The sequence below is a fragment of the Variovorax sp. M-6 genome (assembly GCF_052114385.1).
Classification (GTDB): domain Bacteria; phylum Pseudomonadota; class Gammaproteobacteria; order Burkholderiales; family Burkholderiaceae_C; genus Variovorax.
Genome location: NZ_JBFREQ010000012.1, coordinates 55,597 through 113,267, shown reverse-complemented (window position 1 = coordinate 113,267; position 57,671 = coordinate 55,597). Strand labels below are relative to the sequence as shown.

Below are 57,671 nucleotides of genomic sequence, written 5' to 3'. Positions count from 1 at the left end.
GCTACCTGAGCTACGGCGCCTACCCCCAGCCCGACGGTGCGTTCACGTTCCCGCGCGGCGTCTGGCATGCCGACGACGGCAAGCTCGGTGCGCTCGATGAGCGCAGCATCCGGGAAGACGCCACGCACGCATGGCTCGCGGACGATGGAGGCCCGCGCCATCCCGGAGACGGGCTGACGGTGCCCGATGGCGACAAGCCGGGCGCCTACACCTGGAACAAGGCGCCCCGGCTCGGCGGCCAGGTGGTGGAAACTGGCGCGATCGCGCGCCAGCTTGCCGCCGGGCATCCGCTCGTGGGCGAGATGGTGGGCCGCCATGGCGGCACCGTGTTCACCCGGGTCCTGGCACGCCTGCTCGAACTCGCGCGGGTGGTGCCCCTGATGGAGCAGTGGCTGCTGGCGCTGCAGCCCGGCGAGCCCTACTGCGCCAGCGATGCCGTGCCCGACGAGGGCACCGGCATCGGCCTGAGCGAAGCGGCACGCGGCAGCCTGGGGCACTGGATCGTGGCCCGGCGCGGCCGCATCGAGAACTACCAGATCGTCGCACCCACGACTTGGAACTTCTCGCCACGGGATGCCGCCGGCACACCCGGCGCGCTCGAAAGCGCGCTCGAAGGTGCCCCGGTGCGCGAAGGCGAGACGACGCCCGTGTCGGTGCAGCACATCGTCCGCTCCTTCGACCCGTGCATGGTCTGCACCGTCCACTGATGCCGCCGCGCCGTATCGAACGCCCGAAGGCAGCGCCGCAAGGCGTGGACGATGCCACCTGGCTCGACGTGATCCAGAAGATGGACGAGGTCTACTCGCAACTGGTGCATGACGAGATCGAGCTCGAAAAAAAGAACGACGAACTCGAGCAATCGCAGCAGTTCATCTTCAGCATCCTGTCCGCCATGTCGGATGTGCTGCTGGTCTGTACCGAAAATGGCGAGATCGAGGAGACGAACGCGGCGCTCTGCGAACTGGTCGGCCGCAGCGACATCGAACTGCGCGGTACCTCCCTGCTGGCCTTGCTGGCGGACGCCGACAGCATTGCACGGGCCCAGGCGGTGCTGGTGAACTCCAGCCCCACGCGCCGCGGCGAGACCATCGAGCTGAATCTGTCGGCTGCCGATGGAAGCAGCGTGCCGGTTGACGCAAACTGCACGCCGCGTGTCACGCCTTCGGGCCGTCGCGTCGGCACGGTGTTCGTCGCCCGACCGACGGCCGAGCTACGCCGCGCCTACCAGGAGCTGCGTTCAGCACACGACGCGCTGAAGCAGACCCAGCAACAACTTCTGCAYTCGGAAAAGATGGCGTCGCTGGGCAGGCTTGTCGCGGGCGTTGCGCACGAACTCAACAAYCCGATCAGCTTYGTGCTSGGCAACGTGCACGCACTGCGACGCTACAGCGCAAGGCTGCGAACCTACATGACAGCCGTGCACGCCGGGCAGGATCAGCACACCCTCCTGAAGCTGCGTACCCAGTTGCGCATCGAGCATCTGCTCGACGACCTGCCGTCCCTGATTGAGGGCACGCTGGAGGGTGCGCAGCGCACTGCGGCCATCGTGAACGGCTTGAAGCGGTTTTCAGCGATGGATCCGGAAGAGCGGAAACGGGTGGACCTCAACGAAGTGGCGGAACGCGCCATTCTCTGGGTGTCCAAAGGCTCATCGCGACCGCTGCAAGTCGACTGGCAGCCGATCTCTCCGTGTGTGGTCGAAGGAAGCCTCGGACAACTGCAGCAGGTCGTGATGAACCTGATCCAGAACGCCGTGGATGCGGCCAGCACGGCCCAGCCGCCGCGCCCGCCGCATCTGCGGATCCAGGCCCGGACCGGGTCAAGGGGCAACGTGCTGACCGTGCGCGACAACGGACCTGGCATCGCGCCGGAGCTGCTTTCCCGCATCTTCGATCCGTTCTTCACCACCAAGCCGGTAGGCAAGGGCACCGGTCTCGGCCTGTCCATCAGCTACGGGATCATCGAACAGCACGGCGGAACGTTGAGCGTTCGCAATCATCCGGAAGGCGGCGCGGAGTTCACTATCGAGCTGCCTGCCGCGAAATAGCGCCTCGTAGTCCCTTTGCGAAGGAGAGCTCGAATGGGCGACCTTGCGGGTTCTGTCGCGGTAACGCCGCAGAGCTCAGCAAGGTCAGTCAGTCTCTGGCCGCTCAGCTCTCCGTCGAGTCTCGGATGGCAAGTTCGGCCGCTTCATTGAGTATGCGCACCACCTCCCCTGTAAGCCCCGCACTGGCGGCCAGTATGAACTGCACCACCTCCCGTTCGGTCAGCTCCGAGGCCTTGCGCAAGGGAAGCAATTTGCCGAAGGCGGCAAGAAAACGCCGGAACTCGTCGTTCTCACGCCAGCGTGGAACTTCGAACGCAGTGAAACGACTACTCATTTGTGCATCGGTTTGCAAGGCAATCGGCGCATCGTCCGTGCCGACCAACACAATGCTCAGGCGCAGATCGTTCGCGAGATACTTCAGCAGGTTGAGCGATGCGCGTTGTTCACGGTAGCTGCCTTCCAGCAGATGATGCACCTCGTCCACGACCAACATCCTCGGGGCGATCCGACGAAGCAGGTCACGCGCCAAACGCTCCAGCGTCGACAAGCCAGCACTTGTATTGTGAGGGGCGCCGAGTTCAAACAAGAGAGCGCTGTAGAACCGGTGCTGCTCGGGCGTCGCCGGCATCTGCATCGCCACGATCTTGCGGAGCTCAACCCCACGGACATCGTCGAATGTCGTAGGATGTTCGCGCTGGAACTTGCGAACGATGAAGCAAAGCCGGGGAGGTCGAACTGGGCGATGCACGTGATCACCTTCACCGTGATCCCGGCAATGGCTGCATCGCTTCTGATGATCGTCTGAGCCAGAACGCCCGACGACTCATCCGGGAGGGGCCACCGCGCCCCTTGGACTCAGCCCAGCAGCTCTTCCAGCGTCTTCCCGCGGGCGAGCAGTTCCTTGATCCAGCGCGGCCGTGGACCGCGACCAGTCCACGAGTTGCCAGCGCCATCCTGATACAGCACCGTCGACGGTTTGCGCTTTGAGGTCTTGGCGGCCTTCGCTGGCTTGCCCTTCGCAGGAGCAGCGGGTTTCGGGATCAGCTTGGCGGCCGCACCTGGCGCGGCGAGGAACGATTCGAGCGAAGCGCCGCCGGCGATCGCGTCGCGCAGCCAGCGCGGACGAGGACCACGCCCGGACCAGACCTGCCCATTGCCGTTGCTGTACTTGGCGCCCGCTGCAGCCTTGCCGAGAGATTTGGACTTGCTCGAAGCCGCTCCACGGACGGGAGCGCTGGCCAGACCGAGCTGGTCCGCGGTCAAGCCGTAGTGTTCGATCGCCACCTTGATGCGAGCGACCACGCCGCCCAGTTCCTTCTGACGAAGAACATCGGCCTCCTTCTGGAGCTTTTCGATCTTCTTCTGTAGCTGGGAATAGGTCTGAGTCATGAGTGAAATCCGGGCATTGAATTTGGGGGCGTAGCTTAATCCCAATTGCGTAGATCCCCAATTAGGTCATCCGAACTACTCGAAGTGACCTCAACGCCATGGTGGAATTGATCGACTCACGTCGTGGCCCGCTGCTTGCGCGAGCAGCCGCGCTGCGGATGCCGCCGCCATTTCGAGACGTTTCACGTCGCGCTCGTTCAGATGCTGGTGCGCCTGGGAACTGAAGCCGCAAAGAACGCCGTACAGAGTGCCGTCGGTGAAGCGTACCGGCACGCCAATGTGCGCTCCCATGGAATCGAAGATCGGGGGCAAACCATACTGCTCGCGAACTCTCGCCACGCTTTCAAGCACCTTCGGCATGCGCCCATCGACGATCCGCTTGCACACGGTTTCGTCAAGAAGATTCCATTCTCCAACCTTGATTGCCGCCTCCGGTTCTTTCGCAGCAACGTGTCTGAATACCCTCCTGCCCTTCACAAACTCTCCCAGGAACACGACTTCGAGATCAAGCTGCTCGCGCACGACCCTCAGTAGCCCTCCGATCGAACGTTCAACAAGAGAAATTGCACCCAATCGATCGGCGTCGGCCGTAACGGCAACGATGCTGTCAGGGAAGCCCGCCACCCTATCTAACTCTGCGTCCAAATATGTGTTCCTCCAGCAGGCCATAGTAGAGCGACGCCTCACGAGCTTCAGGTGAAAAGCACTCCAGAAGTCACGGAACCGCCATCGAAAGTTGTGATTTCGCCATCGTGGACGTGAAGGCAACTGGGATCTGCGGCCGCGACCGCGAGAAACGTCGCGCAAGCCCCACGCCTTTGAAGGCCTAACCGGGGCGTTTGGGAATTCCCATGAGAAGTTATGGGCTTCTGAGTAACAACGTGCCAGGCGCATCCCGGCAGCAGCCATGAGTATCTACGTCATCGACGACCATCCTTTAATCCGTGACGCCGTGTCCATGGTTCTTCCCCGCCTGCGGCCGGCGGCCAATATCGTCGAAGTGGACAGACTCTCTCGGCTCGACGCGAGCCGTCAGCAAGCATGGTCCTCCGACGCTGGTGTGCCTCGACCTGAACCTTCCCGACACCAATGGATGCTCAGGCGTGATCGAAGTGAAGCGCAACTACAGCGTGGCCCGCCTGGCCATCTACTCAGCCACTCCCGCCGAGGACATGGAGGCGGAGTGCCTTGCACAGGGGGCGGACGTGTACGTCGACAAAGCCACCTGTGCTTCCCAGCTTGCAGCGTCACTGCGCGCACTCCTGCCGCGCCAGGCGGTCGATTCAGGGGAAGCCGTTCAGTAGTTCGACCCGTTTCTGCAGCAAGCAGTGCGCTCCCTTCATTGGCCAGCACATCTGTTGACGCTTTGACAGCCGTCGTTGAACAGGTGGTTCATCACCGACTCGGTCGAGGCCGATGAGACGCGCCGACCGGTCAGCTATCTCAAGCGGTGGTCCTCGTCGAACCGACCGCTCCCTTTCCATGATTCCTCGACGAAAGCCTCTTCCCGCTTGGCCTTCACCGAAGGCAGTAGCACGCGAGCGCGCCGCGGGCGTTTTCGGGAGCGCCTCGGCGCCCGAGACCCCACCGGTGGACTTGAAAGCGCTGCACGCCAAGATCGGGGAGTTGGCGCTGGAGAACGATTCTTTGGAGGGTGCGCTCACCAAGGCAGGATTGCTGGGCGAAAAGCGATGATCGACCGTGATGCCGAACTGACGATCAAGCGTCAGGCCCTGTTGCGGGGCATCAGCCGGGGGTCGGTGTCCCATGCGGGGCAGCAGGATTCGTTGCGAGGACCTACCAACGTACCTTGATGCCGATCGACGCCTGCACCGACGACTTCACCGTCGCGTCGCCGCCGATGCTCCACAGATGCCCGACTTCCCCGTAGAGGCTCGTCGCTGGAGTCAGCGCCAAGGTCGCGCCCGCTGCCACTTCTCCGGCGCTGTAGCCGCCCCCGCTCGCAATGACGGTCGCCCCGGCCGGGCCGATGAAGGTGGCCGCATCATCACCGAAGCTGGCGTAGTAGAGATTCAGGCGCCCATAGGGCTGCAGCCTTCCGGCGCCCGTGGCGAGATCGCCCTTCAAGCGCACGCCCAACCGTCCAATCCAGCCGCCATCCGCGTCTTGGCGCACCCGCGCGCCACCGAGGAACAGGTCGTCGAAGCTGCTGTGCTGGTACGCCAGCTGTGCCTGCGGCTCGATGCTCCAGCGCTCGTTGAGTGAATAGGCCTTGCCTGCCTCCACCGAGGCCGTGAAGCTGCTGGCCTTGCCCGAGACCTTCGGGTTGATGTCCGGCTTGACGTCGTAGCGCTGGCTTGCCCCCTGCAGCACGCTATCCACGTACCAGCCGCTGTCATCCATCCAGGTCGCGTAGGCACCCAGGAACCTCGAACGCAGATCGTTGCTGCCCACCCGAGCAGTGAGCCCCCGCGCATTGCCCATGACGTCGGCGCTGCCGTCCAGATAGCCCACATAGACACCGGCGCGCCACTGCGGGTTGGTCCACAGGTCTGTGCCGGCCTGCAGACCGCTCACGTGACCGTCGCTGCGCGTCTGGGCGATGCCTGGCTGTTCGAGGCCCATGTCTGCATACACCACGCGTCCCCAGGCCCGGCGGGTGCTCGCGTCCGCGGGGGCGTCCGCTGCGACGCTGGTGCCAAGTGTCACCGGGGTCTCGTCGCCCATGCGACGATGCAGGTTGCTCAGCATCGCCAGGTCGGATTGCCGCAACTGGGCCGGCAAACTCGCCAGCAGCGGCACCTCGGCGCGATAGGTGGGCACTTGAACGGGCGGAACCGGCAGCGGCTGCTCGGGCTGCACCGACTGCGCCGGAGGCGTGGGTTGGATCGGCGGTATCGGCAGGATGGACGGCCCGGTCGAGCGCAGGTACCAGTTCTCCCCCGCTCCAAGCAGGTCGGCCGCATAGAGGCGGTACTCGAAGGCACCCGCGTCCACATGGCCACCGGCGAGGCTGAAGGCGCTCTTGGTCGTCTGCGCGGTGGTGGTCGCTCCATTGCGCCCGCCCACCACCTCGATGCCATTGCCCGTGGTGAGCGCGCCGAGGCCTGCGATGTTGGTGATCTGGATCGTCGTGCTTCCGCTCGCACTCGCCCCGGCTCCGTCGAGCACGAGCCTGTCGCTCACGCTGGCGCTACCGGCGAGGGCGGTGCCCAGCCTCAGGAGGCCGGCATTGCCCACATAGGCTCCACTGGTCGTGAGCGTGCTGCCCGCTGCGGCGCTGACCAGGCTGACCGTTCCAATGTTGGTCAGTGCCGCCACGCGCTGGTTGAGGCCACTGGTGTCCAGGGTAGCCCCTGTCGCTACCGTGTGGGCCGAGGCGGCGCTGAGTGTGTTGACCGCGCCAGCGCGCAAGGTGCCTGCGGCCACCGTGGTGGCACCCGTGTAGGTGTTGGCACCCGAGAGCACCAGCGTGCCGGTGCCGTTCTTGGTGAGCGCCCCACCGCCGGAGATGACACCCGAGAGCGTTTCAGTGAAGGCGCCGGTATCAACGATCGGATCATGGGTGCCGGTGAGCACCACGGCGTTGGCCAGGTTCAAGCCATTGGTCGCAAATCCCAGCGTGGTTCCTTCGTCCATGGCCAGGGGCCCGCTGCCCAGGGCGGTGTTGTGACCCACCGTGACCTGGCCGCCCTTGAGCGCCGTACCGCCGCCGTAGGAGTTGGCGCCCGTCAGCGTCAGCGTGGCGTTATTGAGCTTGGTGACGGTACCGGTCCCGCTGATCACGCCGCCGAAGGCGACGTCGTCCGAGCGGTTGAACGCCAGCGTGCCGTTGTTGGTCACGTTGCCGACGATCGCTCCCGTCGTCCCCGCGTTGCCCAGTTGGAGGGTACCCGCAGCGATGGTCGTGCCGCCGCCGTAGGTGCTGTCGCCGGTCAGCGTCAGCGTGTTGGCGCCGAGCTTGGTGACAGTGCCGATCCCGCTGATCACGCCGCCGAAGGTGACGTCGTTCGAGCGGCTGAACGCCAGCGTGCCGTTGTTGGTGACGCTGCCCACGATCGATCCCGTCGTCCCTGCATTGCCCAGCTGCAGCGTACCGCCACTGATGGTCGTGCCGCCACCGTAGGTATTGATGCCGCTCAGTACGGTAGTACCCGAGCCGATCTGAGAGACTGTGCCGCTGCCCGAGATCACCCCAGAAAAAACCGAAACATCTGACCGGTTGAAGGCGAGCGCAGCGTTGTTGGCCACGTCTCCAACGATGCTGCCGCTGGTGCCGCCGTCGCCCAATTTCAGAATGCCCCCCGAAATCGTGGTCCCGCCCGAGTAGCTGCCGTTCCCGCTCAGCACCGCCGTACCCGGGCCTGCTTGAACGAGCTGACCAGTGCCGCTGATCGCACCAGCCAGCGTCAGCGTGTTGGCGCGGTTGAGCACCAACGCGGCGTTGTCGACAATATCTCCGAGCAGGCTGCCCGTGGTACCGCCATTGCCGACCTGCAGGGTGCCGGCGATGATCGTCGTGCCGCCGGTATGGCTGTTGTCGCCTGTCAGCGTGAGGACCCCGACGCCCGTCTTGATCAAGCCGCCAGGCCCGGTTCCATCGCCCGCATTCGTCAGGGTCACGCCCGCCGGTGTCTCAAAGGTGCCAGCCCCATTGAATGCAACGGCGCGATTCATTGAAATCGAAGCCGTTGTCCGCAGCGTGCCGGAGTTGAACTCGAGGCCGCCGGCGGCGGCACCCAGATTGACATCCTGCGATATCGAGACCGTACCGCCGTAGACGAACGTGCCGCCGGCGTGGGCGTTGGTTCCAGCAAGGGTCAGAACGCCAGTTCCCCGCTTGACCAACGCGCCCGCGCCGTCGACCACGCCGCTGAGCGTGGTGTTGAACGCCTGCGTGTCGACGATGCCATTGGCGCTGGTTACGGTGACGCCGCGTGCCGTATCGAAGTTCGCGCCCCATTGCAGAGTACCGGCGTCAAGTGTGACATGACCACTTGCGTGGCCGAGGTTGTTGTCTGCGGCCGCGTTGACGGTACCGCCATGCACTGTGGTGCCGCCCGCAAAGCTGTTTGCACCGCGCAACACCAGTGCACCTGCGCCCGTATGGATGACGCCGCGGTCAGTTCCATCGCCAGCTGGATCGGCGTTCGCCGGGGTTGCGGGCAGGTTAAAGCCATCGCTGGCGATCACGTCGTTGATCGTCTGTGTCTGCCCGGCACCAGTAAGCACGTTCAATGCGGAGGTGCCGTGAAGATAGAAGCCGCTTCCCAGACCCAGGCCTATGCCGGCGGCACCCGGGCCAGCGCCTCCGCTGGCCGATCCACTCCTCACAAGGCCGTTACCTGCCAGTGTCACCGAGCCACCGTTTTCAACGAAGATGGCACCGCCAAAGCCGGCGCCGCCTCCGCCATCGAAGGAAAATCCAGTTTGGCCACCACCGAAGCCGGGAATGGCTGGGGCGCCGGTGCCCGCAGAGCCAGGCACACCAAAACCACCTCCGGCTCCACCGCCGAATCCGCCCGCACCGCCTGGCGTGTAAGCCCCCGAGCTGGCGACATTGCCGCCTCCGCCGCCGCCACCGCCAAAGCCGCCTGCTCCGCCGCGCGGGTTCGACCGATCCAGCGGAAATGAACCGGCACCTCCGCCGCCTCCGCCGCCGCCAAAGCCACCGGAGCCTCCCTTGGGCGGCGCACCACCCGATCCTCTCGCTCCACCGCCTCCTGAATACGGGCCGCCGTTGCCGGCGGCCGTGGTGGACGTCCCGGCGGCACCGCCAGCAGGGCCGGTGCCCGAATTGCCAAAATTCTGAGGTTGACCCATGCCGCCACCGCCCCCCCCATTGATCCCCCCATTGGTCGGGCCGCTGCCATTGCCCCCGTTCAGGCCACCGCCTCCTGATCCACCAAAGCTGCTGTTGTTGCCTCCTCCAGCCCCCCCGCGCGCGGTGTTGCTCTGGAAGTTGACGTCCTGCACGGTGAGCGCGACACCCTGTCCCACGTAGATGGCGCCGCCCGCTCCCATGCCGCCGCCGGCTCCATAACCGCCGCCCCCGCCAACGCCACCTTGCGCCCGGCCGTTGGCCAGTGTCACGTTCTGGATCGCAACACTGATCGGCGCCGCCGCGTTGTCCGGTCGGATGAAAAGGATCTCGCGTTGGTTGCTGCCGTTGATCTTCAGACCAGGAACGCTGCTGCCGTCGATCGTTGCTCCGACGCTCAGACGCGGCGTGCTGATCGTGGTTCCCGTCAAGGTCAACGTATTCGTGGCACTGGCGAACGCTGCTGTATCGAAGCTGATCGTTCGATTGCCCCCGAGATTGGCTTGGGCGATGGCCCAACTGAAACTTCCCAGCACCGCCGGGTTGCCGGCGTCGGTGGTTTGAGTCACGCAGATGCTCCCAGCGGCGCATGCGGCATATGCCGGCCTTGAGCTTTGAGCGGCCATGACCGCGCCGATGATGCCAAGCATCAAGGTCGACTTGCGCCTTCCGCGCGCCACCTCGGGCCCCGCTCCCTCGCGCTCGACGGATCGAACTTCACACGCTCTGCGACGTCGCATTCAAAGTCTCCTGCATTTAGAGCACTCTCGCAAATGCGTCGCGCTGGCTGGAATTCGATCTTGACCAATGCCGCATGAAAGTAGCCGAGCAGCCAGCGCGGAGTGCGGAGTGCGCCAGAAGCAAATGCGACAATGGGGAGATAGGGACGAGCTCGATTTCCCACTTCGACCCACCGTCAATCTGGGACCGAGCATATGGGCAAAAAGGCGTGCGAGTGCCTTCCCTAAAGGGCAGTAGACACTGTCCTGGAAAGCGATCATCCGACGTTGGAAGCGACGTTTTTCCGTCTCGCGAGACCTGCCTTCGATGTTTCTGACGGGCCCGTTTACAGGCAGCGCCATCACCCGGATCACCAGCAAAGAATCCCTTGACGATCTCCCGCTCGCTTTCGCTCACCGTCCCGGGGATGCCCTTCTGCCCGTTGGCCGCCGCGATGCTGTCGCCCAACACATTGCCAAACACATCGGTCTAGCCTTGGTCTTCAGGCTGGTTGTCGCAATGCGCACTTGTGCCCACCAAGCATCAACCTCGCAGCCGATTCGTTCTGAACCGCGAGTCGCATGGATTTGAGCTTGGCGTTCAGCACTCTGCTCATCTGAGCATCGCGATATCGGTTCCTGGAAAAAGTTGATCTGAGTCTGCTATTAGCCGACAGAGTCCAGCAAACGAATCGGCGTTCAACGACCGCACGTCTATCGGGCTCGATAGCAGCGTCAGGGTTAATTGAACTAATGTCGTTCGCATGTCTGTTGCTGCCTGCTCGCGCCCAACGTGTCGTTGTAAAAATTGCCGCCCGAAACTGCGGCGATGGTGAGTGCCTATGGGCGAGCATACGTGTCGAATCCCTCTAACACGGCTGCCCTCGTGCTCTCATTGCCCCTGAAGTACGAAGGAATGGTCGACAGCATGTCGTTGAACAATTCGACCTGCAGTACATGCCCCAAGGGCATGAACCTCGCAGGCATCTCACAGCTGCAGCCCAACGCAATCGCGAGACAATTGAACGAGAGGCCACGCAAGACGCTGGGCTTTCATACAAACGCTCCCGTTATCACCCCCTGTGGCCGAATGCCTCGGCAGATCAGCCTGGACGGAAAGCGCTTGCAGCAGGTGCTGCTGAATCTGCTGTCCATCCGAGCCCAGCCGCCCTTGCGATGGCAATGCACATCCTCAGGTCCGGCGGCAAGCGCGACGGCACGAACAGCAACGTCAGCATGGGCGCCGGAACCAGCTGAGACATAGCAGCGTTGCCGCCGGAATGGGATTCGACATTGCCCACGAACAAGCCGCATACATGCGCGCAGACCTGGCCGTTGTGCGCCAGTCTATGGAAAGACCACCACCTGCCGAATCGCCTTGCCCTCGTGCAGCAGGTCGAATCCCTCATTGATCTCGTCCAGGCGCAATCGACCGGTCAGCAGCCTGTCGACGGGCAGGCGGCCCTGCTTATAGAGCTCGATGTAGCGGGGAATGTCCCGCGAAGGGACGCAGGTTCCGATATAGCTGCCCTTGAGCGTGCGCTCTTCTGCCACCAGGCTGACAGCCGGCAACCCGAAGCTGGCGGTCGACGACGGCAGGCCGGCCGTCACCGTCATGCCGCCGCGGCGCGTCACGGCATAGGCCAAGTCGAGGGCGCGGATCGCGCCCGCGAACTCGAAGGCGTACTCGACACCTCCGTCCGTGATGGCGCGGATCTTCTCCCTGGCCTCCGGATCACCGGCATTGACCGTGTGGGTCGCGCCGAGCGCCCTGGCCTGCTCGAGCTTGTCCTCTGACAGGTCGACCGCCACGATGTGCCTCGCCCCCGCGGCCTGCGCGCCGATCAGCGCGGCGAGGCCCACGCCGCCCAGCCCGATCACTGCGACCGAGGCGCCGACCCGCACTTGCGCCGTGTTCACCACCGCGCCGACACCGGTCAGCACGGCGCAGCCGAACAGGGCCGCTTCGTCGAGCGGAACTGCCGGATCGATCTTGACGACGGAGCGGCGCGACACCGTGGCGTACTCGGCGAAGACCGAACACCCCAGGTGGTGATTCAGCGGCACGCCCTTCTCGCTCAGGCGCCGCTCGCCGGACAGCAGCGTGCCGGCACCATTGGCGGCGGCGCCCGGCTCGCACAGCGCGGGACGGCCTTCCGCACAGGGCGCGCAATGCCCGCAGCTCGGCACGAAGACGACCACCACGTGATCGCCCGGCTGCAGGTCGCGCACACCCGGGCCCACCGCTTCGACCACGCCGGACGCCTCGTGGCCCAACGCCATCGGCATCGGGCGCGGCCTGTCGCCGTTGATGACCGACAAGTCCGAATGGCACAGCCCGGCCGCGGCGATCTTCACCAGCACTTCGTCGGGCCCCGGCGGATCGAGTTCGACCGTGCGGATGGCCAGCGGCCGGCTCTTCGCGTACGGCGGCGCGGCCGCCATCCTGTCGAGCACTGCTGCCTTGATCTTCATGGCTGCTTTCCTTTCCGCGCGATCACAGCGCGATGCCGATCGACTTGACCTCTGTGTACTGCGCGATCGCCTCGTAGCCCATCTCACGGCCCCAGCCCGACTGCTTGAAGCCGCCGAAAGGCAGGCCGACGTCGACCACGTGGTGCGTGTTGATGCCGATCGTCCCGGCCTTCAGGCGCTTGGCGACACGGTGCGCCACGCTGACGTCGCGTGTGTAGAGGCTCGCCGCGAGGCCGTAGATCGAGTCGTTCGCCTGGCGCACCACGCTCTCGATGCCATCGTCGTCGAAGACCATCGCGCACAGCACCGGCCCGAAGATCTCTTCCCGCACGACACTCATGCCGGCGTTGGTGTTGGCCAGCACCGTCGGCTGCAGGAAGTAGCCCGCAGCGCCCACCCTGCCGCCGCCGGTCAGCAGCTCGGCGCCGGCCTCGCGGCCCTGGTCGATGTAGCTCGCCACGCGGTCGCGCTGCTCGGCCGAGATCAGCGGACCGATGCGCGTGGCCGGGTCGAGCCCGTGGCCGATGGTCAGTGCCGAAGCTTCGCGCACGATGCCTTCCATGACCTTGTCATAGACCTTGCGATGCACGTAGAGGCGAGAACCTGCCGTGCAGGTCTGGCCGTTGTTGTAGAAGATTGCGCTCGACGCTCCGGCGACCGCCTGGTCGATGTCCGCGTCGCCGAACACGATCACCGGCGACTTGCCACCGAGCTCCAGCGACACTTTCTTGAGGTTGCCGGCGGCTGCATGCAAGACCAGCCGCCCCACCTCCGTCGAGCCGGTGAAGGCGACTTTGTCGATGTCGGGGTGGGCGGCGATCGCGGCGCCCGCGGTTTCGCCGAAGCCGGTGACGACGTTGAAGACACCCGGCGGAAAGCCCGCCTCCTCCACCAGCTCGGCCAGCCGCAGGGCCGACAGCGGCGTCTGCTCGGCGGGTTTCAGGATGACCGTGCAGCCGGCTGCCAGCGCGGGTGCCACCTTCCACACCGCCATCATCAGCGGGAAGTTCCACGGCACGATCTGGCCGACGACGCCGACCGGCTCGCGCAGCGTGTAGGCATGGAACTCGGCCGGGTTCGACAGCGGGATGGTCTGGCCGAGGATCTTGTTCGACCAGCCGGCCATGTAGCGCAGCAGTTCGATGGAGAAAGCCACGTCCACCCCGCGCGCGTCCGTCACGGGCTTGCCGTTGTCCAGCGCCTCGAGCTGTGCGAGTTCGTCGGCATGGGCCTCCATCAAGTCCGCGAGACGCCACACGAGCTTGCCGCGCTCCGACGGGTTGAGCTTCGACCACGGGCCGTTGTCGAAAGCCTCGCGCGCCGCCGCGACGGCCAAGTCGACATCCTTCGCTTCACCGGCCGGCACCGTGCAGATCAAGGTGCCGAGCGCCGGGTCGAACACGTCGAGCGTATTGCCGTCGACCGGGTCGCGCCATTGCCCGCCGATGAAGAGCTTCTTCGGACGGGCGACGAATCTGCGCACATCGTCGCGCAGCAGGTTCCAGGGGTTGGTGATTGCGTTCATCGGGATCTCCTTGGGTAAGAACTGAATAAGTGAAGAGGCGCCGGCTTCAGGCCACGCCGACGCACACGTACTTGCGCTCCATGTAGTCGTCCATGCCGTACTTCGAACCTTCGCGGCCGGTGCCCGACTGCTTGACCCCGCCGAACGGCGCCTCGGCGGTCGAGATCAGGCCGGTGTTGATGCCGACCATGCCGGCCTCGAGCCGCTCGGCCACGCGCCAGGAGCGCTTCAGGTCGGCCGTGTAGAAATAAGAAGCCAGGCCGAACTCGCTGTCGTTGGCCAGGCGGACAACTTCGTCCTCGGTGTCGAAGGCGATCAGCGGCGCGAGCGGACCGAAGGTCTCTTCCTCGCTCACGCGCATCGCACGCGTGACGCCGGTCAGCACGGCCGGCGACAGAAAGTTGCCGCCCAGCCGCTGGCCGCCGGTGCGCAAGGTCGCGCCCTTGGCAGTCGCATCGGCGATGTGCGCCTCGACCTTGGACAGCGCGCGCTCGTCGATCAGCGGGCCGACCTGCACACCCGCCTCGAGTCCGTTGCCGATGCGCAGCTCGGCCACCCGGCGCGACAGCTTGTCGGCGAAGGCGTCGTACACGGCGCGTTGCACGAAGATGCGGTTGGCACAGACGCAGGTCTGGCCGTTGTTGCGGAACTTGGCGATCATTGCGCCGTCGACCGCGGCGTCGATGTCGGCATCGTCGAAGACGATGAAGGGTGCATTGCCGCCAAGCTCCAGCGAGAGTTTCTTGATGGTGTCGGCGCAGGCGCGCATCAGGCTGCGGCCGATCTCGGTCGATCCGGTGAAGCTGATCTTGCGCACCGTGGCGTTGGCGCACAGCTCGCCGGCAATCTCCGCCGCACCGCCGGTCACCACGTTGATGACGCCTGGCGGAATGCCGGCGCGCTCGGCGAGCACCGCCATGGCCAGCGCCGACAACGGTGTCTGCGATGCCGGCTTGACCACCATGGTGCAGCCGGCCGCCAGCGCCGGCCCGAGCTTGCGGGCCAGCATCGCATTGGGGAAGTTCCAGGGCGTGATGGCGGCGCACACACCCACCGGCTGCCGGAGCACCACGATGCGATGGCCGGGCTGCGTGGCCGGGATCACGTCGCCATAACTGCGCCGCGCCTCTTCGGCGAACCATTCGATGAAGCTGGCGCCGTAGGCAATCTCGCCCTTGGCTTCGGCCAGCGGCTTGCCCTGCTCGCTCGTCATGATCAGCGCGAGGTCGTCCTGCGCGGCCATCAGCAACTCGTACCAGCGGCGCAGCAGATCGGAGCGGCGCTTGACCGACAGCGCCGCCCACGCCGGGAAGGCGCGCGAGGCCGCCGCCACCGCGCGCGCCGTCTCGGCCGCGCCCATGCGCGGCACCTGGCCGACTTCGCCGCCGGTCGCGGGGTTGCGCACGGCCAGCGTCGCGCCGGAATCTGCAGCCTCCCATTCGCCGCCGATCAGGGCGCGATCGCGAAGCAGGGGCTGGTCTTTCAATGCAATCATGTTCAGTGTGTCCCGGGTCAGGTCAAGGCCGCGTGGGCGGCCGCGATGTGCGCGCGCATGAAGGCCAGTGCCTTGCGCGCGGTGTCGTCCGAATCGCTCCAGGGCTCGCGCCACAAAGCGATCAGGCCGGCGAGGTCAGGTCCCAGCACCGAGGGCGAGAAGGACTCGAACAGGATCGGCCCGTCGTAGCCGACGCGTGCCAGCGCGCCGAAGAAGGCCGCAAAGTCGAGATTGCCCTCCCCCAGCCTTCCGCGATGGCTGTCCGCGACATGCACATAGCCGAGCAGGTCCGCCACCTCAATGACGGCCGGCACCAGCCGCTCCTCCTCGATGCACATGTGGAACAGATCGGCGTGCACGAACATCGCGTCGGAGCCCACCTTGCGGATCAGGTCCGCGGCCTGTCCGACCGTGTTGATGAAGTTGCTCTCGTAGCGGTTGAGCGCTTCCAGGCCGAGGCGGATGCCCGCCGTCCCGGCCTGCCGCGCCAGCCGCCGATAGGCATCGACCGCACGCTCGCGAGCCAGCTCCGACGGCTGGACCGCGTAGCGATGCACCGCCGAAAACGACGGTCCGCCGAGCAGCGGCGAGCCCATGTCGCGCGCCACCGAGATCGCCTTGGACACCAGTGCTTCGCCACGCCGGGCGATCACCGGATCGGGGTTCGACAGGTCGGCGCTGAGCTTGCCGCACATCGTGGCCATCACGCCCAGCCCGTGCTGCTCGGCCAGGCGCGCGGTCATGCGGGTGTCGACCGTGTCGGGGTCGAAGATCAGCACTTCGACGAAGTCGTAGCCGATGTCGGCGGCCCGCTCGAACACGCGGCGGGCACTGGCTTCGTCCCACCGCGGTGTGTAGACGAACATGTGGATGCCGAGCTTGTTCATCGTGCGCTCCCCTGCAGCGCGACGACCGGCACCTTGGCGAAGCGGCCCGCGACCGCGGCGCTGATGCGGCCACGCCAGATGTCGACGCCCACGGCCAGCAGGATGATGCCGCCGATGGTGATGCTCTGCAGCGAGGTCGACACGGCGTTGAGGTTCAACCCGTTCTGCACCACGACGATGATCAGCACGCCGATCAGCGTGTTGAGCACATGGCCGCGCCCACCCGCCAGGCTGGCGCCTCCGACCACCGCGGCCGCAATGGCCTGCAGCTCGATCAGCGAGCCATAGTTGGGCGAACCCGAGTTGAGCCGCGCCGCGAGCAGCACCGCGCCGATGCCGGCGCAGGCGCCGGCGATCACGAAGGCCAGCATCCGCACGCGCGGCACGTCGACGCCCGACAGCCGGGCCGCAGATTCGTTGCCACCCACCGCATAGATCTCGCGGCCGAAGCGTGAGTGATTCAGCACCAACGTCGCGAGCCCGTAGAGCCCGACCATGTAGTAGAACGGCAGCGGCACGCCCAGCAGTTCGCCGTAGAACACCTGTCCGAGATCGGGCGACAGCGAGAACACCGGCGATCCGCCGCCCACCGTGAGCGCAATGCCCTTGAAGGCGCTGAGCCCGGCGAGCGTGACGATGAAGGCCGGAATGCGCACATAGGCCACCAGCACGCCGTTGATCAGGCCCAGCACGCCGCCGAGCGCGATGGCCGCCGGAATGGCCAGCCACAGGCTGGCGCCGTTGAACTTGATCAAGACGGCCAGCACCATCGTGAGCAAGGCGATCATCGAGCCCGGGCTCAGGTCGATGCCGCCCGTGAGAATGACCACGGTGGAGCCGATCGCGACGATCGACAGCACCGCCACCTGCAGCGCGATGTTGCGGAAGTTCTCCGCTGCCAGAAAGCTCGGCGTGGTCGCCGTGACCACGCCCATGATGAGCAGCAGCGCGGCCATGGGGCCCGCGAACTGGGCGAGGACGGAACGTTTCATGTCATCACTCCTTCAAGAATGGGAGACGCGGCGTGCGCCGAATGCCTCGCCTGGGTGGCGCTGACCAGGTCCGCGTGGTGGACCTCGGCGGCATCGCGCACCTCGGTCACGCGGCCGTGCTGCACGATGGCGATGCGGTCGCTCATCGCAATCAGTTCGTTGTGGTCGGAGCTGATCAGCACGATCGACTTGCCGGCTGCCGTCAGCCGGTTGATGAGCCGGTACACCGCGAGCTTGGCGCCCACGTCGATGCCCTGTGTCGGCTCGTCCAGGATCAGGATGCGAGCCTTGGCGAACAGCCAGCGCGCGATCAGCACCTTCTGCTGGTTGCCGCCCGAGATCTGGCCGACCAGCTTGTGCTGGGCGAGCGGCGTGATCTCGAGCTCGCGGATGTAGTCCGCTGTGACGCGGGCCTCTTCGGCATGGTCGAGTTGCGGGCCGCGCATCACGCCGCCGAGGTTCGCCATGGTGACGTTCGGCCCGGCAAAGAAGTTGAAGAACAGCCCGTCGAACTTGCGGTTCTCTGGCACCAGAGCGATGCCGGCGCGAATCGCGTCGGCCGGGCCGCGCAGGCGCAGCACACGGCCGTCGAGCCGGATCACGCCCGCCTGCAGCCGGTCGACCCCGAACAGCGCGCGGGCGATCTCGGTGCGGCCTGCGCCGATCACGCCGCCAAGGCCGAGCACCTCCCCGCGACAGAGCTCGAAGGACACGCCGCGCATGCGGTTGGCGGTGTGCAGTCCGTCGGCGCACAGCACCACGTCGCGGGTCGCATGGCGCTCCTTCGGATAGTGCTCGCCGACATCGGCACCTGTCATGCGCGCGACGATCTCGTGCACGTCGAGCCGCGTCTCGCCCGAGCGACTGGCCACCCGGCCGTCCTTCAGGATCGTGACCGCGTCGACCAGTTCGCAGACCTCGTCGAGCCGGTGCGAGATGTAGAGGATCGCCACGCCGCGGGTCTTCATGCGCCGCAGCAGCCGGTGCAGCACGGCGATCTCGTCCTGGCCGAGCGCGGTGGTCGGTTCGTCGAGGATCAGCAGCTCGGCATCCTGCGACAGGGCCTTGGCGATCTCCACCAGTTGCTGCTCGGCCACCGAGAGCTCGGCCACCCGCGCGCCCGGATCGATCGGTATGTCGAGCTGCCCGAGGATCTCGCGCGCGCCCTTTGCGACGGCCGGCCAGTCGACGCGCAGCCCCCGCCACTTCGACGGGTGGCGGCCAAGGAAGATGTTCTCGGCCACGCTGAGCTGCGGCACCAGAGAGAATTCCTGGAACACCGTCGCCACGCCGTGGGCACGCGCCTGCGTCGGGCCGGCCAGCCGCACCGCCTGGCCCCGGTACAGAATGGCGCCTTCGTCGGGCTGGATCACGCCCGACAGCAGCTTGATCAGCGTCGATTTCCCGCAGCCGTTCTCGCCCAGCAGCCCATGAATCTCTCCCGCATGCAGCTCGAGCGAGATCTGGTCGTTCGCCTTGACGCCGGGGAAGGACTTGCAGAGTCCCTGCAGCGCCCACAGCGGGTCGGTTCGGATCGCCATGGCCGGTTTTCCGTTCATCGCAGGCGCTCGGCTCAGTAGGCCTTGGAGGGCTTCGGGTACAGGTCGGCCGGTTGCTTGAGCACCGCCTGCACGTTGCCCTTGTGCACGATCTCCGTCGGCACGCCGACATAACCGCCGCCCGACTTCTTGTTGAGCAGGTCAACCGCGAACAGCGCGGCCATGCGGCCCATCTTGACCGGCGAGGTGTTGGTGGTGGCGGTGACGCCGCCACCATTGGCGATGTCCTCCAGCGCACCGGTATCGCCGTCGTAGCCATAGATCGAGATGTTGGTTCGCCCGAGGCTCTTGGCCGCCAGCGCCGCGCCAAGCGCCATGTAGTCGCTGGAGGCGTAGATCGCATTGATGCCGGGGTTGGCCTGCAGCATGTCCATGGCCGCGGTGTTGCCCTTCTCGACGCTCCAGCCGCCATTGATGCGCGTGGCCAGCTTCCAGTTGCTGTCCTTCAGGCCGTCGAGGAAGCCGCCGGCGCGCTCGGTGGCGATGTAGCTCGGCTCGCCGTCGAGCACGCCGACCGACTTCGGTGCGTCCTTGGCTTGCGTGCGCGCCCACTCGGCCAGCGCCTTGTTGGCATTGCGCTGGTTGACGCCGACCACGCCGTGCACCGGCGTCGGGAAGTTCGGGATGTCGGAATTGACGACCACCACCACCTTGCCGGCATCGACCGCCTTCTTGATCAGCGGCGCGAGCGAGTGCTCGTCAAAGCTGATGATCAGGATCGCGTCGACGTCCTTGCGCGAGGTCACGTCCTGCAGCATGCCCATCTGCCCGGCCTGGTCGGAGCCGGCGTACGGCGAAAGCATGAATGACTTGATGCCCGGCACCGACTTGATTCCCTCGTACAGTGCCACGTGGTAGTTGTACTCGGTGCCCATCGGCAGGTAGGCGATGGTCGGCGTGCCGCTCTTGTAGCTCAGCTTGTCGAGCGTGGCCTGGGCGCCCGGGCCGAGCGCCTTCGGCGCCGGATAGCTCGGCGCCTGCGCTGTGGCGTGCGCCATCAGCAGGGCGGTGGCCAGCGTCATGAGGGCCTTGCGGCCGGTCTGGTGCAGATTCATGCTTGTCTCCTTCGGGTTGTGATCGGGAACGCCGCGACGCGACTGCGGGCAGGCGCACTGCAGCGCAAGGGCGGTGAGCTAAGAGAAAAGTGGCGGCTAGAACACCGTTCGCACGATGCCGCCGTCCACGCGCATCGCCGAACCATTGATGGCGCTCGCGCGCGCGCTGCACACGAAAGCCACCGCGTCGGCGATCTCCTGGGGGTCGATCAGCCGCGCGATCAGCGAGGTCGACCGGTTCTCGCGCATGAAGCGGGCTTCAGCCTCTTCATAAGGCAGCGCGGGAAACAGCTCCTGCACGAAGGCGCGGACGCCTTCGGTGCGGGTCGAGCCCGGCAGCACCGCGTTGACGGTGACGCCGGTGCCCTTGGTCAGCTCTGCCAGCGTGCGCGAGATGGCCAGCTCCATGGTCTTGGTCGCGCTGTAGTGCGGCAGCTCGGGCGCCGGCGACACGCCGGATTCGCTCGAGATGAAGACGATGCGGCCCTTCTTGCGCTCCAGCATCCCGCGAATGTAGTGGCGCGAGAGCCGCACGCCGCTCAAGATGTTGATCTCGAAGAGGCGCAGCCAGGCCTCGTCGGTGACGTCGCAGAACGACATGGCCTCGTAGATGCCGAGGTTGTTCACGAGGATGTCGACCGAGGCCACCTGCGCGATCGTGGCCTCACAGCCCGCGGCCGTGCCGTTGTCGGCCACCAGGGCTTCGAGCCTGGCGCCGGGCACGCCGGAGGCGATGGCATCCATTGCAGTTTGCACGACAGCCCGGGTGCGGCCGTTGACGATCACATGCGCGCCCTCGCGGGCCAGCACGCGGGCGATCTCGCGCCCGATGCCGCCGCTGGATGCCGTGACCAGGGCGCGTTGGCCCTCGAGTTGCAGATCCATCTTCTTGTCTCCTTGTTGTTGACGACGGGCCGCTTGCTCAGCCGAGGTTCGGCGAGCGCTTCCAGTCGCGCAGCGCATAGACCGTGCCCGGGCGCTTCTGCTCGGGGTTGGGGTTCTCGATGCGACGGCGCAGGCTGTGGATCGGCGTCGCCTTGGCGTCGGTGCGCACCTCGATCACCGACGGGCCGGGATGGCCGAAGGCCTCGTCCAGCGCGGCTTCGATCTGGTCCGGGCGGTCGACCACGATGCCCTTGAGCCCGAGGCCCGCGGCGGCGGCTGCATAGTTGGGCTTGGCATGCTCTGACTGCAGGTCGACCGACAGGCGCGTGTTGTTGTAGAAGATCTGCTCCCACATCCTCAGCCATCCGAGCTCGCCGTTGTTGAAGACGATGTTGATGACCGGCATGTTGTAGCAAGCCTGCGTGGCCAGCTCGCCGATCGAGAACGAGAAGCCGCCATCGCCCGCGACGGTGATCACGCGCTGGCCGGGCTTGACCATGCTCGCGCCGAGCGATGCCGGCACCGCATAGCCGAGGCTGCCCTGTCCGCGCGCATAGAGGAAGCGGCGCGCGGCCCTGCGCGCCGGCAAGTACTGGCCGATCCAGCCCGACGCGAAACTGGCGTCGCTGATCACCACGTCGTCGACATCGAGTCGCGCAGCCAGCGACTTGAGCACGCGGCCCGGATGAATCGGAACGGCTTCGGATGCATGGTCGCCCGCGATGACGGCCGCCTGTTCGGCCTTGACCTCGTTGACGCGGCTGTCCCATGCATCGACCCGGTTCGCCTTCAGCAGCGGGTTCAGCTCGTCGAGCACTTCGCGGATGTCTCCGAACAGCGCCACCGTGGGGCGGAAGGTGCGGCCGTGCTCCTGCGGGTCGTCGTCGATGGTGATGGTGGCCTGCTGCGGTGTCGGCAGCGTCCAATTGCTGGCGGTGTTCTGGCTCGCCTTGCAGCCACACCAGATGATCAGGTCAGCCTCGGGCGCGAGGGCCAATGCAGCCTTCGAGCCCATCGGGTTGAGCACGCCCACCGAGCGTTCCGACACTTCCGAGATCACGCCCTTGCCCGACAGCGAGGTCGCGACATAGGCCGCGCTGCGGTCGGCCAGCGTCTGCAACTGGGCATAGGCGCCCGACATGTGGACGCCGCCGCCGGCGATGATCAGCGGACGGCGCGCCTTGGCGATCAGGGCTGCGGCGTCCGACAGGTGCTGCTTCAGGGCGCGGGCCCGGTGGGCGGGGGCGCGGATGTAGCGGTCGTCGGCGGCCGCGGGCACGGTGGCGGGGTCCCATTCGGCATCCATCACGTCGTGCGGCACGATGATGGCGACCGGGCCCGGGCGCGGCGAGGTCGCGACGCGGAACGCCGTGCGGATGATCTCCTGGAACGAACTCGCCGTCGGCACCATGAAGGTTTCCTTGGTGATCGACTTCAGGAAGCTCAGCTGGTCGAAGCCCTGCGAGGCCACGCCCTTGGCCTTCAGCGGCAGCCAGTCGCGCGGCAGCTCGCCGACGATCGCGATCAGCGGGATCGAGGCGTTCAGCGCCTCGACCAGGCCGTCGGTCAGCTTGGTGGCGCCGGGGCCGACCGTGACGTCGCAGACGCCGGGCTTGCCGGTCAGGCGCGCATAGGCATCGGCCGCATAGACGCCGTTGCGCTCGTCGCGCACCAGCACGTGCTTGATCCGGTCCTGGCGCTGGGCGATGCCCTCGTAGAGGCCCGAGGTCTGGCCGCCGGGCATGCCGAAGACCACTTCGACGCCGTACTCGATCAACATTTCAGTCAGCATGTCTCCGCAATGGGCCATGTTCTTTCTCCTAGGGGGGTGTTCAAAAAAAAGTGAAGGGGAGCGCGGGTTCAGACCAGGTACTTCCAGTCCTTCCTGGCTTTCTCGTAGGGCTTGGGCCAGGCGATCTCGGCGCCCAGCACCCGCGCCGCATGCAGCGGGTAGTACGGGTCGCGCAGGAACTGGCGGCCGACGGCAACCACGTCGGCGCGGCCGTTCTTGAGCACTTCCTCGGCCAGCAGCGGGTGGTCGAGCATGCCGACCGCGGCGCTCGGCACGCCGGCCTCGCGGCGGATCGCTTCGGCGAACGGCACCTGGTAGCCGGGGAAGGCATCGAAGCGGATCCCGCTGGTCGGCGCCATCGCGCCCGAGCTCGCGATGACCAGGTCGACGTAGTCGCGCAGGCCGGCCACGCGGGCCACCACCTCGGCCTGCTGCGCACCGCCCTCGTCGCGCTCGATGGTCGAGACCTTCATGAAGATCGGCTTGTGGCGCGGCCAGGCTTCGCGCAGCGCCTGCAGCACCTCGCGCAGGAAGCGCAGCTTGTCGCTGCCGTAAGCATCGTCGCGCCGGTTGCTCAGCGGCGAGGTGAACTGGTTGATCAGGTAGCCGTGCGCCGCATGCAGCTCGATGTAGTCGAAGCCGGCTTCATGGGCGCGCCGGGCCGCCTGGGCATAGCAGTCGACAAGCTCGCGGACCTCGGCGTGCGTCAGCTCGCGGGGCGCCGGCCACTTGTCGGCGAAGGCGACCGGCGACGGCGCCACCAACCCCTGGTCGAAGAATTCGCCCTTGCGGCCCGCGTGGCCGAGCTGCACGCCGACCCTAGCGCCGTGCTGCTGGCAGCTGCGTGCGATGCCGCGCAGGCCGGGCACGTGTTCGTCCTTCCAGATGCCCAGGCAGCCGGGCGTGATACGCCCGAGCGGATGCACCGCCGTCATCTCCAGGGAGATGAGCCCGGCCTGGCCGACCGCACGGCTCGCATAGTGGGTCAGGTGCCAGTCGTTCGCAAAGCCGTCGTCGGCGATGTACTGGCACATGGCGGACATCATGAGCCGGTTGCGGGCCTGCACGTCGCGGAATTCGATGGGAGTGAAAAGCATGTCGATGCTCCTCAGCGCACGTAGCCGCCGACCACGCCGCCGTCGACCGTCAGGGCAGCGCCATTGATCACAGCGCTGTCGTCGCAGCACAGGAACAGCACCGCCTTGGCCACCTCTTCGGGCGTGATGCTGACCTTGAGCGCGTTGCGCTGGCGATAGAAATCCTCGAGCTGGTCGGGCGCCACGCCATGGCGCTTGGCCGCGTTGATGCGCTGCTCGGGCGTGAAGATGCCAGTGCCTCGGATCACGCCGTCGGGCAGCACCATGTTCACGCGGATGCCGAAGGGCCCGCCCTCTTCCGCGAGGCAGCGGCCGAGGTGCAGCTGGGCCGCCTTGGCCGCGCTGTAGGCAGCGGCCTTGGGCGTGGCGGCCACCGCCGACTTGCTGGTCACGAAGACCAGCTGGCCGCCGATGCCGCGCCGCTTCCATTCGCGAAAGGCCTGCTGGCTGACCAGGAAGGAGCCGCCGGCGTGGGTCTCGAGCATCAGCCGCCACTGCTCGACGCTGGTGTCCTCGATGGCCGCACCGAAGTGCGAGCCGGCATTGCTCACCACGATGTCGAAGCCGCCGAAGCGCTGGCGCACCTGCTCGAAGGCGGCGCTCACGCTATCCGGGATGCTGACATCGGCCTGCACCGCGAGCGAGCGGTCGGCGCCGCCGATGGCTTGGAGCAGCGCGATTGTTTCGTCGAGCCGCTCTGCGCCGCGCGCCAGGATCGCGACCGAGGCACCCTCCTGCGCCAGGCGCAGTGCGGTGGCACGGCCGATGCCATAGGACCCCCCGGTGACCACGGCCACGCGGCCGGCGAGCTTTCCCTCAGACATGTGCGTCTCCTGTTGTCGGGTTCATCGGTGGGCGAATCTTATGCATCGAATTACTTTCCGTCAAATGTTTTATGGAAGGAATTTACTTCTATCAACAAGGCGAGCGAAGGCGTCGGTCGGCTGTGCGCGAAGAAATCAGTGCCCGGCGGTGCCGCCCGCGCGGGCCAGCTTGTCGAACACGCTCTGGTTGCTCGCGAGCATGTCGAGGTAGGCCTCGGCCATGTCGTCGTAGAGCGGCTTCAACGCGGCATTGGGTTCGATCGGATCGCCCTTGGTGCGGTTCATCTGCTGCGATGCGGCGGCCAGGTCGCTGTAGAGGCCCACGGCCTTGCCGGCCACGAGCGCGGCACCCAGCGTGCCGAATTCCTCGCGGTCGAGCGTGCGGTACGGCAGCCCGAGGATGTCGGCCTTCACCTGCTTGAACACCTGGCTGCGCGCCCCGCCGCCGATGCCGATCACGTGGCTCGCATGGAAGCCCGGCACCAGCGCCTCGACGCTCTTGAGGTAGGCCCGGTATTCATAGCCGATGCCTTCGAGGATGGCGCGGTAGAGATGCTTGCGCTTGTGCGCCCAGTTCAGGCCGATGAACGCGCCTCGCATGGTCGTGTTGTTGGGGCACACGCGCCCGCCCAGGTGCGGCAGGAACAAAAGGCGGTCGGCGCCCGGCGGCGCCTTCTCGGCCATGCGGCCCAGTCGCTGGTAGACGCTCTCGTCGTCGAGCTCGCAGATCGCCTTCTCGAGTTGGGAGAACTCGTCGCGGAACCAGCGCAGGTTGAGCCCGCCGCCGTTGACGTAGGCCATCGCGAAGTACAGCCCGGGGATCACGTGCGGGCACGAAAACAGCATGCCGTCGCCCTCGTCCGCCACGTAGCGGTCGACCACGATCGACAGGCAGGCGGCTGTGCCCGCCACGTCGAACACCATGCCGGGCTGCACGATGCCGGCGCCCAGCACGTTGGCCGTGGCGTCGCCGCAGCCGGCAGCGATCGGCGTGCCTTCGCGCAGGCCGGTCAGCGCGGCCGCGCGGCTGTCGACGCGCCCGACGATGTCGGTCGGGTCGACGATGCGCGGCAGCTTGCTGTCGTCCAGGCCGAACTCGCTCAGCAGGTCCTTGTTCCAGCGGCTGCGCGCGGTGTCGGCGAAGTTGCTGAATGGCAGGTAGGTGCGGTCGATGTAGGCATCGCCGCCGCGCAGCCCCGCCATGCGGCCAGCCACGTAGGCCGAGGGCACGACGAACTTGCTGATGCGGCGATAGATGTCGGGATGCTCGTTCTTCCAGTAGAGCATCTTGGCGCCGTGCGAGAACGACGGCGGCCCACCCGCCGAGCGGATGATCTCGCCGCGGCATCGCTTGAGCTGCTCGATGTAGGGCGCACAGCGCGTGTCGAGCCAGGAGTCGTAGACCGTGGGCGCGTCACCCTCGACGTCGACCGTGCCGACGCCGGCCATCTGGCCGTCGCAGGCGATGCCCGCGATGTCGCGCGGATTCACACCCGAGCGCGTGATGCATGCCTTGATGGTGTTCACCGCCGCGCCGTAGATGTCGTCGGGCAGTTGCTCCACGGCGCCGGGCGCCGGGTAGAGCAGCTTCGACTCCTCGAACGCATCGGCCACCAAATGGCCGCTCTCGTCGTAAAGCGCGGTCTTGGTGCCCATGGTGCCGATATCGACCCCGATCAGATAAGCCATGTCTTCGTCTCCGTTTTCTTGTGTCGCCTCAAGCCGCCAGGCCCTGCCTGCGCCGGCGCAGCGCGGTCAGCCCGTCGAGCACCACCACCAGCGTCAGGATGGCGCCCAGCGCCACGCCCTGCCATTGCGGCGCGACCTCGACCAGGTTGAAGCCATTCTTCAACAACGCCATGAAAAGCGCACCCAGCGCCGCGCACAGCACCGAGCCGCGCCCGCCCGCCAGCACCGCTCCGCCGATCAGGCAGGCGATGATCACCTCCATCTCGGCGCCGATGCCCAGGTAGCGATTGGCCATGCCGACGCGCGCCGTGGCCAGCAGGCCGGCCAGCGCCGCCAGGCCGCCGGTCAGTACGAACACACTGAAGGTCGCGCCGCGCACCGGCAGGCCGAGCAGCCGCGCCGAGGCCGGATTGCCGCCGATCAGATAGAGCTGCCGCAGCCGTGGCCAGCGCGCCAGCCCCCAGTCGGCGGTCAGCACCAGCGCCAGCCCGACCCAGACCACCGCATAGAGCCCCAGCAACTTGGCATTGCCGAGGGCCACGAAATCGGCCGGCATCGAGGTGAATCCCGCCACACCGAGGCCGCGCACCAGCCACTCGATCACGCCGCGCACGATGGCCAGCATCGCCAGCGTCGCGATCAGCGGATTGATGCCCAGCACCGCCACCAGGAAGCCGTTGAGCGCCCCCACCAGCAGGCCGCAGCCCAGCGCGAGCAGGCAGGCGGTGAACACGCCGAGCCCGGCGTTCATGGCGATCGCCGCGACGATGCCGGCGAGCCCCATCACAGCGCCGATCGACAGGTCGAAGTTGCCCACGACGAAGAGCAGCGTCATGCCGACCACGAGGATCAGCAGCGGACCGACGATGGTCTGCAACGAATCAAGGTTGTTGATGTCGCCGAAGGCGTCGCTGCCAAGCAGCAGCGCGGCCAGCGCCAGCACCACGAGGCCGGCCGGAATGCGCAGTGAACGAAGAATGAAATTGACCATGGTCGTCTCCTTCTGCTTCAGCGGCGGCTGAGTTCGAGGCGCCGGTCGAGCGCCACAGCCACGATCAGCAGCACGCCAATCACCAGCGACTGCAGCGCGGGCTCGACGTCGAAGGCCACCATGCCGTTGATCACGACCGCCAGAAAGGCCAGCCCGAGGAATGCACCGCCCAAGGTGCCTTTGCCGCCGGCCAGGCTGGCGCCGCCCAACACGGCGGCCGTGACCAGCGTGAACTCGAGCCCGTCGCCGAGCTGGGCGTCGGCATGCGTGACCCGCGAGGCCGCGACCAGCCCGGCGGCTCCCGCGGCCAGCGCGCTACAGGCGAAAGCCGCGATCTTGATGCGGTCGACGCGAATGCCGTAGAGCACCGCGCTCGCCGCGCTCTCTCCTGCCAGGTACAGGCGGCGGAACATCGCGGTGCGGCGCTCGAGCAGCGTGAAGGCCACCAGCATCGCCAGAGCGACGATCACCATCAGGTGCACGCCGCCCACCTGCATGCGCGCCAGATGGCGGAACTCCGACGAAAAGGTCTGCCCCACGAGCACGGTGTTGAGCACGCCGCTCAGACCCCGTATCAGCACCATGGTGCCGATGGTCAGCATCAGCGAGTTGAGCCTGAGCCGCACCGCCAGCCATCCGTTGACCAGGCCAAACAGCAGCGCGCACGCAAGAGACAGCCCCGCCGCGACGAGAAAGGGCAGTTCCATGTGCATCAGGAAGCCCGCGAACGCGCCCGTGAAGCCATAGACCGCGCCGGCCGACAGATCGATCTCGCCGGTGGCCATCACATACACGAAGCCGCTGATGGCCAGCGTCTGCAGCGACAGGTCGAGAAGAATCGCATAGAGGTTTCCGGGCTGAGCGAAGCGCGGATGTGCAACGCCGAGCAGCAGCGTTGCGGCCACCACCATCAAGGCGATCGGCAGCACCTGCCGGTCGACCGGCGACAGGGCCAGGCGGCGCGGCGGCACCAGCGGCTGCGGCGTTTCGAAGACCAGCGGCTTCATGCGGCGACTCCCGGTTCGTGCGCCACCGGCGCGCGGCCGGCGGCAAGGGTCATGATGTGCTCGGCATCCATCTGCGCGAGCGCGCATTCGCCGACGATGCGGCGCGACCGCATGACGACGATGCGGTCGCACAGCGCCAGCAGCTCGGGCAACTCGGACGACATCACGAGCAGGCTCTTGCCGTCCCTGGCGAGGCTGCGCAGATGGCGATGGATGTCGGCCTTGGCCGCCACGTCCACGCCGCGCGTGGGCTCGTTGATCAGCACCACCTGTGGGTCGTCGGCCAGGGCGGCGGCCAACATCACCTTCTGCTGGTTCCCGCCGCTCAGCGCGGATGGCGGCGCCTCGACGCTCGATGCCTTGATCGAGAAACGCTGCATGTAGCCGCGCGCGAAGTCGGCCGCCTGCCGGCAGCGCAGCCAGCCCACGAAGCCGCTGAAATTCGACAGCACCGGCGCCGAGACATTGACCGCGATGCTGCTGCGCATGAACAGCCCCGCCTCCTTGCGGTTGGTGTTGACGAAGCCGACGCCATGGCGCCGAAGCGCGTGCGGCAGCAGCCGCGGCACGTTCTTTCCACGGACCTGCAGGCTGCCGGTTGCCACGTGCAGCCCGAACAGGGCCGGCGCCACCTCGCTGCTGCCCGAGCCCTCGAGCCCGAACAGGCCGACCACCTCGCCGGCACGCAGCGCCAGGCTCAAGTCGTCGAGCCGTCCCGGCACGCGCAGGCCGCGCACCTCGAGCATCGGTTCGCCGTTGGCCGGCGCGGCTGCGCGCACGGCCGTGTCCTGCACCAGCTCGCGGCCGGCCATGCGGTTGACCAGCTCGGCCTCGGTGGCGCGGCGGCAATCGAAGGTTTCGATGTATCGGCCGTCGCGCAGGACGCTCACCTCGTCGCAGGCGCCGAGGATCTCGGGGATGCGGTGGCTGATGAACAGGATCGTCTCGCCCCCGTCGGCCAGCTTGCGCAGGATGCGCATGAGGCGATCGGACTCGGCGGTCGAAAGGCCCGAGGTCGGCTCGTCGAGGATCAGCAGCTTGCGCGGCTGGTTGAGCGCCCGAAGAATCTCGATCAGCTGCTTCTGGCCCAGCGTGAGCCCGGCCATCAGCGTGTCGGGATGCAGGTCGAAATCGAAGCTCGCGAGCGCGCGGCGCGCCTCGGCGCGCAGGCGTTCGGCATCGATCATCCCGCCGCGCAGGAAGCGGCGCATGTCCGGGAAGATGTTCTCGGCCACCGAGAGGTTGTCGAACACCGCCAGCTCCTGGTGCACCATGATCACGCCGAGCCGCCGCGTGTAGGCGGGCTCGTAGCGCTCGTAGGCCTGGCCGTCGAGCACGATGCGGCCGCTGTCGGGCATCACCTCGCCCTTGATGACCTTCATCAGCGTGCTCTTGCCGGCGCCGTTCTCGCCGAGCACCGCATGGATGGTGCCCCGGCGCACGCTGAATGACACGTCCTGCAGCGCCCGCACGGCGCCGTAGGACTTCGACACGTTCTCGATCTTGAGGCTGGAGTCGTTCATGGCGGCACTCAGCTGCGGTACTGCGGGATCTTCTGGTGATTGAACAGGTCGACCGTGTCGCGCGTGATCAGCTCGGTGCCCATCAGCACCTGCTGCGGCGCGGGCATGGTGCCCGCCGCCTTGTTATCGGCCGCGATCGGCACGCCGGCCAATCCGTTCGGGCTGTTCCAGGAGTCCAGCATCTGCACCGCGCTGAAGCACTGCAGCGCGGTCTTGTTGATGACAGAGCCCTTGATGAGCCCCTTCTTGATGAACTCCAGCACCGGCGCTTCGCGGTCGTGCACGACCACGGTGATCTTGCCCAGGTCGACGCTCATTTCCTCGGCCGCCAGCGCGATGCCGCTGCCCGAACTCGAATCGAGGCCGACCACGGCATCGATCCCCTTGTAGGTGTTGAACATCGCCTTGGACGAAGCGATGGCCGCCTCGGTGCTGGCCTTGTCGTCGACCCGGCCGGCCAGCTCCCATTCGCTGTTGGCCTTCAGGTACTCGGTCAGGCCCTTGAACTTGGCGTCGGTGTTCGACGCACCCCAGTTGCCGCTGGCGACGTACTTGCCCTTCTTGCCGGCGAACTTGATCAGCGCCTTGGCGGTGTCGGCGCCACAGGCGTAGTTGTCCATGCCGATGAAGCTCAGCGCGCCGCTGTCGGGCACGTTGGCCTCGATGACCACCACCGGAATGCCCTGCGACATCGCGCGACGGATGGCCGGCACAGCGCCGGGCTCCCACAGGCTGGTGATGATGCCGGCCGGCTTCTTCGCGATGGCCTGCTCCACCGCCGCGGCATGGCCGACCGGATCCCAGCCCTGCGGGCCGACCGTTCGGATGTCGGCACCGAAAGCCTTGGCCGCATAGCGCATGCCCAGGTGGCAGTCGAGCAAGTACGGGTGGCCGAGCAGCTGCGAGGCGTAGTAGTAGGTCCGGCCCTTGCCGGCCGGCGCGGTCTGGGCATGTAGCGGCGAGGTGCCGGCCATCAGCGCGGCGCCGGCGCCCAGCATGGAGGCGCCGAAGGCACGGCGCCGGGGAGTGAAGCGGGTGGATGTCATGGTCTGTCTCCGGTGTGAAGGTTTCTCGGGATGCGTCTGGACGCTGGCTAACGCAGGTAGGCGGCCGTGAGCCCGCCATCGACGGAAAGGGAGGCGCCGGTGATGCTCCGGCTGCGCTCGTCGTCGCACAGGAACAGCACCGCGCGCGCCACGTCCTCGGGACCGATCGAGGCCTTCAGCGCGTTGCGCTGCGCGTAGTAGTTCTCGAGTTCCTCGGGCGCCACGCCATGCCGGCGCGCATTGGCGGCGCGCTGGGCCGCATCGAAGATGCCGGTGCCGCGGATCACGCCGTCGGGCAGCACGCTGTTGACCCGGATGCCGTGCGGCCCACCCTCTTCGGCCAGGCAGCGTGCCAGGTGCAGCTGCGCGGCTTTGGCGCAGGCATAGACCGCGGCTCCGGGGCTGGCGGCGACGGCCGCCTTGCTGGCCACGAAGACCAGGCAGCCGCCTCGGCCCTGGCGCTTCCAGTGCGCGAAGGCGGCACGGCTGAACAGGAAGGCGCCACCCAGGTGGGTGTCGAACACCGCGCGCCAAGTGTCGGGCGACACGTTCTCGATCGCATCGGCATGGTGGAAGCCGGCGTTGCTGACCACGATGTCGAGTTCGCCGAAGTCCCGCTCGGCGTCTTCCATGAAGCGCTCGACATCCGCGGGCCGGCCGGCGTCGCCGCTCGCCAGGCGCCAGGGCGTCGAGGGCTTGCCCTGCACGTCCGGCCTGCGCGCCTCGCACAGCTGTTCGTCGTCGCGCGCCAGGATCGCGATGCGCGCGCCCTCCGCCGACAGCAGCCTTGCGATGGCCAGCCCGATGCCCGAGGTGCCGCCGGTCACGACGGCCGTGCGCCCGGCGAGCGCCCCGCCTGCCGGCAAGGGGCGGCTCGTAGTCGCGAAAGTCATGGGATCGGATAGGTGCTGCATGTCTCGAATCGGTTGTCGTGGAATTTAATACCGCGCCTTTCTCAATGCAAGGAAATTCCTTCCATCGTTTTCCCCCAAGGGAAAACCCGGAGCCCATGACTTGGCGGCGCAGGGAACAAGAGCGAGCCCAGGGGCCGCTACCATGGAGGAAAATTCCTTCCATTGCCACAGGAGCCCCAGAAAATGACCACTCAGCTTGATCGGACCGGCGTGCTAAACACGATCCGGCAGGCGCAGGGCCAACTGAATCCTGCTCTCAAGCGGATTGCGAACTACGTGCTCAAGCACCCGGACATCGTCAAGACGCAATCGATCAAGGACCTGGCGGAGGTCTGCGAGGTGTCGGAGTCCACCATCACGCGCTTTGTACAGGCGCTGGACGTGCCGAGCTACCAGCAGCTCAAGATCGGTATCGCGGAGGCCTTGTCGACCCATGGCCAGGCGGTGCCGGCCGCTCACGAGGCCTTCGTCTACGACGACATCTCAGCCTCGGACACCAACGCGCAGATCGTCAAGAAGATCCTCTTTCGCAACATCAGCGCGCTGGAGGACACGGCGCAGCGGCTCGACCTGCGGCTGCTCGACAAGGTGGCCACTGCGATCGACAAGGCCGATTCGCTGGCGTTCTTCGCGATGGGCTCGTCCACGCTAGCGGCCGAGAACGCCGTGATGCGCTTCATGCGCGTCGGCAAGCGCTGCATCTTCTACAAGGACCAGGGCGTGCAGCAGATTTCGGCGTCCACGCTGGGCAAGAGTTCGGTGGCCTTTGCGATCAGCAATTCAGGCCGCACGATACCGGTCGTCGAAGCGCTGCGCACCGCGCAGAAGCGCGGGGCGACGACGGTGGCCATTACCTCGTACCCCGACTCCCCGCTGGCGCAAAGCGCGCACCTGACCTTGCTGACCAACACCACCGACGCAGCAGTGGGCTCGGCGCCCTACCACGAGGCAATGCTGTCGAAGATGGCGCAACTATTGGTCACGGACGTCGTGTATTCGCGCTATGCGGTGAAGCACGTCGACAAATCGATCGCCGCGATCAAGGACACGAACACGATCACGGAAGGCAGCCGTTACCGGTAGGAGCGAAGCCCCGAGCTCTTTCAGTCCGAGCCAGCCCGTACCGGAGATTGTGCGTCGTAGGTGTGACAACCTCGCTGCTGACAGGTCAATGCACAGCCGCGTACATGATCTTGTCTTCGGTTGCGATTTCCGGCGCGAACTCCTCGACGACGCGGCCCTGCCGCGTCACGAGTATTCGATCCGACAACGTCAAGATCTCTGGCAGATATGACGAGATCACAAGTACTGCGATGCCTTCGTCGGCCAGCGAGTGAATAAGCTGATGAATCTCAGCGATCGCGCCGACGTCGACCCCGCGCGTCGGTTCGTCGAAGATCACCAACCGAGGCCGCTGGACCAGCGACTTGGCGATTACCACCTTCTGCTGGTTGCCGCCCGACAGCTCGACGATGCGTGCATCGCTGTCGATCGCACGGATCGACAGCCGCTTGCGCCAGGCCTCGGCGAGCTCTCGCATCTGGTCTTGCCGCGCGAGCATGAACAGGCTCGGCGACGACGCAAGCTGTCCGGTGTAGATGTTCTCGGCGATCGACATGGTCTCGAAGAAGCCTTCGAGCTTGCGGTCTTCGGTCACGTAGACGACCCCGCCCTTGACCGCAGGGCGCGGGGTGCGGTAGCGCACCGGCTCGCCGTCGAGCAGGATTTCGCCGCCGTGCAGGAAGTCCCGCTTCGCTACGCCGGCCACGATCTTGGCCGTCTCGGTCCGGCCCGAACCGATCAGCCCGAACATGCCGGTGATCTGCCCGGCATAGAGCGAGAAGGCGTTGTTCTTCACGATGGTGCCCATCGACAGGTTCTGAACGCTCAGCACCTTTGCGCCGCGCGGGCGACGCACGCGCTGCGACCGATTGCCGTAGAGCTCCTGCGAGAGCGAGCGCCCGACCATCGCCTGAATGATCCGGTCGCGGTCCATCTCGCTCGCGTTGGCGGTCAGCACGTGCTCGCCGTCGCGCAGGATCGTGATGCGGTCCGCGATCATCAGCGCCTCCTCGAGCGCATGCGAGATGAAGACGATCGACACGCCCTCGGCGCGCAGCCGCTGCACCAATCCGAAGAAGTGGTGCTTCTCCTCCGGCGTCAAGGTGGCGGTCGGCTCGTCGAAGATGATGAGCCGGGCCTCGTGCTGCACGGCACGCGCGATCTCCACCATTTGCCTCTGCGCCGCCCCGAGCTGCGACACCAGCTTGGTTGGATCGACATTGAAGTTCAGGCGCTGCAGGAACTGCTGCGCGGCGATGTACAAGCCGCGCAGGCGGTTGAAGAAGGGCTCGTCGCCGAGATAGAGGTTCTGCGCCACGGTGAGCGACGGCACCAGGCTGGTTTCCTGGTAGACCATGGCGATGCCGTGTCCGAGTGCGTCGTGGGGTGTGGCGAAGCTCACCGGTCGACCCTCGAGCAGGATCTGGCCCTGCGACGGCTGCACCGCACCGGCCAGGATCTTGGTCAGCGTCGACTTGCCCGCGCCGTTCTCGCCAAGCAGGGCGTGCACCTCGCCGCGCCGCACGCCGAACGAGACGTCGCGCACCGCGTGGGCGCCGCGGTATTCCTTGCCTATGTTCCGGAGTTCGATCAGGTTGTCCATGGTTTCATTCCTGCGCTTGCACGTCCAGCGAGACGACCTCGTCGCCCCCCTGACAACCCACGTAGAGCCGGCCGTCCAGTTCGGCGGCGCTGGTTACGCCGTGCCTTCGCCCGTCGGCGCGGCTGTGCGCGCTCCATTGCGGCTGGAAGTCGGCGTCGAGCTTGCACACCAGACCGTAGGAGCGCGTCGGCGCCCAGGGTTTGAGCATGCCCATCGACTTGATGCCGCCACCCTGCATGGGCTCGCGGAAGTCCTGGCCCGACGCCAGCGCCGGCGCTACCCAGTAGCGCTCGGGAATCTGCGCCATCATCTGTTCGCGGTACTCGCGCTCGCGCAGCACGAATTCGACCAACTGGCTGCGCGGCGCGAACAGGCACAGCCACCAGCCGCCGTCGGCCGCGGGCGCAATCCTCGACGGATAGCCTGGCAGGTCGCCCAGCAGCACGCTGCGCCGGCCCTGGCCGTCGATGCGCACCAGCCGGTGTGCCCAGGCTTCACTGACCACGATCGAGCCATCGCGGTGCCATGCAATGCCGCTGGGCCAGGCCAGGCCTGAGGCCACGGGGCGCGCTGGCGCGTCCCAGCGGTCGAGCATCCACAGCGCGCCGGTCGCCTTGCCGTGCAGCAGGTCCGCGCGCCACTGGGACGGCAGGCGATCACGCGAGCCTTCGGTGACCAGCATCCGACCGTCGGTGCCGGCCAGCAGGGCCGTGGGACAACGGATCACCCGGCGCTCGGCGTCGGCCAGCAGACTGGCTGCCGCCGGCTCCTCGTCGACTGTGCGAAGACCGCCCCCCGCCAGCGCGGCCAGCGCACTGCCGTCGGCCATCGCGGCGATCGCGCACACATCACCGTCCATGCGGCCCATCTGTCGCAATGCGCCAGTGGAGGGATCGAGTGCATGCAGCTCGGGCCCACTGCTGAAGAGCAGCTGATCGCGCCAGGACGTGAGGTTGTCGGGCGACACGGCGCGCACGTGGTCGGCCGCCTGGTCGAGCAGGCTGTTGGGCCGCAGCGGGCCGTCCATCGGCGGCACGGTGACGGCGTGAGGGCCGCGTCCAAGCATCCGGTCGAGGAGTGTCCCGAACCTTCCATTGGGCAGAGTGCTCATGCCGCGCTCCCCCAATAGCTCTGCTGCCCGGTCCACGTCGGGTCGGCGTCCGCCAGCTTCAGGCGGCCGATGCGATTGTTGAGCAGGCCGCCAAGGTAGAGGTGGCCCTGGTGCTCGCGCATCGAGGTGATCATGGGATGATTTTCCCCGCCAAGATCCCACAGCGATTCCAACACCCGGCCCTGCGCGTCGAACTTGATCACGCAGCCGGTGTTGATGTTCGGGAAGATGAGCTCCTGCGGCGAGACGCGCCGCGCCATGCGCTTGCGGAATCCTGGCATTCGAAGCGACAGGTCCATGGACGGCGTGCGCATGCCGACCAGCGCGAGCCAGAAGGTGCCGTCGGAGGCGCGGTTGATGTTGTCGGGATATCCCGGCAGGTCGTCAATGACACGCTCGACCCGGCCGGCCTTCGGCCCGGCGAACCAATAGCGGTTGATACGACAGGCCCAGGTCTCGGCGAAGAAGAAGGACTCGCCGTCGTGCGCCATGCACACCCCGTTGGGAAAAACCAGGTTGCGCAGCACCGTGCGGGTCTTGCGGGTGGCCGGGTCGTAGCAGATGATGCGGCCGTTGCCGCGGCTCTCCAGCGCATCGTAGGCCCAGTTGTGCATCTCGTAGCGGATCGTGGCCTCGCTGAAGAAGATACGCCCGTCCGGCGCGACGTCGAGGTCGTCGGCCAGCTTGAGCCGCGAGTCGTCGATGATGGACCAGGGCGTGCGGTTCGTCTCGTCGGTCAGCCGCTCGATCCGGCGCTCGGGCGAGACGCTGTAAAGACCCATGCCGGCGATACACACCAGCAGGTTACCCGCGCGGTCGAACGCCAGGCCCAGCGGATGCCCACCCACATGGGCGAACACCTCCATGCGCTCGTGGTCCGGCCCGAAGAAGCGCACGATGTCGCCGTGCCGGGTGCCGGTGTAGAGGTTCCCTTGCGCATCGAAAATCACGTCCTCGGGTCCTTCGACCTGCGCGAAGCCGATCAGCGCGACGTCGCGCAGCCGGTCGTTCACCGCGTAAGGCGAGGCCGAGCCGGCCTCGGTGCTGGGCGCGGGCGGCAGCTCCAGGTAGGCGGGCGATACGTAGGACTTCGCCAGCAGCTTGTGCTTGTTCTTGAGCCAGCGCACGTCGATCGCGATGGCCGACAGCAGGATGAGGCCGAGCGCCAGCGATCCCGCACCGCTCTGGAATCCGACGCGCACCAGACCGTTGGTGATGAGCACCACCACTACCGCGCCCATCAGCGCTTTCGCGACCGAGCCTCGCCCGCCGCCGAGGCTGTTGCCGCCCACCACAGCGGCGGTGAGCGCCATGATCTCGAGGCCGGCCCCGGTGTCCGAGCCGGCACTGCCAAGGCGCGCGGCGTACATCAGGCCCGCCAGGCCGCACAGCAAACCCGACCCCACATAGGTCAGGCAGATCGTGCGCCGCACCGGGATGCCGACGTTGTAGGCGGAGCGCCGCGAGCCCCCGATTGCCATGATGTGCCAGCCGGGCCGGGTCCGGCTGAGGAACAAATGAGCACAGGCGGCAAACACCATGGCGACCAGGAAGCTCAGCGGCAGCCCGAGCGCGGAGCCCGCGCCGATGAAATCCCACACCGCCGACTCCGGCATGTTGCTGGCGATGTCGACCGCATGCTTGAGCAGCAGCATGTCGACCACCGCGCGCACGATGATCAGCGTGACCAGCGTGGTGAGGAAGGCGCGCAGTCTCAGGTAGCCGATCAGCACGCCGTTGAGCAGGCCAACGCCCGCGCAGACCAGCAGCACGGCCGGCATCACCGCCCAGGGCGACCACTGCGCCACATTCATCAGGAACAGCGCGACGAAGTTGCCCAGTGCGAAGTTCGAACCGACGCTCAGGTCGATGCCGCCCGCGACCATCACGATCATCATTGCGCAGACGATGAAGATGAACTCGCCGAGCTGCCGCGAGGTGTCGCCAAGGTTGGCGGCCCCGAAGAAACTCGGAATCAGGTTGCCGAACACGGCAAGGACGACGGCCAGCGCCAAAAATGGCACGGCGTTGTCGATCCAGTTCTTCGACAGAATCTCCCCGACCACGTGGTCGGGCACATACTTGTATCGCCATCGGGCGATGGTTTGGGACGCAGACATGTGCGGCAACTCCAGATGCGCGCCGCGCCGACGGGTCGGTCCGCCGGTCGGCTGTTTGCGGTGATTCGCGGTGTTTACTTCTTGTTGTACTCGTCAAGGTTCCAGCACGAGTCGTCACGCAGGCTGGCCTTGGTGATCACGCCCACGGGCGTGACGCGGGAGATGTCCTGCGCCGGGCGCGCCGAACTCGCCAGCAGCGTCTTCACCACCTGCACCAGTTCCTGCGACTGCTGCTTCACGTCGTAGGTCATGTATGCGCTGAAGTTGCCGTTGGCCACGTTGGCGCACCCGGTGCGCGCGGCGCCACCGTTGGTGGCGAGGAACACTTGGTCCTGCTTCTTCGCCTCCCGGATGGCCGCTGCCGTGCCGGTGTCCTGCCCGTCCCAGAAGCCGATCACGCCGCACAGATCAGGATGCTGCTTGAGCGCGGTGTCGGTCACGGCACGCGCCTTCGACGCGTCCCAGTCGGCCGCCTGGTTCGAGACCACCTTGATGTCGGGGTTCTTGGCCAGCACGGCCTGCACGCCCTGCATCTGGAAAGTGCTCGCCGCCGCCGTCAGCACGCCCTGCACGATGCTGATCTTGCCCGACTTGCCGGCCTTCGGGCTGCACTTCTCGACCACGGCCTTGGCCATGGCCTCGCCGATGCCGACCCAGTCGGCGCCGACGAAGGCGCTCGTCTTGGCGGCCGAGCGCATGTTTACCTGCACGACGCGGATACCGGCGTCCTCGGCGCGCTTGAGCAACCGGGCATAGGACTGGATGTCCGGGTTCTGCACCAGCAGCACGTCGGGCTTCTCGTTGATCAGCGAAGTGATCGCCTGGGCGCCGGCGTCCGTGCTCCAGTTGGGGTCGCGCACGATCCATTTGACGCCAAGCGGTTCGAGCTGCCCGCGCACCATGGTGTTCCAGCCGTCGGTCAGGTCGTAGCCCAGCGAGGTGGGCACGAAGGCTACGGTTTTGCCCTTGAGGGGTGCGTCGGCGGCATGCGCCGCGCTGCCCATGGCGAGGGCGGCGGTCAGAAGGGCAAGTCGGACAGTCAGGGATTTCATGGTCTTGTCTCTTGGGTCAGTGAAAGAAAAGGCGATGTCGTGCGGCGCTAGATGTCACCCTGCTGGGCGGTCTGCTCGTCGCGAGGGTTGATCAGGCTGTCGATGACGAGCGCCGCCAACAGGATGGCGCTCTTGATGACGTTCTGCACCGTGTACTGGATGTCCATGATCGTCATCCCGTTGAGCAAGATGCCGATCAGCACGGTGCCCACCAGCACGTTGCGCACGCCGCCCTTGCCGCCGCTCAGACCGATGCCGCCCAGAACGACCACCAGGATGACGTCGTAGATCATGGTGGAGTTGACGATGCGGGTGTTCATGCTGCCGACCGACGCCGCGGTGATGACGCCGGCCACGCAGCCCACGCACGAGGCGATCGCGTACTGCAGCACCACGAGTGGCCGCACCGGCACGCCAGTCATCCGGGCGGCCTGGTAGTTGTCGCCCATGGCATAGATGAACCGTCCGGTTCGGGTGTAGCGCAGGAACGTGGCCACCAGCGCGGCGGTGACAAGGAAGAACAGCACCGGCAGCGGCACGCCGGCGAGCTCGCCTTGGCCGATGCGGCTGAACCAGGCCGCGTCCTCGGGCGCATAGACCACGTCGAGCGGAATCAGCTTCATCCGTCCGAGCCCGTAGATGAAGGTGCCCATGGCCAGCGTCGAGAACAGCGCGGGGATCTCCGCATAGGCGATCAGCAGGCCGTTGGCCACGCCCAGCACCAGCGCGAAGGCCACGCCCACCAGCAGGGCCATGCCGAGCGACATGCCGCTGGCGGCCAGCGCCAGCGACCAGGCCACTGAGATCGCCATCACCGCCACCAGCGACAAGTCGATGCCGCGTCCGATCACCACCAGCGCCATGGCAAGCCCGAGAATCCCGAGCACGGCCACGCCGCGCAGCAGCGAGAGCAGGTTGTCGCGCGCGGCGAAGCCATTCAGCCCGACGCTGAAGACTGCGAACAGGAGCACGGCCAGCAGCAAGACGATGCGCTCCTGCGTAAGCCAGCCGGCGTGAAAGCGCCAGCGCGCCGCGATGGCCGGCGAAGCGGACTCATTGTGCTGTTGGATGCTCATGACGGTCGGCTTCCTGGATGCTAAAGACAAGGCCACGGTTATAGCGAAGCTTTGCCGCGCAGCGCCTCGAGCAGCGCAAGGGCGCGGTCGGTGCGCACGTCGTGCTCGGCGGCCATCTGCCGCGCGACGGTGTCGATCTCGTCGCCGGCGGCGCCGGCCACCAGCGCTATGTTGCGGGCGTGCAGCGCCATGTGGCCGCGCTGGATGCCTTCGGTCGCGAGCGCGCGCAGCGCGCCGAGGTTCTGCGCAAGGCCGACGGCCACGGCCACTTCACCGAACTCTTGTGCCGAAGTCACATCGAGGATCTTCAGCGCCAGGCGCGCGAGCGGATGCGTCTTGGTCGCACCACCCACCAGGCCGACCGGCATCGGCATCTCGATGGTGCCGACCAGCGCGCCACTGTTGTCCTTTTCCCAGGTGGTGAGCGAGGTATAGCGGCCGCTGCGGCAGGCGTACGCATGCGCGCCAGCCTCGACCGCGCGCCAGTCGTTGCCGGTCGCCACGATCACCGGGTCGACGCCGTTCATGATCCCCTTGTTGTGGGTGGCGGCGCGGTAGGGATCGACCGCCGCGAAGGTGTAGGCATCTAGCACGCCCTCGATGATCTCCTCGCCGCTTCGCTCGGCGGTCTTCAAGACCTCGGGCGTGAGCCGCACGCGTGCGCGCGCCAGCCGCAGGTCGGCCAGGTTCGAAAGGATGCGCAGCCGCACCGTCCCGCCGGTCAGCTGCTCGACCAGCGGCGACACCGACTCGGCCATGGTGTTGACGGTATTGGCACCCATCGCGTCGCGCACATCCACGATCAGGTGCATCACCACCATCGCGCCGCGCGGCGTATCGGGAAAGACATGCACCTCGATGTCGCGGCAGCCGCCGCCCAGGCCGATCAGCACCTTGTCGCGGCTGTTGGCGATCTCCAGGATGCGATCGCGCTGCCGCAGCAGCGCATGCCGCGCACCATAGGGGTCGGCCACGGCAAGGATCTGCACCTGCGCGCGCATGATCGGCCCGGTGCTCGAGGCCTCGAAGCCGCCACACTCGCGCGCCAGCTTGGCCATGAACGATGCCGCGGCGACCACGGAGGGCTCTTCCACCACCATCGGCACCAGCACGTCGCGGCCGTTGACCTGGAAGTTGCCGGCGATGCCGAACGGCAATTCAAAGGTGCCGACGACGTTCTCGATCATGCCGTCGGCGCGCGACAAGGCGAGCGCGCCTGGCGTCTTCAGCAGCGCGATATCGTCGGCGGTGAGGCCGACCGCTGTCGCGACGTGATCGAGGCGCTGGGCCGGTGTGAGGGCGCGGAAATTGGGAAGGCGGGAGTCCTGAACCATGTGACGTCCTGAAACGATATGTGGATGAATGGAAGAATGCAGGTGCAACGGCGTGCCAGCCTCAGCTCGGCGCCGCCGTGGACCGGTCGCGCGACAGGAAGCGGCGCAGGCCGATTCGAGCCTCGTCGCTGGTGAACGCGCGCTGACCGAGAACGGCCTCGCGGCGGAAGGCTTCATCGAAGGGCAGGTGCCCGAGCGTGAGCGCCGCCTCCTTGATGACCGACACGGCAACCCGCCCCTTCTGCGCGATGCCACGGGCATAGGACAGCGCCACAGCCTCCAGTTCGCCGGGCGGCACCACGCGGTTCAGCAGGCCCATCTCGGCCAGCCGGCGCGCGGGAAAATGTTCGGCCGTGAGCATCAGCTCCATGGCCAGCGCGTAGGGGATCTGACGTACCAACCGTACCAGGGTGCCGCCGGCCGGCGTGAAACCAAGCGAGGCCTCGGGCAGCGCAAACACGGCTGTCTCCGAAGCGATCCGGATGTCGGCGGCCAGCATGATCTCGAAGCCGCCGCCCATGCACAGCCCGTTGATCGCGGCGACCACCGGCTTGTAGAAGCCTGGCTGTTTGATGTGGGCGCCATCCCACTCCGAGATGTCGAAGCGTCCTTCGGCCAGCGCCGGGATCGATTCGCCCAGGTCGGCACCGACGCAGAAGGCGCGATCGCCGTTGCCGCCGAGCAGCACGACCCGCACCTGCGGATCGTCGTTCGCACGCGCGAAGGACTGCGCGAGTTCCTCGTACATGACGAGCGTCAGCGCATTGAGCTTCTCGGGCCGGTCGAAGCGCACGTGCGCGATGCCCTCGTCCACCGCGTAGGAGATCCCCATCAAATCACCCCCTCGGCGACGTAGCGGTCGTAGTCGACCGCGGCAACGCGCAGCCAGCCCTTGAGGACGATCTCGTTGTGCTCGCCGAATCCGGGCGCGCAACCGACTGCGCACACCGGCGTGGCCGACAGCTTCATCGGGCTGCCGAATGCCTGCACCTGCGCGCCATCGAACTGCGTCGAGACGAACATGTCGCGCGCCTTCAGGTGCGGGTCGTCGACCACCTCGGCGATGGTCTTGATCGGCGTCATCGGAATGATGTCGCCGGCCATGGCCTCGAGCTCGGCCTTGGTGTGCTGCGCGCACCAGCGCTGCACGATCGGCTGCACCCGTCGCGCGTAGGTTTCGGGAGCGAAGCGCTTTTCCATGGTGTCGATCTCGGGGTCGTCGACCAGCGATTCCTCACCGAAGATCCGGCACGCCTCGCGCCAGAATTTGTCGGTGTAGGCGCCGAAGAAGACAAAGCCGTCCTTGCAGGCGTACTGGCCGTAGGGCCGCACGAACGGGTGGTCGTTGCCCAGCGGCTCGCCGACCACGCCGTCCACCGTGTAGTTGACGATCGCATGCTCTGTCAGCGTCACTACCGCGTCCTGCTGGGCAACGTCAACCCACTGGCCTTCGCCGCTGTGTCGCGCGTGGATCACTGCGGACAGTGCTGCGATGGCGGCATAGAACGAGGCAGACAGGTCGCCGATGATGGTGCCCACGCGCAGCGGCGGCTTGCCCTTCTCGCCGTTCAGCGACCACAGGCCGCCGGTCGCCTGCGCGCTATTGTCGTAGGCCGGCCGCCGCGAGTTGGGCCCGGTCTGGCCGAAGCCGCTGATCGACACGTAGACCAGCCGCGGGTTGCATTGCTTCAGCGCCTCGTAGCCCAGCCCCATGCGCTCCATGGTGCCGGGGCGGAAGTTCTCCACCAGTAGATCAGCCTTGCGAACCAGCTCGCGCAGCAGAGCGCGGCCCTGCTCCGATTTGAGGTCCAGGCTCACGCCCAGCTTGTGGCGGTTGTACTGAGCGAAGAAGGCGCTGGCCCGGCCGGTTTCGCCCTGAACGAAGGGGGGGAAGCTGCGCACGTAGTCGGGTTCGGCGGGGTTCTCGACCTTGATCACCGTGGCACCCAGGTCGGCCAGCATCATGGTGCAGTAGGGCCCGGCCACCACGCGAGTGACATCGACCACCACCAGGCCGCGCAGCGGCCCCTCGCCGAGCGGCAGCTGCATCATTTCAGTACTCACTTGTGTGTTCTCCGTTGGGTCCATATCAAGACTTCAGCCGTGATGCATGGCGGCCGCTGCGCACACAGGAGCGTCGTCCGTTGCGGCCGTCGCCTCCGTGATCGACCCGCGCTCGATGTGCAGCGTGCGGCTCTGTACCGCTTCGAGCAGCGCCGCATTCGATTCCGTCACCACGACGCACAGCTGGGGATGCGAAACCCGTAAGGCGCGCAGCGCGTCGCCGTACTGGCGCGCCAATGCAGGCGCCAGGCCCTGGAAGGGCTCGTCCAACAGCACGAAGCGCACGCCGACCATGAGGGCACGCGCGAGCGCGACGATCTTTCCTTGGCCGCCGGACAGCGCCGCACCGGAACGCGCGAGCATCGGTTCGAGCTGCGGCACGCTGGCCAGCACCGCGTCGATGCGCCGGCGGATCTCGTGGCGCGGCAGCCGCAGCACCTCGCACGGCAAGGCGATGTTCTGGGCGACGCTCAGGGTCGGCAGGATCACGCGGTCTTCGGGCGCGTAGCCGAAGCCGGCCGTGGCGCGCCGCGACGCGGGACTGTGCGTGATGTCCTCGCCGTCGAGCACCAGCCGGCCCGACCGTGGCGGGACCAGACCCATGATGCCGCGTAGCAGCGTGGTCTTGCCCGCGCCGTTGCGGCCGACCACGGCAACCGTCTGACCGGACTCGAGGTCGAGATCGATGCCGCGCAGGACCGACTGGCCCGCCAGATCGATGTTCATGGATTGAATGCGCAGCACTAGCGTTCTCCCAGCACTTCGCGGCGCACCAGCGGGTCGGCGAACACCTGTGCCGGCGCGCCATCCGCCGCAATGCGCCCGTCGATCCACGCGGCAACTCGGGTCGCGTAGCGGCGTACGATCTCGACGTCGTGCTCGACGAACCAGCTCGTGACCTGGCGCTGCTGCAGGGCACGCATCAGCGTCCGCATCACGCCATGCTTGTCTTCCGATGACACGCCGCTGGTCGGCTCGTCCATGATCACCAGCTTGGGTTCGAGCATCAGCGCGATGCCCACGTCCAGCAGCTTGCGCCGACCCTCGGGCAGCGCGGCGGTCGGATCGTCCGCATGGGCCGCGAGCTCGACCAACTCCAGCATCTCGGCGACGGCGCGCTGGTCCGCGGCACGCGACAGCGAGGTCCATCGCGACAGCCGCCCCTGGCGACTGACCGAGGCCAGCTCCAGGCACTGCCGCACTGTGTGGTCGAGGAACAGCTGCGGCATCTGGAACGATCGGCCCACGCCCAGGCGCGCGATCTGCCGCGGCCCTTTGCGTGTGATGTCGAGGCCCTCGAACAGCACCCGACCACTACTTGGTTTGATGTAGCCGGTGCAAATGTTGATGAAGGTGGTCTTCCCGGCACCGTTGGCGCCAATCACCGCCAGGTGCTCTCCGCGCGCCAGCGCGAAGTCGATTCCGTCGGCGGCAGCGATGCCGCCGAAGCGCAGGGTGAGCCCCTCGGTGCGCAGCAGTTCGTTGGCGTCCGGTGCGCTCATCGGGCCTCCTGCGGCATTGCCGGCTTCGGGCCGCGTCGGCGCCAGCCGACGATGCCCTGCGGCGCAAAGAAGATCACGGCGATCAAAGTGGCGCCGAGCAGGATCTGCCATGCGTTGGTGAAATAGGCCGCTGCCGTGAGCTTGATCAGCTCGAACACGGCCGCGCCCAGGAATGCACCCACGGCGTGGCCCGAGCCACCGAGAATCGCGATGAACACGTACTCGCCGGAGCGGATCCAGTAGCCACTCTCGGGCGTCACCAGGCTCTGCACCAGCGCCAGCAATGAGCCGGCCAGCCCCACCAGACCCGCGGAGAGCACGTAGCCCTGTGCAAGCACCCATCGCGCGGAAAGGCCGATGTACTCCAGCCGCGTCTCGTTGGTGCGGATCGCCAGCATGACCTGCCCCGAGCAGGAGTCGAAGTAGCGCTGCACCATCCACGTGACGCCGACGGCCAGCATCAACGCCAGCACCAGCATCGCCAGCTCGAACTGGCCACGCTCCATCACCATGCCGAGCAGCGAGGGCCGCTCGAAGCGCAGCCCGTCGGTGCCGCCGGTCCATGTATAGAGCTTGCCGGCCAGCGAGAACAGAACCATCGAGAGGCCGAGGTTCAGCATCCCGAAGAAGATGCCGCGATAGCGCGACACGAACGCGGCGACCAGCGCGCCGACCGCCAGGCTTGCGATCACGCCCGCCGCCGCCGCGACCAGGCCGTCGATGCCCGGCAAGGCGCGCACCGTGAAGGCGGTGGCATAGCCACCGATGGCGGCGTACATGGCATGGCCGAAGGACACCTGGCCCGCACGCATGAGCACCGTGAGGCCGAGCGCCGCCAGGCCGAAGCACAGGAAGGTGATGATCGGCATGCGCGACCAGGGCCACGCCCAGCCGGCACCGAGCAGGAGCAGGACCGCGAGCACCATGGCCGCTGGGGAAGTCGAGGTGCGCATCAGATGCTCCGCGCCGCGGTCGCCGAGAACAGCCCGTGCGGGCGAACCAGCAGCACCGCCACCATCATCAGGTAGGGCATCACGACCTCCAGCTCGGGCAGCGTGTACACCGCGAGCGAGCGGGCCATGCCGATCAGCACCGCGGCCACCAGTGCGCCGGTGATCTGCCCGAGTCCTGCGGTCGCGATGACGGCGAACGAGGTGACGATCATCTCGGCGCCCAGGCCCGGGACGAAGGAGGTCATCGGCACCGACAGCGCGCCGCCCAGGGCCCCGAGCGCGCCCGCAAGCGCGAAGGTCAGCGTGCCGACGCGCGCCGCGTTGATACCGAGCGCAATGGCCACTTCGCGGTGGTGGATGACGGCCACGATCTGGCGCCCCGCAATCGAATGGCGCAGCAGGAACTGCAGCCCCGCGTAGGCGACGAGCGCGACGCCGGGAATGAACAGGAGCTGGTAGTTCATGAAGGTCACGCCCTGCAGCTCGGTGGTGCCCAGGCGCGTCGCTAGGTCACCCGCGTTGACCGGCGTGGCACCCCACACCATGCGCAGCACGTCCTCGAGCACCATGAAGGCTGCGAAGGTGACGAGCAGCTGCAGAACCGGGTCGCGGTCCTGGAAGTGCCGCAGCAGGCCGCGTTCGAGCAGGCCGCCCAGGCTCCCGCCCACGACGGCGGCCGCGACGAACAGCGAGACCACCAGCACGAGCGTCGAGGACGTGTGGGGCAGCAGCCAGGCCAACAGGCCGGCGGCGCTGTAGCCGCCGAAGGCATAGAGGCTACCGTGGGCCACGTTGATGACACCGAAGACGCCGCAGATCAGGGTCAAGCCCAGCGAGATGAGGAACAGCAGGCCGGCGTACGACAGTCCATCGACGGTGGCCAGCAGGAGGAGATTGAGATCCATGAGCGGTCGGCGCCTCGTGCCTCCGGACTCAGTCGCCCACGCGCCGGATCTGGCTGTGCTGGATCAGCGCGGGCTTGAGCGTCTTCACCCACTCGGCAGACTTCTGCCCGACCGGCGGCGCCAGGATCTCGGCCGGATAGAAAATGAGTTGCCGCGCCACCGGGAACGGCTGCGATGCATCCTTGGCCGTCACGCCGTACAGCTGGCCCTGCAGGGCCTGCCCGTCCTCGCGCAACCGGATCGGGCGCGAGAGGCCGCGGTACTCGAGCTTGCGCAAGGTGGCCGCGAGCTGGTCGGTGGTCGGCCACTGCCCCTTGTTGTCGGCAATCGCCTGCCGATAGGCACCGGTGGCCGCCTTCAGCGCCTGGATCATGTGGTAGACGGCGAAGTTGGGGTAGGCGCCGGTGCGCTGCTTGAACTTCTGCACGAAGGCGCGCGCCTCCGGGTCGTTCGCGAATTCTGGGTCCGCGAAGTAGCCGTCGCCCACGAAGCCCACGATGACGCCTGGAGGCACCGCGTCGCCCAGTCGTTCGAGTGAGGAATCGGCGAGCGGCAACACGAACTGCGAGGACTTGAGCAGGCCGCGCTGCGAGGCTTGGCGCAGAAAGGTGTCGAGGTCGCCGCCCCAGGCGGTGGACAGCACCACGTCGGGCCGCAGCGCCTGCAGCCGCGTGACCTCGGTAGAGAAGTCGGAGGCGCCGAACTTCGGGAACAACTCGGCCACGATCTTCACGTCGGGCTTGAGCGCCAGCAGCGTGTTGCGAAAAATCTCCCAGGAATCGCGGCCCCAGGCGTAGTCCTGGTTCACCACTGCGAGGGTCTTGAAGTCGGGCTTGAGCTTCAGCAGGTGCAGCACCGCCGCCACCATCTCCATGGTGCCGTTGGGACCGGTTCGGAACACGTACTTGTAGCGCCGCTCCTCCAGCACCTTCTCGGTCGAGCATTCCCAGAGGATGTTGACGACCTTCAGGTCCTCGGCCACCGGCGCCAACGCATTGCAGTAGCCGCTCGAGATGGCCGACAGCATCAGCTTCTCGCCGGGCTCCTGCGCCAGGCGGCGGTATTCGGAGAGGAACTTGTCGGCGCCCTGCCCTTCGTCAATCCATGTCGGGCTGAGCCGTGTGCCATTGATGCCGCCCGCGGCATTGAAATCCTCGATCCACATGTCGGCCGCCACCTTGGCGGGCGCGCCGAGCACCGAGGCCGGTCCGGTCATGAAGGTGCTCATGCCGAGCTTGATCTCGGCCGGGCGCTGGGGTTGGGCGATGGCAGCGGTGGCCAGGGCGAAAAGAGCCGTTCCCCACGTGATGAGTGTGGCAAGCGATTTCACTGAGTTGTCTCCTGTGGTCTCTCACTGTTAATGTGCGAGTGCATGAATCATCTCGGTCGCATCAGCGATCTCCTATGGCGTATCACAACACCAGATCGGCTACCTTATGGATCCTTCACACATGCCTCGGGTGCAGATACGATTCGCATCAGGGTTTGCACTGAGTTTTACCGCCCGGAGGGCGCAAGTCGGGAGAGGTCTTTGACAACATCGGATTCAGTCGCGCGCCACGGCCCCGCGACCATTGGCGTGCGGGAAGCGGAAACCTCGTCGCTGGCGCCCGGAGAGCTTCAGTCCGAGCTACTCGCCATGCTCCAGCGCAATGCAAGCGCGCGCGAGTTCGACGAAATGCTGGAGCGGGTGGAGGCCGCGGTGCGCGACCCGGCGGAGCGCTCGCTGCTGGCCGGCAGCATCCGCGCTGCGGTCGCAATCTGCGAGCAGCAAGCACTGCAGCAGCGGCGCGAGCGCGGCCTGCTGGTGGTGCTGGAGAGCGCGCACGACCTTACGTCGATCCGCGACCTCGAACTGGTGCTGCAGGCGATCGTTCGGCGCGCACGGCAGATCTTCTCGGCCGACATCGGTTACCTGACGAACTTCGACCGAGTGCGCAACGACTTCTACATCCGTGCCACGGAGGGTGCGATCTCCGAGCGCTTCAAGAACGTGCGCGTGCCACCGGACCACGGCATCTGCGGCCACGTGCTCAAGCACAAGACGCCCTACCACAGCAGCGATTACTTGACCGACCATGGCTTCGCACACGAACAGGGCATCGACCTCGCGGTCAAGGACGAGGGTGTCCAGTCGCTCTTGGGTGCACCGCTCATGGTGGGGAATCACTGCATCGGTGTGCTTTGCATTTGCGACCGGCAACCGCGTCGCCATGCCCCGTGGGAGGTCGCCATGCTGTCGACACTAGCCGCGCAGGCCGCGGTCGCGATCGAGAACGCGCGCCTGTTCCAGGAGGCGCAGGTCGCGCTCCAGCGCGCCAGCGATGCCAACGCCTCGCTGCACCGGCAGGCCGAAGAGATCCAGACGGCTGCCGACGCGCACGAGCAAATGACGCGACTGGTCGCGCGCGGCTGCAGCGTGGTCGACATCCTCAACATGGTGGCCTCGATGCTCGGCGGCCACATGATGCTGCTCGACGAGGCCGAGCAACCGACCCAGCGCGCCACGGTCGCGCCCGCGCACCTTGCCAGCGGGCTGACTGAACTGCTGGGCCGCACGAAAATTCAGGACATGGTGCACCACGCGCTGACAGAAGGCCGGCGCACCGGCCGCTCGCACGAAGTCGACGTCGGTCCCGGCCGCTGCCTGCGCGTGGCGGCGCTGATGGGCGCCGACCGGCTGCTGGGCGCCATGCTCATGCTTTCGGACCGCGCGATGAGCGCCAACGAGGTTCGCACCTTCGAGCGCGGCGCACTGGTCGCAGGCGTGGTGCTGCTGTCGCAGGAGCGCAGCGAGCTGGTGGTGAGTGGCGAATCGGCTGCGGCGATCCGGGCGCTGGTGAGCTGGCAGCAGGAATCCATTGCCGCGCTGCAGCTGCGGACCCAGCCGCTGGGGTTGGACCTGGGGCTGGCGCTGCGCATGGTCGTGCTCAGCGTGGAGGACCGGCACATCGAGTACGCGCTGCGCCGCATGCGGCCGGCCGTCGCGCGCGGCACGCTGCTCGAGGAATGCGAGGGTTTCATCGTCGCCATCTGTTCCGAGGCCGCCTTCGAGGCGCTGCAGTCGACGCTGCAGGCCACGCTGCTCGTCGATGCGCGCCTGGGCGCGGTCGGCGTGACCTCCGACACGCTGTCGCAGGTCGACGGGCTGCCCGATTGCTTCCGTGCGCTCAAGCGCGGCATCGACATCCTGCGCGCGCTGGGTCGATCGCACGAGCTGGCACCCGAGGCGACGTTGTCGATGTACTCGCTGCTGTTCGAGCACCGCCGCGCAGCCGACGTCGCGGGATTCATCGAAGCAACCGTCGGCGACCTGGTGCAGCACGACCAGCGCCGCAGCACCGACCTGACTGGCACCCTGCTCGCCTACCTCGAGCATGCGCAGAACGCGAAGGCCACCGCCGACTCGCTGCAGATCCACGTGAACACCTTGCGCCAACGACTCGAGTCCGTCGACAACCTGCTGAAGGACTGGCGCCAGGACGGGCGCTTTCTCGAACTGCACGTAGCCCTGCGCATGCATATGCTCCGGAGAACAGTCCATTCCCAGGCTCTCTTAGGAAGTGTTACTGCCGGCGCTGTTGCATAACTCCACCGAGGTGGGTAGCGTTGGGCGCGCAGTAACCCGCAGGCGGCCAAAAGCACCGGTGACCGGGGCGGATCCAATATTCCGCGCAGTTGTCTCTCTAGACTCGTGGCCTTTTTCCGAAGGAGTGATCGAATGACGTACTTCACCGGAATCGCGTCAGCACAACAAGGACCCGAAGCCGCTGAAGTGGAAGTACGACAATCCCCAGCGCCGACACCACCAATTCTTCTGATTCAGTGGACTAGCAAAAACCTGCACCAGTCGACTCAGTTCCGTCTGTCCATTTTTTCATGGGCATCCACGAGCTGAACAAGTAGTTTCATAAAAACGGCGCGATCGTCTGGAGATAGTGGCTCGATCAATAGTTCTTGAGAGCGGTGTATGCTTTCTTGCAAATCATTGATCAGCTTCAAGCCCTCCTTGGTAATCACCGAAAGTCTTGATCGACGATCGTCCGGATTTACTCGAGTCTCAACAAATCCTCTGTCGACCAAACGTTTTAGCACTTCGGCAGTTGTCGTGCGGTCCAGAGAAAGCTCTCGGCCAATTGCTTTCTGATCCAGCCACGGGTTCATCGACAGTGCTGTCAGCATGCCGACCTGAAGCGGCGTGATGCTTTCTGACTTGCATAAATCAAAAAATATCGCCTGACCGATCTGAGTCAGTCGACGGATTAGAAAACCCGGACGGCGCCACATTGCTTGGCGCAGAGGGTTGAAGATCTCGGGGCCGGGGGGATTTGGCGCATCAATTGCACCGCCTGTCTTTTTCTGAGCGGGAGAGCGCTTGGTCGTCATCTTGTAATCGCTGATATCGTCATACGACGAGTGTATCGCCCCCTTGGCTGTGAATAAAATACCAAACTGCGCCTCAACTTCTACGACAGCAAGTCGAACTTGAGGTACTCACCGAGAAGACGGAAAAAGTCCTCCTCGTCATCCCATGGGATCATGTGGCCAGCACTGGCGGCTGTACACTGCATCAAGCTAGGCGCGAGCGTTTTGATCTCAGTCAAATCGTCCGGAAGCATCACCCCCCCTTTTCCCGCCGCCATTAGAAGTCCAGGCGTACGCAGCTTGAGTAGATCGGTGTGGATGTCGTCCTCGTGGAAGCCGACATGCGCCTGAATGATGGCATCTTCGCTGCACGTGTGGAGCCATTCGGCCCGCAACCGCAGTTGTTCCTCTGTCCAGGTTGGGGCGAAGGGCCGAAGCTCCTCGGCTGTTATGCCCTGCGCAGCTAATCGAATAGAGTCCACATACCAAGTCAGCGGTACCGGGTAAGCCCGGCGACCAGGGCCGGACATCGGCGGATCCACTAGCAACAGCTTGGCTATGCGCTCTGGGTTGAGCGTCGTAGCGCGAATCGCAACTCTGGCGCCCATCGAGTGGCCCAGCAGTGTCACAGATGACCATCCCAGAATCTCGAGTAGATCGAGCACGTCAGCCGCCATTGCATCAAGGCTTGCGACCATCCCAGGTGCACTAAAGGACAACCCGCGGCCCCGGAAGTCAAGGACATGCACGTCGAAGTGCCGCGCCAACCGCTCGGCAACGAAGCCCCATGTAATCGCTGGACTCGTGATGCCCGGCAACAGGAGTAAGCGAGGGCCTTGCCCTCCATAGCGCAGCAGGTGCAAGCGCACCCCGTTGGCGCGTACGTGGTAGCCATAAGAAAAGAAACTCATTGCGACTCCGTGATAGTTCACCCGTCCATGCTCTACAGTTCCAACCAATGGTTTCCAATTCGCGTTAAAGAACCATCCCCCAACAGCGTTTAGGGCAGTCGGCGCGAGTCGTCCTAAGTCTGCGGGGGCTTTCCGAGCCAACTGCGGATGCGATTCCAGAGCACGCTCCACATCATCCCGGAGATCGATACCGTGGGCTGCGGCACGTTGGGAGCGGCCGTTTGCCCACCGAGCCGCCGAGTGATCTGCCTTCCGAAGTCCGCCACCATCCGACGCACGAAATCCTTTACGAGTCCGGAGCGCGAGAATTGTGCAAGCGGCCCCTGAAGGGCATAAATCATGTCCACGTGAACGCGAGTGTTGTCGGCCGACAGTGCCTCCAGCCGGTAGGTGATGTCTCCCTGGGTGCGCGACTTGCTCAGACTGTCTTGGCCCGCACCGCGAAGGACCGCACGCTTGGCGGCGGCATCACGCTCCAGTCGCGCCGCACCGGCGAATGCCGCCGACATCGGGCCGAACTTGATGGCAATGGTGCCCTTCACCCTCTCCCCTTCGTGCGAGTCGATAGTCGCGCCGGGCAAGCAGGATGCAACCGCAGGCAGGTCGCCCATGAATTCCCACACTTGATTAAGCGGATATGGCACATCGAAATAGACTTCGATCGCGTTCCCCTTGGCCTTGGCCTTAGCCATTGCCACCGGGTCGACTTCCGCCATCTCCGCAAGAGCGATCGAATCTGCACTGGTCAGCTTGCTGGGCGAGTGAGAGGGCAGTTCTGTCTGCCTTAGTGGCGTGACTCGGCTTGTCGCGACAGTTCGTGCCGAACTCAGTTTTTGTCGCAAGTTTTCAAACAGCACGTCTGGAGCGTCGCGCTGCTGTTGCAGCACGTCCAAGATGGCGTCCACGATGCCCTGGTACCCAGTGCAACGGCACAAATTCCCGGATAGCTCAAGACGTACGCGCGCTTCGTCTGCTTCGGGCAAACGCAGCACGATGTCGCGCGCCGTGGTGAGCATTCCAGGTGTGCAAAAACCGCATTGCAGCGCGTGATGGCGCGTGAACGCTGGCCGCAACAACTGCATCACCGCATCATCGTCGTAGCCCTCGATCGTGGTGATCTCTTGGCCCTCACATGCCACAGCGAAGGTAATGCACGAGCGCGTAGGTTGACCGTTGACAAGTACCGTGCACGCGCCGCAGACGCCGTGCTCACAGCCGAGGTGAGTACCCGTCAGACGCAGTTCGTCGCGCAGAAAATCGCCGAGATGCATCCTCGGCTCGGCCTCCCGGCTGAAGCTGCGACCATTTACTTGAATAGAAATCGGGTTCAAGTCTTTACTCCGCTTGTTTTAGGTCGGCCAAAACGCCGGACTGCTCGATTGCGCGCTCTACACAGGCTGTGAAGCGCTTCAGATCGATGGCGTCGCGTTCGGGGAGTGCGACGCTGACAGCCACTCGCAATTGCTCACGCCCCGCAGCGCCGGCGCCCTTGCTGGCGATCTCAGCTGCGAGCGCATTCAGCAGAATGGGTGGTCCGTCCGCAGCCCCTAGAACGATTCGCGTTCGCTTGCGCGAGCTATCGAACCAAACCGCCGCACTGGCTTCCGCGAACTCGCCGGGTTTGCGACAGACCTTGTGATATCCCCAATGCGTAGTCGGTGTCTCCGAAGGCACACTGATGGAGACAATTAACTCGTCAGACTCAAGCACTGTTGTATAGGCACCAAGCATGAGAGCATCAACCTCGATCGTGCGTTCACCTCGCGGCGACCTAGCCCGAATGTGCGCACCCATTGCCGCGAGCGTAACCACCCAGTCGGCGGCAGGATCGGCGTGCGCTAAGCTACCTCCGACCGTCCCGCGGGTACGGATCGCCCGGTAGGCGATCCCACAGGCGACTTGACGCATTGGATGTCTCGCCAACGGCTGATGCGCGCCATCTTCTATCTCGGCGTGCGTTACGGCGGCACCAATCTCGACCCACTCAGCCTTTCGACTGACAGTGCGCAGACTTGGGATACTTGCGACGTCGACCACTTGCGCCGGTCGCGCCAATCTCAAGTTGAGCATGGGACCAAGGGACTGACTTCCGCTCATCGCTTTCGCAGTGCCGCCCCCTTTTGCCAGCACGGCGAGCGCCTCATCTACCTCGAGGACGCGTGTGTATGCGAACTTGGACGCCTTCACTTGACGCGCTCCTGTTCCAGCTTCGAGCCTTCGAGGGCCTTGAGCAATCGACGCGGTGTCAACGGGGTCATGAGGACTTCGGCAGCACCAGTACCTCGCAACGCGTCGTTCACGGCATTGAAGATCACTGCCGGCGGCGCTATCGCGCCACCTTCGCCCACGCCCTTGGCGCCGAACTCGGTGTGAGGCGAAGGCGTCTCAAAGTGCTCAATACGAATGCGCGGCACTTCTGTGGCGCCAGGCAAGATGTAGTCAGCCAACGTCGACGCCAGCGGCTGTCCTTGATCATCATACGGACTCTCCTCGTACATCGCGGTGCCGATACCTTGTGCGATGCCGCCGATAGTCTGTCCTTCCACGAGCATTGGATTGACCATGGTGCCGCAGTCTTCGACAACCACATAGTCGAGAATTTCGACCTCGCCCGTCTCTGTATCGACGGCAACAACCACCGCGTGAGTCGCATACGTGAATGTACCGGTATCGACTTTTGGCTTGTACGCACGCGACACTTCCAGGCCACCGAGATGAACGCTCGCAGGCAGGTCCTGTGGTGTGAGGTACCACGCGCGGCCTACTTCAGACAGGGGGATCGACTTCTCGCCGGCGATGGCACACCCTTCCAGCAATACGACGGTTTGCGGGTCTACACCCATGAGATATCCAGCGATCGCTTGAATGCGCGGCAAAAGTTCCTTACACGCGGTCGAAATGGCCCCCCCTGACATGACCGTTGCTCGAGAGGCGTAAGTCCCCGAGGAGAAGGGAGTAAGCGCTGTATCGCCGTGCACCACACGAATTCGTGCGACCGGAATTCCAAGTACGTCATTTGCGATCTGCGCGAAGCTGGTCTCCATGCCCTGGCCATGCGAGTGCACGCCGACGCGCACTTCGAGTCCGCCATCCGCGGTCATCCTGACAAGGGCCTGATCAAAACCAGGCACCACTGGCAACCCCCAGTTGGCGAACACCGTTGTGCCGTGAGCAGACTGCTCTGTATAGGTGGCAGAACCGAATCCGATCAGCCGTCCGTCCGGCTCGCCGCGAGCCTGGCGCTCCCGGACTGCTGCGAATCCAATCATCTCCACCGCGCGACGGAGGCTCGCGGGAAAGTCGCCGCTGTCAAAGTGCTTGTTGGCCACATTGACGTACGGCATCGCAGCGGCCGGAACCAAATTGTCCATCCGGACTTCCCAAGGCTCACGTCCGACTTCACGCGCAACAGCATCCATGAGAAGTTCGATCGCGAAGCAGACCCCCGTGCGCGCTACGCCGCGATAGGCCATGAATCCCGGCTTGTTCGTGGCGACGCACAGGGTTTCGCAGCGATAGCCGCGAAAGGTGTACGGGCCGGGCAGATTTCCGATCGCTTGCCCAGGCTCCAGTCCAACGAAGAAGGGATAGTAAGAATATGCGCCCCCATCGATCGTGATAACCGCGTCCAACGCCAATAGCTTTCCAGTTCGGTCCGCGTAGGCTGTAAGCTGGTAGTGGTGCTGTCGAGTGTTGGCCCCGACTATCAGATGCTCACGTCGATCTTCGAGATAGCGGAATGGCGTTCGGTAAGTCTTGGCCAGCCAGGCTATGCACAGGTCCTCAGGGTAGAGCTGCCCCTTGTAGCCAAAGGCGCCGCCGACGTCGGGCGACACCACGCGCACAGCCTCCTCATTCATCGAGAGGTGCTGGGCTATTCCGACGCGCAGCAAATGCGGAACTTGGGTCGCGCTGACCACCACGAGCTGATCAGCTTGGAAATCCCAGTAGGCCAACACCGACTTTCCCTCTAGAGGCACGATGCACTGACGTGAGAGCTCGACCGTACGACTGACCTTCACCTCAGCTTTCGCGGCAAGCTCATCGAAATCACGATTGGCCCGCAGCGTGAGGAATACATTGTCTTTCCAACCAGGGTGGAGAAATTCCTCTGTCGCAGCGAGGGCGGACTCAGCGCTGTGGTAGACGGGTAGTTCGTCATACGAGACCTGCACCTCCTCGAGCAAGTCTTCCGCCACTGCGCGAGTCGGGGCGACAGCCATGGCGATTGCCTCCCCTACGTGGCGGACTTTGCCTGAAGCCAGCGGCGGCAACGCCGAATACTGGTAGGTGGGCAGCGAAGACGGCGAACCAATATCCGCCGCATCCAACATCATCTCGCGCAGGAACACTTTCCCAGCAAGCTCCTCGGGGATCTCGACCCCAGAAATGGTGGCGTGCGCCAACGGACTGCGCAAGAACGCGACTTCCTGCAGGCCCGGCAATACGAAGTCACCGACGAAATTGCCTTTGCCCACCATATGGCGCGCATCCTCCTTGCGAGGCACCCGGGCTCCTATGCCCTCGCGCTTTAGTAGTTTCGCCGGAATATCAGCTTGGTCCATGCGTTTCCTTTTCCTTAGCTACTTTTCTTTGCGCCGGACTGCACTGAATGTGCAGCCCACCTAGCGCGGTCTCCACGACGAGAAACCGGCCGAACTGATAAGAGTCAAACGCCGTTGTCGCGCTCCTTCCGATGAAGAGCACGCTCTGCACTGTGATCGCATTCCCCGTTGCGCGTTACTCCCCACATCAATGACTGAATCGAGGCACGACTTCCTCGGGCGACCACTTGATCTCCAAATCGCCACCTACCAATTCGACTACGCGCTTGCACAAGAACTCGACGTCCACGAGATGTGACCCAAGCCCTTGAGCCAACCTGTTGCCATAAGCCACAGCGCGACCGGCTGTGCATGCGGCTCCGCGAGCACTGCGACACCCTACTACCCGCAACGGCGATCTTGTCTAGGAACTTGCGACGATGCATTCAAGCACCTCCCTAAAGCGACCGGGACACAGAAACCGGACGCTAGCCCGCCGAACTGCATCACACCGCACCATGGTTGCCAACGCAGGTCATCGAGCCTCTATGCCCCGTTATGCCAGTGCACTGGCACAAGTATACGTCTGACAGACCAGCATGGGAAGCCGAGACTTGTTGACGCAAACCCTAACAGCCGGCCTCTCTTTCCTGGTGCATCTTCCCAATGAAACAGCCCCATATTGGCCTCTAACCCCGGTTTGCGAATCCAATCTGGTGCAGCGCTACCGAGTACAAACCCGTGCTTGAAAATACCCAACAACCTCACTATTATGACAGTTCACTGAGTATTTTTTTGAGTGCTGAAACTACAGGATGGAGCCATGGATTGGATCAAGGTCGCCTCAGCGCAAGAGCTGAGCAACGATGAAGCGAAGACGGTCAACGTCGCTGGCTACGGCGTCGCGCTGTACCGGATCGAAGACGAGTTCTTCGCTACCGACAGCATGTGCACGCATGCCACGGCCCTGCTGTCAGAAGGTTTCGTGGAAGACGGATGTGTTGAATGCCCATTGCATCAAGGCCGTTTTGATATTCGCACCGGCAAGGCGATGTGTGCACCGGTCACCGTGGACCTGCGCACTCATGCCGTGAAGCGGGAGGGCGACCACATCTACGTGTTGTCGCCGGTCGGCAAATGACGTCACCTGGAGTCGTCATCGTTGGCGCTGGTCAATCGGCGGCCGTCGCCGCACACTCTCTGCGCGAGCATGGCTACCGGGGACGCATCACTATGCTGGGCCGGGAGCGACATAAACCTTATGAGCGGCCGCCATTGTCTAAGGCCGTGCTGGTGGCAACTGAAGAGCCTAGGCTCGAAGTACTCACCGAAGAGTCTTGGACCCGCAGCGACATTGTTCTACTGAGTGGTAGTGA

General features: G+C 65.8%; 46 protein-coding genes and 3 pseudogenes (2 of these 49 only partly in view). 9 read left to right on the top strand and 40 right to left on the bottom strand.

All coding sequences use genetic code 11. The features are described 5' to 3' along the window. Together AB4Z46_RS15915 and AB4Z46_RS15910 are read left to right on the top strand one after the other, a co-directional pair. A protein-coding gene (locus tag AB4Z46_RS15915) for a nickel-dependent hydrogenase large subunit (RefSeq protein ID WP_442284474.1) crosses the window boundary here: on the top strand, positions 1-707 show its 3' portion. 751 nt of this gene lie to the left of the window's left edge; 707 of the gene's 1,458 nt are visible here — the last part of the coding sequence; the start codon falls outside the window, past its left edge; the stop codon is at positions 705-707. Beyond that, complete coding sequence (locus tag AB4Z46_RS15910; RefSeq protein ID WP_442284525.1) at positions 707-2,047, top strand: sensor histidine kinase; 1,341 nt, start codon at positions 707-709, stop codon at positions 2,045-2,047. The genes AB4Z46_RS15915 and AB4Z46_RS15910 overlap by 1 nt, the downstream gene beginning before the upstream one ends. A 103-nt stretch (positions 2,048-2,150) precedes the next feature. On the opposite strand, the gene AB4Z46_RS15905 is transcribed toward AB4Z46_RS15910, so the two are convergent. The 3 genes from AB4Z46_RS15905 to AB4Z46_RS15895 all read right to left on the bottom strand — a co-directional run bounded on the left by AB4Z46_RS15905 (position 2,151) and on the right by AB4Z46_RS15895 (position 4,081). Further along, positions 2,151-2,795 (bottom strand): TniB family NTP-binding protein, encoded by a 645-nt coding sequence (locus tag AB4Z46_RS15905; protein WP_442284473.1) that lies wholly within the window; start codon positions 2,793-2,795, stop codon positions 2,151-2,153. 107 nt (positions 2,796-2,902) lie between these two features. Further along, complete coding sequence (locus tag AB4Z46_RS15900; protein WP_442284472.1) at positions 2,903-3,436, bottom strand: H-NS family nucleoid-associated regulatory protein; 534 nt, start codon at positions 3,434-3,436, stop codon at positions 2,903-2,905. Positions 3,437-3,526: 90 nt separating this feature from the next. Beyond that, the gene (locus tag AB4Z46_RS15895; RefSeq protein ID WP_442284471.1) at positions 3,527-4,081 is read right to left on the bottom strand and encodes a GAF domain-containing protein; all 555 of its coding nucleotides are present in this window, start codon (positions 4,079-4,081) and stop codon (positions 3,527-3,529) included. Between the two features lie 299 nt (positions 4,082-4,380). On the opposite strand from AB4Z46_RS15895, the gene AB4Z46_RS15890 reads away from it, so the two are divergent. Further along, a complete protein-coding gene (locus AB4Z46_RS15890; protein ID WP_442284470.1) occupies positions 4,381-4,740 on the top strand; it encodes a response regulator in 360 nt (119 codons plus the stop codon). On the opposite strand, the pseudogene AB4Z46_RS15885 reads toward AB4Z46_RS15890, so the two are convergent. Beyond that, a pseudogene (locus AB4Z46_RS15885) lies at positions 4,729-4,868 on the bottom strand (ISKra4 family transposase); the annotation flags it as partial. The gene AB4Z46_RS15890 and the pseudogene AB4Z46_RS15885 sit on opposite strands and share 12 nt — an antisense overlap. Before the next feature lie 113 nt (positions 4,869-4,981). Between AB4Z46_RS15885 and AB4Z46_RS15880 the strand changes: the two are divergent. Continuing rightward, positions 4,982-5,199, top strand: a pseudogene (locus tag AB4Z46_RS15880) (IS3 family transposase); the annotation flags it as partial. A gap of 34 nt (positions 5,200-5,233) precedes the next feature. Here the strand turns inward: AB4Z46_RS15880 and AB4Z46_RS15875 are convergent. Further along, on the bottom strand, positions 5,234-9,787 hold the full coding sequence (locus tag AB4Z46_RS15875) for an autotransporter outer membrane beta-barrel domain-containing protein (protein ID WP_442284469.1): 4,554 nt from the start codon (positions 9,785-9,787) through the stop codon (positions 5,234-5,236). 1,111 nt (positions 9,788-10,898) lie between these two features. On the opposite strand from AB4Z46_RS15875, the pseudogene AB4Z46_RS15870 reads away from it, so the two are divergent. Further along, positions 10,899-11,003, top strand: a pseudogene (locus tag AB4Z46_RS15870) (IS30 family transposase); the annotation flags it as partial. Between the two features lie 281 nt (positions 11,004-11,284). Here AB4Z46_RS15870 and AB4Z46_RS15865 read toward each other — a convergent pair. The 17 genes from AB4Z46_RS15865 to AB4Z46_RS15785 form a co-directional block, all read right to left on the bottom strand. Then, positions 11,285-12,412 carry a zinc-dependent alcohol dehydrogenase family protein gene (locus AB4Z46_RS15865; RefSeq protein ID WP_442284468.1) on the bottom strand — a complete coding sequence of 376 codons (1,128 nt, stop codon included), beginning with the start codon at positions 12,410-12,412 and terminating at the stop codon, positions 11,285-11,287. A gap of 22 nt (positions 12,413-12,434) precedes the next feature. Continuing rightward, positions 12,435-13,937 carry an aldehyde dehydrogenase family protein gene (locus AB4Z46_RS15860; protein WP_442284467.1) on the bottom strand — a complete coding sequence of 501 codons (1,503 nt, stop codon included), beginning with the start codon at positions 13,935-13,937 and terminating at the stop codon, positions 12,435-12,437. Positions 13,938-13,983: 46 nt separating this feature from the next. Then, entirely contained in the window at positions 13,984-15,432 is a 1,449-nt protein-coding gene (locus AB4Z46_RS15855) for an NAD-dependent succinate-semialdehyde dehydrogenase (protein WP_442284466.1), read from the bottom strand. Between the two features lie 17 nt (positions 15,433-15,449). After that, positions 15,450-16,319, bottom strand: a complete 870-nt coding sequence (locus AB4Z46_RS15850; protein WP_442284465.1) for a sugar phosphate isomerase/epimerase family protein — start codon at positions 16,317-16,319, stop codon at positions 15,450-15,452. Next, positions 16,316-17,311 (bottom strand): ABC transporter permease, encoded by a 996-nt coding sequence (locus tag AB4Z46_RS15845; protein WP_442284464.1) that lies wholly within the window; start codon positions 17,309-17,311, stop codon positions 16,316-16,318. Before AB4Z46_RS15845 ends, AB4Z46_RS15850 begins: the two co-directional genes overlap by 4 nt. Then, positions 17,308-18,852: a sugar ABC transporter ATP-binding protein gene (locus AB4Z46_RS15840; protein ID WP_442284463.1), complete on the bottom strand. Its 1,545-nt coding sequence runs from the start codon at positions 18,850-18,852 to the stop codon at positions 17,308-17,310. Before AB4Z46_RS15840 ends, AB4Z46_RS15845 begins: the two co-directional genes overlap by 4 nt. Positions 18,853-18,884: 32 nt before the next feature. Then, positions 18,885-19,925: a sugar ABC transporter substrate-binding protein gene (locus tag AB4Z46_RS15835; RefSeq protein ID WP_442284462.1), complete on the bottom strand. Its 1,041-nt coding sequence runs from the start codon at positions 19,923-19,925 to the stop codon at positions 18,885-18,887. A 96-nt stretch (positions 19,926-20,021) separates the two neighbouring features. Continuing rightward, positions 20,022-20,810: an SDR family NAD(P)-dependent oxidoreductase gene (locus tag AB4Z46_RS15830; protein WP_442284461.1), complete on the bottom strand. Its 789-nt coding sequence runs from the start codon at positions 20,808-20,810 to the stop codon at positions 20,022-20,024. 37 nt (positions 20,811-20,847) lie between these two features. Continuing rightward, entirely contained in the window at positions 20,848-22,620 is a 1,773-nt protein-coding gene (locus tag AB4Z46_RS15825; RefSeq protein WP_442284460.1) for a thiamine pyrophosphate-binding protein, read from the bottom strand. Between the two features lie 50 nt (positions 22,621-22,670). Then, positions 22,671-23,699, bottom strand: a complete 1,029-nt coding sequence (locus AB4Z46_RS15820) for an NADH:flavin oxidoreductase/NADH oxidase (RefSeq protein WP_442284459.1) — start codon at positions 23,697-23,699, stop codon at positions 22,671-22,673. Positions 23,700-23,710: 11 nt separating this feature from the next. Beyond that, a complete protein-coding gene (locus AB4Z46_RS15815) occupies positions 23,711-24,523 on the bottom strand; it encodes an SDR family oxidoreductase (protein ID WP_442284458.1) in 813 nt (270 codons plus the stop codon). A 135-nt stretch (positions 24,524-24,658) separates the two neighbouring features. Continuing rightward, positions 24,659-26,212, bottom strand: a complete 1,554-nt coding sequence (locus AB4Z46_RS15810; protein WP_442284457.1) for an FGGY-family carbohydrate kinase — start codon at positions 26,210-26,212, stop codon at positions 24,659-24,661. Positions 26,213-26,240: 28 nt separating this feature from the next. After that, entirely contained in the window at positions 26,241-27,203 is a 963-nt protein-coding gene (locus AB4Z46_RS15805; RefSeq protein WP_442284456.1) for an ABC transporter permease, read from the bottom strand. 17 nt (positions 27,204-27,220) lie between these two features. Continuing rightward, a complete protein-coding gene (locus tag AB4Z46_RS15800; protein WP_442284455.1) occupies positions 27,221-28,210 on the bottom strand; it encodes an ABC transporter permease in 990 nt (329 codons plus the stop codon). Next, positions 28,207-29,733 (bottom strand): sugar ABC transporter ATP-binding protein, encoded by a 1,527-nt coding sequence (locus AB4Z46_RS15795; protein ID WP_442284454.1) that lies wholly within the window; start codon positions 29,731-29,733, stop codon positions 28,207-28,209. The genes AB4Z46_RS15800 and AB4Z46_RS15795 overlap by 4 nt, the downstream gene beginning before the upstream one ends. Before the next feature lie 8 nt (positions 29,734-29,741). Beyond that, positions 29,742-30,779, bottom strand: coding sequence for a substrate-binding domain-containing protein (locus tag AB4Z46_RS15790; protein WP_442284453.1), 1,038 nt, complete (start codon positions 30,777-30,779; stop codon positions 29,742-29,744). Positions 30,780-30,826: 47 nt separating this feature from the next. Then, complete coding sequence (locus AB4Z46_RS15785) at positions 30,827-31,672, bottom strand: SDR family oxidoreductase (RefSeq protein WP_442284452.1); 846 nt, start codon at positions 31,670-31,672, stop codon at positions 30,827-30,829. 204 nt (positions 31,673-31,876) lie between these two features. On the opposite strand from AB4Z46_RS15785, the gene AB4Z46_RS15780 reads away from it, so the two are divergent. Further along, the gene (locus AB4Z46_RS15780; protein WP_442284451.1) at positions 31,877-32,776 is read left to right on the top strand and encodes a MurR/RpiR family transcriptional regulator; all 900 of its coding nucleotides are present in this window, start codon (positions 31,877-31,879) and stop codon (positions 32,774-32,776) included. Positions 32,777-32,861: 85 nt separating this feature from the next. Here the strand turns inward: AB4Z46_RS15780 and AB4Z46_RS15775 are convergent, their stop codons facing one another. From AB4Z46_RS15775 to AB4Z46_RS15715, 13 genes are all read right to left on the bottom strand, one after another. After that, the gene (locus tag AB4Z46_RS15775; protein ID WP_442284450.1) at positions 32,862-34,358 is read right to left on the bottom strand and encodes a sugar ABC transporter ATP-binding protein; all 1,497 of its coding nucleotides are present in this window, start codon (positions 34,356-34,358) and stop codon (positions 32,862-32,864) included. Between the two features lie 4 nt (positions 34,359-34,362). After that, on the bottom strand, positions 34,363-35,469 hold the full coding sequence (locus tag AB4Z46_RS15770) for a strictosidine synthase (RefSeq protein ID WP_442284449.1): 1,107 nt from the start codon (positions 35,467-35,469) through the stop codon (positions 34,363-34,365). Continuing rightward, complete coding sequence (locus AB4Z46_RS15765) at positions 35,466-37,589, bottom strand: ABC transporter permease (protein ID WP_442284448.1); 2,124 nt, start codon at positions 37,587-37,589, stop codon at positions 35,466-35,468. The genes AB4Z46_RS15770 and AB4Z46_RS15765 overlap by 4 nt, the downstream gene beginning before the upstream one ends. A gap of 74 nt (positions 37,590-37,663) precedes the next feature. Further along, on the bottom strand, positions 37,664-38,641 hold the full coding sequence (locus AB4Z46_RS15760) for a sugar ABC transporter substrate-binding protein (protein ID WP_442284447.1): 978 nt from the start codon (positions 38,639-38,641) through the stop codon (positions 37,664-37,666). A gap of 47 nt (positions 38,642-38,688) precedes the next feature. After that, entirely contained in the window at positions 38,689-39,717 is a 1,029-nt protein-coding gene (locus AB4Z46_RS15755; RefSeq protein ID WP_442284446.1) for an ABC transporter permease, read from the bottom strand. A 38-nt stretch (positions 39,718-39,755) separates the two neighbouring features. Continuing rightward, on the bottom strand, positions 39,756-41,051 hold the full coding sequence (locus AB4Z46_RS15750; RefSeq protein ID WP_442284445.1) for a hydroxymethylglutaryl-CoA reductase, degradative: 1,296 nt from the start codon (positions 41,049-41,051) through the stop codon (positions 39,756-39,758). A 61-nt stretch (positions 41,052-41,112) separates the two neighbouring features. Next, entirely contained in the window at positions 41,113-41,883 is a 771-nt protein-coding gene (locus AB4Z46_RS15745; RefSeq protein ID WP_442284444.1) for an enoyl-CoA hydratase/isomerase family protein, read from the bottom strand. Then, positions 41,883-43,115, bottom strand: a complete 1,233-nt coding sequence (locus AB4Z46_RS15740) for a CaiB/BaiF CoA transferase family protein (protein WP_442284443.1) — start codon at positions 43,113-43,115, stop codon at positions 41,883-41,885. Before AB4Z46_RS15740 ends, AB4Z46_RS15745 begins: the two co-directional genes overlap by 1 nt. 33 nt (positions 43,116-43,148) lie before the next feature. After that, positions 43,149-43,841, bottom strand: coding sequence for an ABC transporter ATP-binding protein (locus AB4Z46_RS15735; protein ID WP_442284442.1), 693 nt, complete (start codon positions 43,839-43,841; stop codon positions 43,149-43,151). Positions 43,842-43,858: 17 nt separating this feature from the next. Then, positions 43,859-44,617: an ABC transporter ATP-binding protein gene (locus AB4Z46_RS15730; RefSeq protein ID WP_442284441.1), complete on the bottom strand. Its 759-nt coding sequence runs from the start codon at positions 44,615-44,617 to the stop codon at positions 43,859-43,861. After that, positions 44,614-45,570 (bottom strand): branched-chain amino acid ABC transporter permease, encoded by a 957-nt coding sequence (locus AB4Z46_RS15725; protein ID WP_442284440.1) that lies wholly within the window; start codon positions 45,568-45,570, stop codon positions 44,614-44,616. The genes AB4Z46_RS15730 and AB4Z46_RS15725 overlap by 4 nt, the downstream gene beginning before the upstream one ends. Beyond that, on the bottom strand, positions 45,570-46,475 hold the full coding sequence (locus tag AB4Z46_RS15720) for a branched-chain amino acid ABC transporter permease (RefSeq protein WP_442284439.1): 906 nt from the start codon (positions 46,473-46,475) through the stop codon (positions 45,570-45,572). Before AB4Z46_RS15720 ends, AB4Z46_RS15725 begins: the two co-directional genes overlap by 1 nt. A gap of 28 nt (positions 46,476-46,503) precedes the next feature. Beyond that, positions 46,504-47,805, bottom strand: coding sequence for an ABC transporter substrate-binding protein (locus AB4Z46_RS15715; protein ID WP_442284438.1), 1,302 nt, complete (start codon positions 47,803-47,805; stop codon positions 46,504-46,506). Between the two features lie 309 nt (positions 47,806-48,114). On the opposite strand from AB4Z46_RS15715, the gene AB4Z46_RS15710 reads away from it, so the two are divergent. After that, the gene (locus AB4Z46_RS15710; RefSeq protein WP_442284437.1) at positions 48,115-50,064 is read left to right on the top strand and encodes a helix-turn-helix domain-containing protein; all 1,950 of its coding nucleotides are present in this window, start codon (positions 48,115-48,117) and stop codon (positions 50,062-50,064) included. A 266-nt stretch (positions 50,065-50,330) separates the two neighbouring features. On the opposite strand, the gene AB4Z46_RS15705 is transcribed toward AB4Z46_RS15710, so the two are convergent. From AB4Z46_RS15705 to AB4Z46_RS15685, 5 genes are all read right to left on the bottom strand, one after another. Then, complete coding sequence (locus AB4Z46_RS15705) at positions 50,331-50,861, bottom strand: MarR family winged helix-turn-helix transcriptional regulator (protein ID WP_442284436.1); 531 nt, start codon at positions 50,859-50,861, stop codon at positions 50,331-50,333. A gap of 80 nt (positions 50,862-50,941) precedes the next feature. Continuing rightward, complete coding sequence (locus AB4Z46_RS15700) at positions 50,942-51,751, bottom strand: alpha/beta fold hydrolase (RefSeq protein WP_442284435.1); 810 nt, start codon at positions 51,749-51,751, stop codon at positions 50,942-50,944. Positions 51,752-51,864: 113 nt separating this feature from the next. Beyond that, on the bottom strand, positions 51,865-53,022 hold the full coding sequence (locus tag AB4Z46_RS15695; RefSeq protein WP_442284524.1) for a xanthine dehydrogenase family Fe-S subunit: 1,158 nt from the start codon (positions 53,020-53,022) through the stop codon (positions 51,865-51,867). A 64-nt stretch (positions 53,023-53,086) separates the two neighbouring features. Beyond that, on the bottom strand, positions 53,087-53,938 hold the full coding sequence (locus AB4Z46_RS15690) for an FAD binding domain-containing protein (RefSeq protein WP_442284434.1): 852 nt from the start codon (positions 53,936-53,938) through the stop codon (positions 53,087-53,089). Beyond that, positions 53,935-56,316: a xanthine dehydrogenase family protein molybdopterin-binding subunit gene (locus AB4Z46_RS15685; RefSeq protein WP_442284433.1), complete on the bottom strand. Its 2,382-nt coding sequence runs from the start codon at positions 56,314-56,316 to the stop codon at positions 53,935-53,937. The genes AB4Z46_RS15690 and AB4Z46_RS15685 overlap by 4 nt, the downstream gene beginning before the upstream one ends. A gap of 802 nt (positions 56,317-57,118) precedes the next feature. Here AB4Z46_RS15685 and AB4Z46_RS15680 point away from each other — a divergent pair. Together AB4Z46_RS15680 and AB4Z46_RS15675 are read left to right on the top strand one after the other, a co-directional pair. Then, the gene (locus tag AB4Z46_RS15680; protein ID WP_442284432.1) at positions 57,119-57,436 is read left to right on the top strand and encodes a non-heme iron oxygenase ferredoxin subunit; all 318 of its coding nucleotides are present in this window, start codon (positions 57,119-57,121) and stop codon (positions 57,434-57,436) included. Next, positions 57,433-57,671: the 5' portion of an NAD(P)/FAD-dependent oxidoreductase gene (locus tag AB4Z46_RS15675; protein WP_442284431.1), read on the top strand. Its footprint extends 1,015 nt past the window's final position; only the first 239 of its 1,254 coding nucleotides appear in the window; it begins with the start codon at positions 57,433-57,435; its stop codon lies off the right edge, out of view. Before AB4Z46_RS15680 ends, AB4Z46_RS15675 begins: the two co-directional genes overlap by 4 nt.

Bases quoted from the DNA above. Each gene is read 5' to 3' on its own strand.
- AB4Z46_RS15900 (WP_442284472.1), bottom strand. From the start codon at position 3,436: ATGACTCAGACCTATTCCCAGCTACAGAAGAAGATCGAAAAGCTCCAG.
- AB4Z46_RS15865 (WP_442284468.1), bottom strand. From the start codon at position 12,412: ATGAAGATCAAGGCAGCAGTGCTCGACAGGATGGCGGCCGCGCCGCCG.
- AB4Z46_RS15860 (WP_442284467.1), bottom strand. From the start codon at position 13,937: ATGAACGCAATCACCAACCCCTGGAACCTGCTGCGCGACGATGTGCGC.
- AB4Z46_RS15855 (WP_442284466.1), bottom strand. From the start codon at position 15,432: ATGATTGCATTGAAAGACCAGCCCCTGCTTCGCGATCGCGCCCTGATC.
- AB4Z46_RS15850 (WP_442284465.1), bottom strand. From the start codon at position 16,319: ATGAACAAGCTCGGCATCCACATGTTCGTCTACACACCGCGGTGGGAC.
- AB4Z46_RS15845 (WP_442284464.1), bottom strand. From the start codon at position 17,311: ATGAAACGTTCCGTCCTCGCCCAGTTCGCGGGCCCCATGGCCGCGCTG.
- AB4Z46_RS15840 (WP_442284463.1), bottom strand. From the start codon at position 18,852: ATGGCGATCCGAACCGACCCGCTGTGGGCGCTGCAGGGACTCTGCAAG.
- AB4Z46_RS15835 (WP_442284462.1), bottom strand. From the start codon at position 19,925: ATGAATCTGCACCAGACCGGCCGCAAGGCCCTCATGACGCTGGCCACC.
- AB4Z46_RS15830 (WP_442284461.1), bottom strand. From the start codon at position 20,810: ATGGATCTGCAACTCGAGGGCCAACGCGCCCTGGTCACGGCATCCAGC.
- AB4Z46_RS15825 (WP_442284460.1), bottom strand. From the start codon at position 22,620: ATGGCCCATTGCGGAGACATGCTGACTGAAATGTTGATCGAGTACGGC.
- AB4Z46_RS15820 (WP_442284459.1), bottom strand. From the start codon at position 23,699: ATGCTTTTCACTCCCATCGAATTCCGCGACGTGCAGGCCCGCAACCGG.
- AB4Z46_RS15815 (WP_442284458.1), bottom strand. From the start codon at position 24,523: ATGTCTGAGGGAAAGCTCGCCGGCCGCGTGGCCGTGGTCACCGGGGGG.
- AB4Z46_RS15810 (WP_442284457.1), bottom strand. From the start codon at position 26,212: ATGGCTTATCTGATCGGGGTCGATATCGGCACCATGGGCACCAAGACC.
- AB4Z46_RS15805 (WP_442284456.1), bottom strand. From the start codon at position 27,203: ATGGTCAATTTCATTCTTCGTTCACTGCGCATTCCGGCCGGCCTCGTG.
- AB4Z46_RS15800 (WP_442284455.1), bottom strand. From the start codon at position 28,210: ATGAAGCCGCTGGTCTTCGAAACGCCGCAGCCGCTGGTGCCGCCGCGC.
- AB4Z46_RS15795 (WP_442284454.1), bottom strand. From the start codon at position 29,733: ATGAACGACTCCAGCCTCAAGATCGAGAACGTGTCGAAGTCCTACGGC.
- AB4Z46_RS15790 (WP_442284453.1), bottom strand. From the start codon at position 30,779: ATGACATCCACCCGCTTCACTCCCCGGCGCCGTGCCTTCGGCGCCTCC.
- AB4Z46_RS15785 (WP_442284452.1), bottom strand. From the start codon at position 31,672: ATGACTTTCGCGACTACGAGCCGCCCCTTGCCGGCAGGCGGGGCGCTC.
- AB4Z46_RS15780 (WP_442284451.1), top strand. From the start codon at position 31,877: ATGACCACTCAGCTTGATCGGACCGGCGTGCTAAACACGATCCGGCAG.
- AB4Z46_RS15775 (WP_442284450.1), bottom strand. From the start codon at position 34,358: ATGGACAACCTGATCGAACTCCGGAACATAGGCAAGGAATACCGCGGC.
- AB4Z46_RS15770 (WP_442284449.1), bottom strand. From the start codon at position 35,469: ATGAGCACTCTGCCCAATGGAAGGTTCGGGACACTCCTCGACCGGATG.
- AB4Z46_RS15765 (WP_442284448.1), bottom strand. From the start codon at position 37,589: ATGTCTGCGTCCCAAACCATCGCCCGATGGCGATACAAGTATGTGCCC.
- AB4Z46_RS15760 (WP_442284447.1), bottom strand. From the start codon at position 38,641: ATGAAATCCCTGACTGTCCGACTTGCCCTTCTGACCGCCGCCCTCGCC.
- AB4Z46_RS15755 (WP_442284446.1), bottom strand. From the start codon at position 39,717: ATGAGCATCCAACAGCACAATGAGTCCGCTTCGCCGGCCATCGCGGCG.
- AB4Z46_RS15750 (WP_442284445.1), bottom strand. From the start codon at position 41,051: ATGGTTCAGGACTCCCGCCTTCCCAATTTCCGCGCCCTCACACCGGCC.
- AB4Z46_RS15745 (WP_442284444.1), bottom strand. From the start codon at position 41,883: ATGGGGATCTCCTACGCGGTGGACGAGGGCATCGCGCACGTGCGCTTC.
- AB4Z46_RS15735 (WP_442284442.1), bottom strand. From the start codon at position 43,841: ATGAACATCGATCTGGCGGGCCAGTCGGTCCTGCGCGGCATCGATCTC.
- AB4Z46_RS15730 (WP_442284441.1), bottom strand. From the start codon at position 44,617: ATGAGCGCACCGGACGCCAACGAACTGCTGCGCACCGAGGGGCTCACC.
- AB4Z46_RS15725 (WP_442284440.1), bottom strand. From the start codon at position 45,570: ATGCGCACCTCGACTTCCCCAGCGGCCATGGTGCTCGCGGTCCTGCTC.
- AB4Z46_RS15720 (WP_442284439.1), bottom strand. From the start codon at position 46,475: ATGGATCTCAATCTCCTCCTGCTGGCCACCGTCGATGGACTGTCGTAC.
- AB4Z46_RS15710 (WP_442284437.1), top strand. From the start codon at position 48,115: ATGCTCCAGCGCAATGCAAGCGCGCGCGAGTTCGACGAAATGCTGGAG.
- AB4Z46_RS15705 (WP_442284436.1), bottom strand. From the start codon at position 50,861: ATGACGACCAAGCGCTCTCCCGCTCAGAAAAAGACAGGCGGTGCAATT.
- AB4Z46_RS15700 (WP_442284435.1), bottom strand. From the start codon at position 51,751: ATGAGTTTCTTTTCTTATGGCTACCACGTACGCGCCAACGGGGTGCGC.
- AB4Z46_RS15695 (WP_442284524.1), bottom strand. From the start codon at position 53,022: ATGCATCTCGGCGATTTTCTGCGCGACGAACTGCGTCTGACGGGTACT.
- AB4Z46_RS15685 (WP_442284433.1), bottom strand. From the start codon at position 56,316: ATGGACCAAGCTGATATTCCGGCGAAACTACTAAAGCGCGAGGGCATA.
- AB4Z46_RS15680 (WP_442284432.1), top strand. From the start codon at position 57,119: ATGGATTGGATCAAGGTCGCCTCAGCGCAAGAGCTGAGCAACGATGAA.